Origin of the sequence: Oceanobacillus sp. FSL K6-2867 (assembly GCF_037963145.1) — a bacterium.
GTDB lineage: Bacteria > Bacillota > Bacilli > Bacillales > Amphibacillaceae > Oceanobacillus.
This window is the reverse complement of record NZ_CP150144.1, coordinates 461,372-519,042: the sequence shown is the minus strand read 5'-3', so window position 1 is coordinate 519,042 and position 57,671 is coordinate 461,372. Positions and strand designations below refer to the sequence as shown.

The 57,671-nt window shown below is 39.5% G+C and carries 49 protein-coding genes, 3 rRNA genes, 2 riboswitches and 1 other annotated feature (1 of these 55 cut by a window edge); of the genes, 29 read left to right on the top strand and 23 right to left on the bottom strand.

Features of this window, described 5'->3' with window-relative positions; all coding sequences use genetic code 11:
* Window positions 1-433: 433 nt before the first annotated feature.
* From NSQ77_RS02350 to NSQ77_RS02335, 4 genes are all read right to left on the bottom strand, one after another.
* The gene (locus tag NSQ77_RS02350; protein ID WP_339228624.1) at window positions 434-1,780 is read right to left on the bottom strand and encodes a glucose-6-phosphate isomerase; all 1,347 of its coding nucleotides are present in this window, start codon (window positions 1,778-1,780) and stop codon (window positions 434-436) included.
* Window positions 1,781-1,927: 147 nt separating this feature from the next.
* Window positions 1,928-2,299, bottom strand: a complete 372-nt coding sequence (yugI, locus tag NSQ77_RS02345) for a S1 domain-containing post-transcriptional regulator GSP13 (RefSeq protein WP_339228623.1) — start codon at window positions 2,297-2,299, stop codon at window positions 1,928-1,930.
* Between the two features lie 105 nt (window positions 2,300-2,404).
* Window positions 2,405-3,403, bottom strand: coding sequence for a potassium channel family protein (locus NSQ77_RS02340; RefSeq protein ID WP_339228622.1), 999 nt, complete (start codon window positions 3,401-3,403; stop codon window positions 2,405-2,407).
* Window positions 3,404-3,528: 125 nt separating this feature from the next.
* Entirely contained in the window at window positions 3,529-4,083 is a 555-nt protein-coding gene (locus NSQ77_RS02335; RefSeq protein ID WP_339228620.1) for a thioredoxin family protein, read from the bottom strand.
* 358 nt (window positions 4,084-4,441) lie between these two features.
* Between NSQ77_RS02335 and NSQ77_RS02330 the strand changes: the two genes are divergently transcribed.
* The 3 genes from NSQ77_RS02330 to NSQ77_RS02320 all read left to right on the top strand — a co-directional run bounded on the left by NSQ77_RS02330 (window position 4,442) and on the right by NSQ77_RS02320 (window position 11,432).
* The gene (locus tag NSQ77_RS02330) at window positions 4,442-5,500 is read left to right on the top strand and encodes a M20/M25/M40 family metallo-hydrolase (protein ID WP_339228619.1); all 1,059 of its coding nucleotides are present in this window, start codon (window positions 4,442-4,444) and stop codon (window positions 5,498-5,500) included.
* Window positions 5,501-6,063: 563 nt separating this feature from the next.
* On the top strand, window positions 6,064-10,353 hold the full coding sequence (locus NSQ77_RS02325; RefSeq protein WP_339228618.1) for a S8 family serine peptidase: 4,290 nt from the start codon (window positions 6,064-6,066) through the stop codon (window positions 10,351-10,353).
* Between the two features lie 197 nt (window positions 10,354-10,550).
* Window positions 10,551-10,697, top strand: a riboswitch (FMN riboswitch).
* Window positions 10,698-10,844: 147 nt separating this feature from the next.
* Complete coding sequence (locus NSQ77_RS02320; protein ID WP_339228617.1) at window positions 10,845-11,432, top strand: ECF transporter S component; 588 nt, start codon at window positions 10,845-10,847, stop codon at window positions 11,430-11,432.
* Window positions 11,433-11,490: 58 nt separating this feature from the next.
* On the opposite strand, the gene NSQ77_RS02315 is transcribed toward NSQ77_RS02320, so the two are convergent.
* A complete protein-coding gene (locus NSQ77_RS02315; protein ID WP_339228615.1) occupies window positions 11,491-11,649 on the bottom strand; it encodes a hypothetical protein in 159 nt (52 codons plus the stop codon).
* Window positions 11,650-11,842: 193 nt separating this feature from the next.
* Here NSQ77_RS02315 and NSQ77_RS02310 point away from each other — a divergent pair, with 193 nt between their 5' ends.
* Window positions 11,843-12,283 (top strand): cell wall hydrolase, encoded by a 441-nt coding sequence (locus NSQ77_RS02310; RefSeq protein ID WP_339228614.1) that lies wholly within the window; start codon window positions 11,843-11,845, stop codon window positions 12,281-12,283.
* 99 nt (window positions 12,284-12,382) lie between these two features.
* On the opposite strand, the gene NSQ77_RS02305 is transcribed toward NSQ77_RS02310, so the two are convergent.
* Both NSQ77_RS02305 and NSQ77_RS02300 read right to left on the bottom strand, forming a co-directional pair.
* A complete protein-coding gene (locus NSQ77_RS02305; RefSeq protein ID WP_339228613.1) occupies window positions 12,383-12,736 on the bottom strand; it encodes a hypothetical protein in 354 nt (117 codons plus the stop codon).
* Between the two features lie 42 nt (window positions 12,737-12,778).
* On the bottom strand, window positions 12,779-13,714 hold the full coding sequence (locus NSQ77_RS02300) for a 1,4-dihydroxy-2-naphthoate polyprenyltransferase (protein ID WP_339228612.1): 936 nt from the start codon (window positions 13,712-13,714) through the stop codon (window positions 12,779-12,781).
* A 263-nt stretch (window positions 13,715-13,977) separates the two neighbouring features.
* On the opposite strand from NSQ77_RS02300, the gene NSQ77_RS02295 reads away from it, so the two are divergent.
* The 9 genes from NSQ77_RS02295 to ytkD all read left to right on the top strand — a co-directional run bounded on the left by NSQ77_RS02295 (window position 13,978) and on the right by ytkD (window position 23,618).
* Window positions 13,978-15,363: an isochorismate synthase gene (locus NSQ77_RS02295; protein ID WP_339228611.1), complete on the top strand. Its 1,386-nt coding sequence runs from the start codon at window positions 13,978-13,980 to the stop codon at window positions 15,361-15,363.
* Window positions 15,364-15,369: 6 nt separating this feature from the next.
* Entirely contained in the window at window positions 15,370-17,124 is a 1,755-nt protein-coding gene (gene menD, locus NSQ77_RS02290) for a 2-succinyl-5-enolpyruvyl-6-hydroxy-3-cyclohexene-1-carboxylic-acid synthase (RefSeq protein ID WP_339228609.1), read from the top strand.
* Window positions 17,117-17,932 carry a 2-succinyl-6-hydroxy-2,4-cyclohexadiene-1-carboxylate synthase gene (menH, locus tag NSQ77_RS02285; RefSeq protein WP_339228607.1) on the top strand — a complete coding sequence of 272 codons (816 nt, stop codon included), beginning with the start codon at window positions 17,117-17,119 and terminating at the stop codon, window positions 17,930-17,932. The genes menD and menH overlap by 8 nt, the downstream gene beginning before the upstream one ends.
* A 44-nt stretch (window positions 17,933-17,976) precedes the next feature.
* Window positions 17,977-18,795, top strand: a complete 819-nt coding sequence (gene menB / locus NSQ77_RS02280; RefSeq protein WP_339228606.1) for a 1,4-dihydroxy-2-naphthoyl-CoA synthase — start codon at window positions 17,977-17,979, stop codon at window positions 18,793-18,795.
* A 108-nt stretch (window positions 18,796-18,903) separates the two neighbouring features.
* Complete coding sequence (locus tag NSQ77_RS02275; RefSeq protein ID WP_339228605.1) at window positions 18,904-20,343, top strand: o-succinylbenzoate--CoA ligase; 1,440 nt, start codon at window positions 18,904-18,906, stop codon at window positions 20,341-20,343.
* 75 nt (window positions 20,344-20,418) lie between these two features.
* Window positions 20,419-22,032 (top strand): mechanosensitive ion channel, encoded by a 1,614-nt coding sequence (locus NSQ77_RS02270; RefSeq protein WP_339228604.1) that lies wholly within the window; start codon window positions 20,419-20,421, stop codon window positions 22,030-22,032.
* Window positions 22,033-22,128: 96 nt separating this feature from the next.
* Entirely contained in the window at window positions 22,129-22,449 is a 321-nt protein-coding gene (locus tag NSQ77_RS02265) for a hydrolase (RefSeq protein WP_339228603.1), read from the top strand.
* A 116-nt stretch (window positions 22,450-22,565) separates the two neighbouring features.
* A complete protein-coding gene (locus tag NSQ77_RS02260) occupies window positions 22,566-23,126 on the top strand; it encodes a hypothetical protein (RefSeq protein ID WP_339228601.1) in 561 nt (186 codons plus the stop codon).
* An 18-nt stretch (window positions 23,127-23,144) separates the two neighbouring features.
* Window positions 23,145-23,618, top strand: coding sequence for an RNA deprotection pyrophosphohydrolase (ytkD, locus tag NSQ77_RS02255; RefSeq protein ID WP_339228600.1), 474 nt, complete (start codon window positions 23,145-23,147; stop codon window positions 23,616-23,618).
* 119 nt (window positions 23,619-23,737) lie between these two features.
* Here the strand turns inward: ytkD and NSQ77_RS02250 are convergent, their stop codons facing one another.
* The 4 genes from NSQ77_RS02250 to pckA form a co-directional block, all read right to left on the bottom strand.
* Window positions 23,738-24,538, bottom strand: coding sequence for an ABC transporter permease (locus NSQ77_RS02250; protein ID WP_339228599.1), 801 nt, complete (start codon window positions 24,536-24,538; stop codon window positions 23,738-23,740).
* Window positions 24,531-25,328, bottom strand: coding sequence for an ABC transporter ATP-binding protein (locus NSQ77_RS02245; protein WP_339228598.1), 798 nt, complete (start codon window positions 25,326-25,328; stop codon window positions 24,531-24,533). Before NSQ77_RS02245 ends, NSQ77_RS02250 begins: the two co-directional genes overlap by 8 nt.
* 13 nt (window positions 25,329-25,341) lie before the next feature.
* Entirely contained in the window at window positions 25,342-26,331 is a 990-nt protein-coding gene (locus NSQ77_RS02240; RefSeq protein ID WP_339228597.1) for an ABC transporter substrate-binding protein, read from the bottom strand.
* Window positions 26,332-26,577: 246 nt separating this feature from the next.
* Window positions 26,578-28,164: a phosphoenolpyruvate carboxykinase (ATP) gene (gene pckA / locus NSQ77_RS02235; protein WP_339228596.1), complete on the bottom strand. Its 1,587-nt coding sequence runs from the start codon at window positions 28,162-28,164 to the stop codon at window positions 26,578-26,580.
* Between the two features lie 199 nt (window positions 28,165-28,363).
* Window positions 28,364-28,472: riboswitch (SAM riboswitch) on the top strand.
* Window positions 28,473-28,824: 352 nt separating this feature from the next.
* Here pckA and metK point away from each other — a divergent pair.
* Together metK and NSQ77_RS02225 are read left to right on the top strand one after the other, a co-directional pair.
* Complete coding sequence (gene metK, locus NSQ77_RS02230; RefSeq protein WP_339228595.1) at window positions 28,825-30,021, top strand: methionine adenosyltransferase; 1,197 nt, start codon at window positions 28,825-28,827, stop codon at window positions 30,019-30,021.
* A 101-nt stretch (window positions 30,022-30,122) separates the two neighbouring features.
* On the top strand, window positions 30,123-30,572 hold the full coding sequence (locus NSQ77_RS02225; protein WP_339228594.1) for a DUF4181 domain-containing protein: 450 nt from the start codon (window positions 30,123-30,125) through the stop codon (window positions 30,570-30,572).
* 39 nt (window positions 30,573-30,611) lie between these two features.
* Here NSQ77_RS02225 and NSQ77_RS02220 read toward each other — a convergent pair whose 3' ends face one another.
* Window positions 30,612-31,136 carry a gamma carbonic anhydrase family protein gene (locus NSQ77_RS02220; RefSeq protein ID WP_339230920.1) on the bottom strand — a complete coding sequence of 175 codons (525 nt, stop codon included), beginning with the start codon at window positions 31,134-31,136 and terminating at the stop codon, window positions 30,612-30,614.
* Between the two features lie 85 nt (window positions 31,137-31,221).
* Here NSQ77_RS02220 and NSQ77_RS02215 point away from each other — a divergent pair, with 85 nt between their 5' ends.
* A complete protein-coding gene (locus tag NSQ77_RS02215; protein ID WP_339228593.1) occupies window positions 31,222-32,307 on the top strand; it encodes a tetraprenyl-beta-curcumene synthase family protein in 1,086 nt (361 codons plus the stop codon).
* Complete coding sequence (locus NSQ77_RS02210; RefSeq protein WP_339228592.1) at window positions 32,300-32,737, top strand: DUF1801 domain-containing protein; 438 nt, start codon at window positions 32,300-32,302, stop codon at window positions 32,735-32,737. The genes NSQ77_RS02215 and NSQ77_RS02210 overlap by 8 nt, the downstream gene beginning before the upstream one ends.
* A 46-nt stretch (window positions 32,738-32,783) precedes the next feature.
* On the opposite strand, the gene NSQ77_RS02205 is transcribed toward NSQ77_RS02210, so the two are convergent.
* The 3 genes from NSQ77_RS02205 to NSQ77_RS02195 all read right to left on the bottom strand — a co-directional run bounded on the left by NSQ77_RS02205 (window position 32,784) and on the right by NSQ77_RS02195 (window position 35,703).
* The gene (locus NSQ77_RS02205; protein WP_339228591.1) at window positions 32,784-33,539 is read right to left on the bottom strand and encodes a DUF1129 family protein; all 756 of its coding nucleotides are present in this window, start codon (window positions 33,537-33,539) and stop codon (window positions 32,784-32,786) included.
* Window positions 33,532-33,885 (bottom strand): PadR family transcriptional regulator, encoded by a 354-nt coding sequence (locus tag NSQ77_RS02200; protein ID WP_339228590.1) that lies wholly within the window; start codon window positions 33,883-33,885, stop codon window positions 33,532-33,534. The genes NSQ77_RS02205 and NSQ77_RS02200 overlap by 8 nt, the downstream gene beginning before the upstream one ends.
* Window positions 33,886-34,608: 723 nt before the next feature.
* Complete coding sequence (locus NSQ77_RS02195; RefSeq protein ID WP_339228589.1) at window positions 34,609-35,703, bottom strand: AI-2E family transporter; 1,095 nt, start codon at window positions 35,701-35,703, stop codon at window positions 34,609-34,611.
* 628 nt (window positions 35,704-36,331) lie between these two features.
* Between NSQ77_RS02195 and NSQ77_RS02190 the strand changes: the two genes are divergently transcribed.
* From NSQ77_RS02190 to NSQ77_RS02170, 5 genes are all read left to right on the top strand, one after another.
* The gene (locus NSQ77_RS02190) at window positions 36,332-36,670 is read left to right on the top strand and encodes a DnaJ family domain-containing protein (protein WP_339228587.1); all 339 of its coding nucleotides are present in this window, start codon (window positions 36,332-36,334) and stop codon (window positions 36,668-36,670) included.
* 39 nt (window positions 36,671-36,709) lie between these two features.
* Window positions 36,710-37,183, top strand: coding sequence for a hypothetical protein (locus NSQ77_RS02185; protein WP_339228585.1), 474 nt, complete (start codon window positions 36,710-36,712; stop codon window positions 37,181-37,183).
* Window positions 37,184-37,259: 76 nt separating this feature from the next.
* On the top strand, window positions 37,260-38,015 hold the full coding sequence (locus tag NSQ77_RS02180; RefSeq protein ID WP_339228584.1) for an AAA family ATPase: 756 nt from the start codon (window positions 37,260-37,262) through the stop codon (window positions 38,013-38,015).
* A gap of 21 nt (window positions 38,016-38,036) precedes the next feature.
* Window positions 38,037-38,597 (top strand): GNAT family protein, encoded by a 561-nt coding sequence (locus NSQ77_RS02175; protein ID WP_339228583.1) that lies wholly within the window; start codon window positions 38,037-38,039, stop codon window positions 38,595-38,597.
* Between the two features lie 34 nt (window positions 38,598-38,631).
* Entirely contained in the window at window positions 38,632-38,898 is a 267-nt protein-coding gene (locus NSQ77_RS02170; protein WP_339228582.1) for a hypothetical protein, read from the top strand.
* Between the two features lie 324 nt (window positions 38,899-39,222).
* Here NSQ77_RS02170 and NSQ77_RS02165 read toward each other — a convergent pair whose 3' ends face one another.
* The 4 genes from NSQ77_RS02165 to NSQ77_RS02150 all read right to left on the bottom strand — a co-directional run bounded on the left by NSQ77_RS02165 (window position 39,223) and on the right by NSQ77_RS02150 (window position 42,221).
* Window positions 39,223-39,945 (bottom strand): amino acid ABC transporter ATP-binding protein, encoded by a 723-nt coding sequence (locus NSQ77_RS02165; protein ID WP_339230919.1) that lies wholly within the window; start codon window positions 39,943-39,945, stop codon window positions 39,223-39,225.
* A gap of 5 nt (window positions 39,946-39,950) precedes the next feature.
* Window positions 39,951-40,595, bottom strand: a complete 645-nt coding sequence (locus NSQ77_RS02160; RefSeq protein WP_339228580.1) for an amino acid ABC transporter permease — start codon at window positions 40,593-40,595, stop codon at window positions 39,951-39,953.
* Between the two features lie 150 nt (window positions 40,596-40,745).
* Complete coding sequence (locus NSQ77_RS02155; RefSeq protein WP_339228579.1) at window positions 40,746-41,540, bottom strand: transporter substrate-binding domain-containing protein; 795 nt, start codon at window positions 41,538-41,540, stop codon at window positions 40,746-40,748.
* Window positions 41,541-41,642: 102 nt separating this feature from the next.
* A complete protein-coding gene (locus tag NSQ77_RS02150; protein ID WP_339228577.1) occupies window positions 41,643-42,221 on the bottom strand; it encodes a class I SAM-dependent methyltransferase in 579 nt (192 codons plus the stop codon).
* 157 nt (window positions 42,222-42,378) lie between these two features.
* Window positions 42,379-42,598, top strand: a binding site (T-box leader).
* Window positions 42,599-42,664: 66 nt separating this feature from the next.
* On the opposite strand from NSQ77_RS02150, the gene leuS reads away from it, so the two are divergent.
* Window positions 42,665-45,079: a leucine--tRNA ligase gene (gene leuS, locus NSQ77_RS02145; protein ID WP_339228576.1), complete on the top strand. Its 2,415-nt coding sequence runs from the start codon at window positions 42,665-42,667 to the stop codon at window positions 45,077-45,079.
* A 66-nt stretch (window positions 45,080-45,145) separates the two neighbouring features.
* Here leuS and NSQ77_RS02140 read toward each other — a convergent pair whose 3' ends face one another.
* Window positions 45,146-45,883, bottom strand: a complete 738-nt coding sequence (locus NSQ77_RS02140) for a hypothetical protein (RefSeq protein WP_339228575.1) — start codon at window positions 45,881-45,883, stop codon at window positions 45,146-45,148.
* A gap of 386 nt (window positions 45,884-46,269) precedes the next feature.
* Here NSQ77_RS02140 and NSQ77_RS02135 point away from each other — a divergent pair, with 386 nt between their 5' ends.
* The 4 genes from NSQ77_RS02135 (at window position 46,270) to rrf (ending at window position 51,934) form a co-directional block, all read left to right on the top strand.
* Window positions 46,270-46,578 (top strand): rhodanese-like domain-containing protein, encoded by a 309-nt coding sequence (locus NSQ77_RS02135; RefSeq protein ID WP_339228574.1) that lies wholly within the window; start codon window positions 46,270-46,272, stop codon window positions 46,576-46,578.
* Window positions 46,579-46,978: 400 nt separating this feature from the next.
* Window positions 46,979-48,542 (top strand): 16S ribosomal RNA (locus NSQ77_RS02130).
* A gap of 236 nt (window positions 48,543-48,778) precedes the next feature.
* A 23S ribosomal RNA gene (locus tag NSQ77_RS02125) occupies window positions 48,779-51,700 on the top strand.
* Between the two features lie 118 nt (window positions 51,701-51,818).
* Window positions 51,819-51,934, top strand: a 5S ribosomal RNA gene (gene rrf / locus NSQ77_RS02120).
* Together the 16S, 23S and 5S rRNA genes form the textbook arrangement of a ribosomal RNA operon.
* Window positions 51,935-52,179: 245 nt before the next feature.
* Here the strand turns inward: rrf and NSQ77_RS02115 are convergent.
* The 3 genes from NSQ77_RS02115 to NSQ77_RS02105 form a co-directional block, all read right to left on the bottom strand.
* The gene (locus NSQ77_RS02115; RefSeq protein ID WP_339228573.1) at window positions 52,180-53,367 is read right to left on the bottom strand and encodes a dicarboxylate/amino acid:cation symporter; all 1,188 of its coding nucleotides are present in this window, start codon (window positions 53,365-53,367) and stop codon (window positions 52,180-52,182) included.
* A gap of 303 nt (window positions 53,368-53,670) precedes the next feature.
* On the bottom strand, window positions 53,671-53,877 hold the full coding sequence (locus NSQ77_RS02110; protein WP_339228572.1) for a hypothetical protein: 207 nt from the start codon (window positions 53,875-53,877) through the stop codon (window positions 53,671-53,673).
* A gap of 66 nt (window positions 53,878-53,943) precedes the next feature.
* Entirely contained in the window at window positions 53,944-55,218 is a 1,275-nt protein-coding gene (locus tag NSQ77_RS02105; RefSeq protein WP_339228571.1) for an NAD(P)/FAD-dependent oxidoreductase, read from the bottom strand.
* Window positions 55,219-55,485: 267 nt separating this feature from the next.
* Between NSQ77_RS02105 and NSQ77_RS02100 the strand changes: the two genes are divergently transcribed.
* Window positions 55,486-57,102: a polysaccharide biosynthesis protein gene (locus tag NSQ77_RS02100; RefSeq protein WP_339228570.1), complete on the top strand. Its 1,617-nt coding sequence runs from the start codon at window positions 55,486-55,488 to the stop codon at window positions 57,100-57,102.
* Window positions 57,103-57,133: 31 nt separating this feature from the next.
* A protein-coding gene (locus NSQ77_RS02095) for a pseudouridine synthase (RefSeq protein ID WP_339228568.1) crosses the window boundary here: on the top strand, window positions 57,134-57,671 show its 5' portion. It continues 182 nt past the right edge of the window; only the first 538 of its 720 coding nucleotides appear in the window; the start codon lies at window positions 57,134-57,136; its stop codon lies beyond the right edge, outside the window.

Below are 57,671 nucleotides of genomic sequence, written 5' to 3'. Positions count from 1 at the left end.
TTAAATTATTTTGTAAGAAATAAATTAAGTGCAAACTATTGTGTAAGACTAGTTATTACTGTTCAGAATTGCTTTGGTTTCAGTACAAACTTTATCCGCGAGATGTAAGTACTGGTAGCTTATAAAAATGAAAGAATCTAAAATGAAGCACGTTAAATCATATAGTGATAGAGAAAGCCTGAGTGAATCAAAACTGTTCTCGTTCGGAAACTTATACCTAAACAGAACGAAAACAGGGCGAGAGAAAGACACTCACGGACGAACTGAATGTAAAAACAGAGGAAATCGGCATAGAGAAGCTATTACTGTAGTGCAGGAAAATCACAACACCCTAGCAGAAAAAGTACTAATCAACGAAACTATGCTTAGTGAAATCAAAATTAAAAAGCACCGTTAAACTCCACTGAAGGCAACGGTGCTTTTCAACTATTGATTATAAACGTTTTTCTAATGCTTCTTTTTCTTCTTCAAATCCAGGTTTGCCAAGCAGTGCAAACATATTTTTCTTATATGCTTCTACACCAGGCTGGTCAAATGGATTGACGCCAAGGAGATAGCCGCTTATAGCACATGCTTTTTCAAAGAAGTAAACCATGTAGCCGAATGTATAGGCATCAAGAGCAGGTAATTCCACGATGAGATTCGGAACATCCCCATCCGTGTGCGCAAGCATTGTGCCTTGGAATGCTTTATCATTGATTTCATGAATTGTTTTGCCAGCTAGGTAATTTAAGCCATCTGAATCATTTTCCTCAGCTTCCAATGTTAATTCCTTTTTCGAAGCGTTTACGTGAAGCACGGTTTCAAATATATTGCGACGGCCTTCTTGGATGTATTGTCCAAGTGAATGCAAGTCCGTTGTGAAGTTAGCAGATGAAGGGTAAATCCCTTTTTGATCTTTTCCTTCACTTTCACCAAATAGTTGCTTCCACCATTCGGAAAAGTATTGCAAGCTTGGCTCATAATTAATCAGAAGCTCAGTAACTTTGCCTTTGTTATATAAAACATTACGAACTGCTGCATATTGATAAGCAGGATTGTTAGCTAGTGTTGGCTCAGCTAAGTCGTGCATTGCATCTTTCGCGCCTTGCATCATGTCATCGATAGAAATGCCGCTTACCGCAATTGGCAGTAATCCTACAGCTGTAAGCACTGAATAACGGCCACCGACATCATCTGGAATTACAAATGTTTCATAACCAGCTTGATCTGCAGACGTTTTTAAAGCACCTTTTGCTCGATCTGTAGTAGCATAAATACGTGCTTTTGCTTCTTCAGCACCATATTTTTCTTCTAAGTATTTTTTGAAAATACGGAAGGCAACAGCTGGTTCTGTTGTTGTCCCACTTTTAGAAATAACGTTAATCGAAAAATCTTTATCTTTTAGCAGCTCTAATAGCTCACTCATATAAGTGGAGCTTAAATGATGGCCAACAAAGATAATTTGCGGTGCTTTACGATCCTCTTTTGTAAGCAGGTTTTGAAAGGAATGGTTGAGCATCTCTAATGCTGCGCGAGCACCAAGGTATGACCCGCCAATACCAATTACAAGTAATACGTCAGAATCATTTTTGATTTTTTCTGCGCTTTTCTTTATACGCGCATATTCTTCCTTATCATAGTTTTCCGGTAAATCAACCCAGCCAAGAAAATCGTTACCCGGGCCAGTTTTTTCGTGCAGCATATGATGTGCTGATTCTACAAATGGGCTTAAGTAATCAACTTCGTGTTGGTCGAAAAATTTAAGAGCTTTATCATAGGTAAATGAAACGTGTGACATCGTCATCCTCCTTTAATTGCAATCTTCTGCATATCTTAACTTTAATTGATTAGCATGGTGAAAGCAAGAATGATGCAACCTGAATATGACTATAAAAAAACATACACAACGAAAGTATAGGACTTTGCTGTGTATGCTAAAAGTTTTTTATTTCTTTGCTGATTGATCAATCCACTCTTGAAGCTTTTCTTTAAGTGTGTTGAATCCTGCTGAATCATTGTCTTGTTGGAAAGTAGGTTGTGCTTTTTTCTCTTTCGCAGGCTGCTTTTTAGGTGCTTCTTCTGTAGCACGGATAGAAAGGGATACTTTGTTATTCGCTTCGTCCACGTTCATTACTTTAACTTTTACATCATCACCAACAGTTAAATGCTCATTGATATCTTTTACATAACCATGTGTGATTTCTGAAATGTGGACTAACCCTTGATTCTCTTCATCTAAAGCAACAAATGCTCCATATGGCTGTATACCTGTAACTTTTCCGTCTATAATTTGACCAGCTTCAAATTTGCTTGTCATGCTGAACAACTCCTATATATAAATTCGTTTCTTTTTACACAATATACGATTATAGCACAAATTATTAATTCTAGCAAAAAAATACTTAAAAAATGATAGAAGCTGTTACCAGCATGTGATAGAGATTAATATGTCATTTCCCAGTAAAGTGTGGTTTGCGTTAGGATGTATATAATATTTTTCATCTCGAATATATCCAAGTGTCAAATAACCTTGCTGTAATAGCTGATTGGAAACATGCAAGAAAGATTTTCCATCCAATTCACTAGGCAGCTGTAAATGAGCAAATTGCTGTTGTGTCAACAGCTGTATGATATCCTCAAAAGGAGTAGCGGTTTTTGCATGGCTTAACTCATGAAAAAACAAACCACTCATAAACTCATTTGAGCGGATAATAGTTGTTGCACCAGCTCGTAAAGCATTTTCAATTTGTATCTTGGACAAAATTTCGGCAACGATTGGTATCTGATTATTATTGCCACGGATTGCAATTGTTGACAGGATCGTATAATTGTCTGCTTGTCGTTCGCTTTTATTTAATTCTGAAGTAATTAGAACGCAGGCAGCATATTTAATATTAGCCTTCTCTAATATTGCGTCTTCGCTTGCATCTCCATGAATAAAATGGACAGGATATTCCTGGAAGGTTAGCTGGCGCAGTGTTCGGTCAATGAGAACGATTCGTGTTGCTGGGTAGTTTTTAGAGGCGATATGAATTAATTGTTTGGTGCGCTCATTCCAACCGATAAAGATGAAGTGATTGCTCCCTTTGAATGGAAGTCTTCCACTTTCAAGATCCTGCTCATGTTTGACCGTTGCACTAGATAAAGAAGTAATATAAAAGGCGATCAAACCGCCACCAGTCAGAATCAATAGTATGGCAATGATTCTACCGGCTGGGGTTAGGGGGATATAATCACCGTAGCCGACTGTTGCGCCTGTAACAAAAGCCCACCAAATGCCATCAAATATTGTGGGGAATTGTGATGGTTCAAATAAATGAATCACAGTTCCGAAGAAAGTCATTAGTAAAAAAACAGTAATCAGCAGCTTAACAGCAGTCGGTAAACGAAAATATATATATTTAATAAAGCGAATACTCATAGCATCACCTAAAAGCGAAATGGATTTACAGTTTAGTATGAGCTAAGAGGGTAGTGTTATTCAACATAGGTAAAAAACAAGTACAGACGATATTTATACTTCGTCTGTACTCGCCCCATTAGAGTCTATGTGTTTTTTAAGGCTTTCTTTAAACTGTTATACACGGCAATCCAAAAGTCATGATTATCACGGTATGACTTTGATATAAACAGATACATTTCCTTAGCCTTTTCATCGTAATCTTCTGCATCCTGCGGTGGCAGAGAAGCTCGAGAATGGTCGACAAATTGTTGGAGCTCTTCGGCACGCGGGCCCCATTTTGCGATTTCTTCTCCATTTTCATTCATAAATATAAAAATAGGAATAGAGCGTGCTTTGCCGTTTGTTAAATATTGATCCATTAATTCTAAATTTTGATCACGCAAGAGCATCTGAACCTGCATGTTTGCAGCTTCGGATAGCTTTAATAAAATCGGGATATTCAGCATGGCGTCACCACACCAATCCTCTGTCAAAACAATGACGCGCAGGTTTTTTTCATGAATTTTATTAAAAAATGCGTCATCAGCAGGTAAGGAAAAATGGTCATAAATATGCAGCAAATCTTCTTTGTTTTTTTCCATTGATTCAATATAAGCGTCTGGATTCATACCTTTTTCAAACCATTGATTTAGATGCATTCGAAATCACTCCTTATAAATGTTGTTCAAAAAGTCAAATAAAAATGACGCATAAACTACAGAACCTCTGACTGACTACCTAAATGTCAAATGCTATTCTGATAAGGGTAGCAACACTACCTTCGACCCACAGGGCATGTTTGTGTCGGCTTTCAAATGGCGAGTTATTGCAATACTGGGATTCTGCACAATTAGCCGGCCTCAGTACTTTTTATCCACCGCTTGAAACTTTTTTAACGAATACGTATTGAGTTAAATTGTAAGGCTAAAATGGAGTTACGTAAACAAATGTGCTCTTTAGTTAAAATTTTGCTATCATGGAAATTAATTGGATGAATAGCCTGAGGAGGAAGTAAGGATGACACAAATAAATCAGCAATTTTTAATGGAATTATTAAACACACCATCTCCATCAAGTATGGAAATGGAGATTCAGAAGAAATGGATAAACTATGTGAAGGATTTTGCCGATGAAATACTTACTGATAACGCTGGAAATGCTATTGGTGTATTAAATCCAGATGCACCTTTTAAAATTTTGCTTGCAGGCCATTGTGATGAGATTGCGCTTGTTGTTAACCGGATTGACGAGAATGGTTATTTGCATTTTGATAAAATGGGCGGTATTAATCCAAAGGCAGCAGTCGGCATGCGTGTAACTGTACTTGGGTATAAAGGTAACGTTACAGGTGTTATCGGTGTGAATGCACAGCATCATGGCGGATTGAAAAATGACTTTGAACTATCGGATTTGTTTATTGATTGTGGCTATAAGTCTAAAGAAGAAGCCGCAAAGTCCGTACAAATCGGAGATCTCTGTGTATATAAAACAGAACCAGAGATTTTAATGGATCGCTATATTGCTGGACGCGGCTTGGATAATCGAACTGGTGCATTTATTGTTGCAGAAGTTATGAGACAGCTTTCCGAAAAAAACATTAACGTTGGCGTTTACGCGGCAAGCACGGTAAATGAAGAAACGAATATGGGTGGTGCATATTTTGCTGCTGCTGGCATTGAACCGACAATGGCAATTGCCTGTGATGTGACATTTGCAACAGATTATCCTGGTGTTAATAAAAATAAGCACGGAGATGTAACATTAGGGGGAGGACCTGTTTTTGCAAAAGGGGCACCAATTAACATTAAGATTAATCGGCTGCTGGAAAAAACAGCGAAGAAATTAAATATGGATGTGCAGTATGAGTTAACACCACGCATGACAGGAACAGATGCAGATAAAATGCGACTTACCGGTAAAGGTGTACCAATTTCCTTAGTGTCACTGCCATTGAGGTACATGCATTCCCCTGTTGAAACAGCGAGTATACAGGACATTGAACAGGAAATTGAATTAATTGTAACAATGATTGCTGATATGACGGGAGAAGAGAGTCTAAATCCATTAGAAGGTTGAATTTTAGCTGAAAGTAAAAAATACAGCTGTCTATAATAGGTCCGGCACCCTCAATATAAGGGGCTGCCGCCTTTTTTTTTGCTTGGGTTTAAAAAGTCCTACACATTATTAAATAGCTATTCCAATATACCCCTTATCACGTCTTTTTATCTAGCGTATGGTCCCTGTTTTCCGCTTTATCGAAAAAAATATTTTATTTTTCTCCTAATACATAGTAAATTAGATTTATTTTTCATATAAAAACGTGTCTAATAAGACAATCTTTTCTTTGAAAAACCTTTTATATTAAAGGCTTACTTAGCTAAGTGATAAAAATAGAGTGTATTGTAATTGACATGAATTAGGAAAAATTGGTACTAATTATTCAATTGTGAAAATTTGGATTAATATTGACAATAATCGACAAAAATCATTCTATCTATCTACTATACTGACATTAACAACGAGATTCTACAATCATCGGAAATTGAAGGGGATCGACAAGTTTTTTTGTAAAGGAGGGCAGATGATTTTTTGAAAGCTTATGCAAGTGGATTGTTCGAAAATGGAGAGGAGGAAAAGTTTTGAGAACAAAGAAAAAGCGGCAGATAAAGACTTTCAGTATTGCAGCAACTTTTTTAATGGCATTTTCTTTAATTGCACCTGGTGTGACTTTAGCTGAGTCACAAAGCAAACCGCATTATTCGCTAAATGATTCCAATAAGGTTGCAGAAGCAAAGGTAAGTGAACGGCTGTTAACAGGATTTAAAGATGATGAAAAACAGACGTTTCTTGTGAAATTCAATGAAACGGCAGAAGTAGAAAAAGCTGCTTCCGAAGCGAAATCTACTGCTGCGAAAGCAAATCTATCTGCACAGAAAGTAGAGCACATTAGCCGATCAGCAGTGATTTCTGAGTTGAAAGCAACTGCACTCAGTTCACAGCAAAATGTAAAAGCTTATCTAGAGCAGGAAATAGAGAATGGTAACGCAGAGAATATTAAGACGTATCATATTGTTAATGGAATAGCAGTTACAGCGACAAAGAAAGTTGCAGAGAAAATAGCAACATTTACAGAAGTAGAAAAAATCCTTCCAAATGAAACGCGAGAGCTGTATACGACCGTTACAAAGGATGCAGAGACACCTAAATCTGAAATTGCAAACGTGGAGTGGAATGTCGAGCGTGTTGGTGCTCCAGCAGTTTGGGATATGGGATTTGATGGAAGTGGTGTTGTTGTAGCTAGTATCGATACGGGCGTACAGTGGGATCACCCTGGGTTACAGAATAAGTATCGAGGTTATAATGCTGCAACGGGTGATGCAGACCATACGTACAGCTGGTACGATGCTACAGCAAATGAAGAAGTTCCCTATGATGATGAAGGGCATGGTACACATGTAACTGGAACAATGGTAGGCAGTGAGCCAGATGGATCCAATCAGGTAGGTGTTGCGCCAGGTGCACAGTGGATTGCTGTTAAAGCATTTACGGCAGCAGGCGGAACCGATGTCGATTTACTGGATGCAGCAGAATGGATTTTAGCTCCAAACGGAGATGCAAGTATGGCTCCTGATGTTGTCAATAACTCTTGGGGTGGTGGACCAGGTCTTGATGAATGGTATCGTGATGTGGTTGTTGCTTGGAGAGCTGCTGAAATTTTTCCAGAGTTTTCTGCAGGGAATACAACATTATTTAACCCTGGTGGTCCAGGATCAATTGCAACGCCAGCAAACTATCCTGAATCATTTGCAACAGGAGCGACAGACGTAAATGATGCTTTAGCAAACTTTTCATTACAAGGTCCTTCACCATATGAAGGTGATATAAAACCGGATATTTCTGCTCCTGGTGTTAATATACGTTCAACTGTTCCAGGCAGTGGATATGAAGGTGGCTGGAATGGAACCTCGATGGCAGGTCCGGCTGTATCTGCAGTCGCAGCTTTATTAATTCAGGCAGATACGAGCTTGTCAGTGGACGAGCTAGAAGAAATTCTAATGCAAACCACAACACCATTAACTGACGGCACATTTCAAGACTCACCAAATATGGGGTATGGCTATGGTTTAGTTAATGCGTATGATGCTGTGTCCTCAGTCGTAACTGGACTTGGATCGTTGGAAGGACAAGTTGCGAAAGAGGGTGAAGACACAGAAGCACCGACTTTTGAACACGAGGGACCAAGTGAAACATATGCAGGAATGAATTTAGATCTTGCAATTAATGTTTCCGATAATATTAGTGTTGCATCAGTTGAAGTGGTGTATGGTGATGGAGAATCTGTAGAAGCGAGTCGTGTCTCAGGTGACTATAAATCTGGAGAATATGCAGCGACTATTCCCGGAGAAGCAATTACTGGTGATTCGTTTACCTATCAGATAGTCATAAATGACTTCGGTAATAACGAAGTAACAAGTGATAACTATGAGGTAGCGGTTTTGCCAGGAATTACAGTAGGTTATGCTGCAGATTTTGAAACAGCTCCAGCAGGCTGGACGACTTTTGGAGACAATAGCAGCTGGGAAAGAGGTGTACCGTCTTCAGGACCCGAAGAAGCTGCTTCTGGAGAGTATGTATATGCAACGAACCCAGAAGGAACTTATAACAATAACGAAAATGGAACACTAATGATGCCGCCGATTGATTTGCCAGATGGAGATTCCTATCTTCAATTTAATCAATGGTATAATATTGAAAATAACTGGGATTTTGGACATGTATTTATTTCCACTGATCAGGAAGAATGGACACAATTAGCACGTATTACCAATACTTCTGATGGGTGGGAAGCTGCTGAAATTGATCTGTCCGAATATAGTGGCGATCGTGTCTATATTGCGTTTAATCTTACGACGGATGGCAGTGTGCAGCGAGACGGCTGGTATATTGATGATGTCACATTAGCTGATACATCAAACAGCAGCAGTGCATCACTCGAAGTTGTTCCCGCTAAAGGAAAAGCGGCAGGTAAGGCAAAAACAGATAAAGATTCATTGAAAAAAGAAAAGGTAAATCCGAATAAAATAAAACCAAAAAAATCAAAGAAAAAAAGTGCAGGGATTGAAGATGAATCGATTCATCCGACATTGCTTCCATTAGGAGCACAAGTAAGTGTGCTTGAGAGTGGGCGCACAGTCAACACCGATCCCGCAACTGGAAACTATTCACTGCTTCATGGAGCTGGTGATTTCACAGTGGTTGCCGAAGCATATGGTTTTCATTCGGAGGAACAATCCGTAACAATTGAGAATGACAATACAGCCACAGCAAACTTTACCTTGGAAGAAATTGATCAACACACGGTCAGCGGTACAATCACGGATGAAAACACTGGAGAAGCAGTGGAAGGGGCAACCGTTCTGATAGTTGAGGATGCAAATATTGCTCCGGTAGAAACAGACAGTTCAGGCAGCTATACACTTGCTGCGTATGAAGGCACCTATACGTTAAAAGTCTTAGCTGCTGGATATCACGGAAAAGAAGTTGAAGTTGACCTTAGTGAATCAGATGCAGAAATCAATGTAGAACTAGAGCCATTTTATACTGTTCCAGGTGGAGAAATTGGCTATGATGATGGAACTGCAGAGAATGCCCGTGCCTTTTATGATGCAGGAAATGGCTGGGGTGTGAAAATGTCATTGCCTGAAGGTCAAGAAACTGCACTTGTTACAGAAGGTGTATTCCAATTCCATGATACGGATTGGCCAAGCCCAGGTGGAACAGAATTTGCAGTTGAAGTATGGGATGCCAGCGGACCAGATGGAACACCAGGTGAAAGAATAGCCGGACCAGTAGATGCTGAAGCAATTAGAAGTCTGGATGAATGGACAGTAGTTGATTTATCTGAACATGCAATCCAGGTTGATGGCGATTTCTATATGGTTTATATTCAAACTGGAGCAAATCCAAATGTACCAGGGCTTGCTACCGATGAAAGTGGACCAAATGCAGAGCGCAGCTATCAATATGTTGGCGGAGCATGGTCACCATCTCCTGCTGCAGAAGGAAACTATATGATTCGTGCGCGTGTAGCATATGGTGTAGAAAACCCAGTTATTACCTCACCAGAGGAAGATTTCATTACAAATGAACCCGAATTAACAGTGGAAGGTACTGCTTCTGAAACAACCACCGTTCAATTGCTGAATAATGGGGAAGAAGCAGGCACTGCTGAAATTGGTGAAGACGGTACGTTCGCTTTGCCGATAGAATTAACGGAGGGTGAAAATGAATTCCAAGCAGTATCATTGCTTGATGATGTCCAAGTTGGAGAATCCGAAGCCATTACCGTAACTTTGGATACAGAAGCACCTGAATTAACAATTGATACGCCGGCTGATGGCGATAAGGTGAATCGTGAAAGTGTAACAGTAGAAGGAACGGTAGCTGATGAAAATCTTGAATTTGTTGAAGTGAATGGTCAGGAAGCGTCGGTTAAGGATGGAAGCTATTCGAAGCGAATTTTACTTGATGAAGGTGAAAACACAATCGAAGTTGCAGCAGGAGATTCAGCTGGAAATACAACAACTGAGTCCGTTCCAATTGCGGTTGACTTTACAGCTCCTGAACTTGAAAATCTAACGCCGACAGAAGATGTCCATGTCAAAGCTGGTGAGAGCGTGAAGTTTGAATTTGATAGTGAGCCAGGATTAAAAGCAACATATTTTATCCATATGCCACTAACAAATACAACGAAAAATGCAACAGAGCTTCCAATGATGGAAACTGCTGAAGGACATTATGAAGGCTACTGGACAGCAACAAGCAGTGTTGTTGCTGAAGGAGCAGTCATAGAAGTAAAAGTAGTAGACGCTTTTGGTAATGAAACACGCGAACAAGCAGAAGGAAAGTTATTTATTAATGCAGAATAAGTAAAATGCGGGGGCTTTGGTCCCTGCATTTTTCTATGGTTGCTTGTCCAAACGTCAAAGGTACCAACGCATTCAAATCATCAATAAAGTTTCACATAATAAAATATCTTATAATTTGACATTCATTTAATTACGAGTTTTTATCTTGCATTGAGAGAAAAATAGTGTATAATAAATTTAACAATTAAATAATCGATTCCAATCTTCGGGGCAGGGTGAAATTCCCGACCGGCGGTAATAAGCAGAGATGCTTTAAGTCCGCGAACTGCAAAGCTAATTGCTATGTGGTTGACCTGGTGCGAATCCAGGACCGACAGTTACAGTCTGGATGGGAGAAGATATCGAGCCGGATTTGGTGCATTTCGCGCCGTATTTGACTATCAATTAATTAACCCCTAAAGCCCCTTTATGCTTTAGGGTTTTTGTGTCAGTTAGGCTAGTATCCTTCATCACGAGAATGGAATCGATAAGAGATGAAGGGGGAATAGATGATGCGTAACAATAGCAAGCAATCATCAAATTTATTAAAACTTATTATTTTAGCTTTACTAGGGACAATTTCACTTTTGTTATTTTTCTTGAATTTCCCACTGCCATTTTTACCACCTTATTTAAAAATTGATTTTAGTGATGTGCCAGCATTAATGGCTTCACTTATTTTCTCACCACTTGCCGGTGTAGTTGTTGTAGCAGTGAAAAATTTACTTTATTTAGCGGTTTCAGGTGCAGGAGATCCAATTGGTGTTGCAGCGAACTTCCTTGCAGGAGTTATGTTTGTTGGACCGGTTTCCATTCTGTATCATAAATATAAAGGTGTTAAAAGTGTTGTTTCTGGATTAGTTACAGGGACATTAATTATGGCAGTCGGAATGAGTGTATTAAATTACTTTGTCATTCTTCCTGCATATGGTTGGTTTATGGGATGGGGCGAAATGACAATGCAAGTAAAGTGGACCGCCGTTCTAGCAGGTGTGCTGCCATTTAACATCATAAAAGGTATTATCGTCGCACTATTATTTGTACCATTATTTATAAAAATGCATAGCTGGATTAAACAGCAGCAAGCAAAATTTATATAAACAATAAAAGCTAATCTCTATCAAAGAGGTTAGCTTTTTTATTAGCTATGCTCGAGCCTTAATCTCTCATTGCTCCCGCCTGGCGGGCCGTCATTGCACCTTGTCCCTCGTTTAAATCCTTTTGAATTTCTTGTTTTACTTTTTCAGCATCGGTTCCGGCAAATCCTGGCTTTGTACTAGAACGCAATGTCTTATTAGCTTGTTGTTCCTGTGGCATATTAAACCTCCTAAATATAATGTGTAATATCTATATTATTCACTAAAAAGCAATCATTATGTTAACAGTATTGGATCACAAGCAATTGAAAGTATATTTTAATAAAATACGTTGGGATGGTTTGTTAAAAACATTTTCTAAACAATGACATTAATACAAGCATTCTTTCATACTGTATTCTAGAGGTGGTAAAATGGCAAGAATTGCTTACCGGGATGCAGACGTTGACTTAATGGCAAGGATGATGAGAGCAGAGGCTGAAGGTGAAGGAAAGCAAGGGATGCTCTATGTAGGTAATGTCATTGTTAACCGTGTTGTAGCAGATTGTACGGATTTTGCTGATTTGCGAAACGTTGAAGATGTTATTTTTCATGTGCAAGGCGGAAATTATTCATTTGAAGCTGTTCAAAAAGGGAATATGTTTTATCAGCGAGCAAGAGAATCAGAAAGGAGATTAGCCGAACAGAATTTAAGGTTTTGGAGAGACCATCCGGCAAAATTTGCACTTTGGTATTTCAATCCATATGCTCCATGTCCACCAACATGGTATGGCCAGCCTTTTTCTGGACAGTTTAAACTCCATTGTTTTTATGAGCCAGCAGCTGGTACATGTGAGAGTGTATACATCGGTTGACCTGTTTGTTAATTTGGGGAGAAATGAAAGCAGCAAACGGAAAAGGCTCAGAAATAAAATTTTCTGAGCTTTTTACTGTGTCTGCCTTTAAAGGGATAGTTATTCTTCCTCGACCAGATTCCGTGCAGTAGGCACAGCCTCTAATCGTTCAACGGGAATCGGTTTTCCTGACTTTTCACTAATTCCATATGTTCCATCTTCAATCCGATCCAGTGCATCATTTATTTCCTGAAGACGGTCTCTCCGCATTAAATCGAATCCGGCGTCGCGCTGCTGTTCGAACTGCTCTGTCCCCATGTCTGCTGGGTGATTATCATAACTTGCCAACTCTTGAACGGATTCATTTGGACCAGCATTATTTTCGGCTTGAATTTCTTCAATGGTTTCTTTTTTAAGCTGTAATAACATTTTTTTAAAATAGCTTAATTTCTCTTTGCTAAGTGGATTACTCATATACACCCTTCCTTTCTATGGATGTGATGATACCGGCATAAGCTAGATGAGTTCTGCAAGAAGCAGTGAAATTCCAAGTAAAAGTCCATAAATGGTGTTTGTTTTCGCAGTAGCTGCCATTGCAGGCATCATTTCAATTGCTGTCTGTTTTCCGCGGAAATTACGTATAGCTTCACGTGCCTTAAAGCCACTTAAAAATGTTAATAATGACCACAATGGTAAAATGTCAATAATAATGAGCAATGCTGTAATGCCATATGCCACAAGCATTAATACAGCAAGCAATGTAATAGACTTTTCTCTGCCGACCAGAACTGCAATGGTTTTTCTGCCACCAAGCTTATCGCCGTCTCGATCACGAATATTATTGGAAAAATTAATGCTTCCGATCAAAATCGTAATGGGAATTGAAATCCAAATCATAGAAGATGATACTGTGCCAGTTTGGATGAAATAGGTAATTCCGATAATTACCGTTCCCATAAGTACACCAGAAAATAATTCACCGAATGGTGTATAGGATATTGGGATAGGTCCTCCTGTATATAAATAACCGAAAGCCATACATATTAAACCAATAACTGCAATCCACCAGCTTGAGGCGAAGCAAATATAAATCCCGATTAGAATGGATATCGCATAAAAGGTAAAAGCTAAATTGCGTATTTTTTTCGGTGCAATTCCATCACGAACAATTGTACCGCCAATACCAACAGAATTGTCATTATCTAATCCGCGCACAAAATCGTAGTATTCATTAAACATATTTGTTGCGGCTTGTATGAGTAAGGACGCAATAAGCATTGCTAAAAATAAAAGCCAGTCGATCGCACCTTCATTAAAAGCGATCATCGTTCCGACAAAAACTGGGACAAAGGAGGCAGTTAGTGTATGTGGGCGCAAAAGTCTCCACCAGACGTGAAAACCTTCACGTTCATTTAAAGCTTGTTTAATTGTTGTTTTTTCTGTAGATTGCATTAAAATGTTCCCCCTGCAAATTATCAATAGACATCATTTTAATTCTAGGCAAATAAAGGGGTAGTGTCAATCTATTCTCGCTGTCTATCGTGTCACATTTTGGCAAAAAAGGATGGAGTTAAGCTTTACTACCCGCAGACCAAGGGCTTACTGGATGTCAACTTTTCGAACTAAATCTAGAGGCTTTCCTTGAGAAACTGCCAATCATAGCATAAAATAGATAGGATGACACCTTTAAAGCGTCACTGTGGAGGTTTATATAAATGATTGAAATAAAAGAAGATCAGCTTGCATCATTGCTAAAGGAAGCAATCGGGCAGCTTCAGACAGATAATGATCGTAAACTTGTTAGTTTTACAAAAAAAATAACGTCGGCAGATCCGCTGCAGTTTTTCGAAGCAGCGAAGCATATTCGTGAAAATCGTGTTTTTTGGACGAGCTCATCACAGATGCTTTGGCTTACCGGTGTGGGCAGTGCATTTGAAATGGGGGCTGATGAATCCCGCTTTGAAGTGATTGAAGCAGCGTGGAACAAAATGTTAAACGAAGCGTATATCCATAATCCGTATGAGGTGCCAGGAACTGGGATTGTATCCCTTGGTGGTTTGTCCTTTGATCCGATAAATACGCAAACTGAATTATGGAAAAAGTTTCGACCTGGTCAATTTAGGGTTCCTGAATTTTTACTTACCAAATATGATAGTTCTTACTATTTAACGATAAATATATGTGTTAGAAAGAACGATCATGCAAGACAGCTAACTGAAGAATTAAGTCAGATTGAACAAAAATTACTTGCAGAGCATGCAATTCCTAATAACGGTCTGCATATTCAAAATGAAAGCGAAATGGATCCTGAAAAATGGATGAGCATTGTTCGAAGGGCTACAGAGGAGATTCGCAAACAAAGCGTTGAAAAAATCGTACTTGCTCGTGAATTGCGACTAACATTCAATCGGCAAGCAGAAATTTCTTCCATTCTAAATAATTTATTAAAGACACAGCCAAATAGTTATATTTTTGCATATGAAATTGGTGAGGATTGCTTTGTTGGTGCAACCCCAGAAAGACTTGTTAAAGTGAAGAAAAACAAGCTATTATCGACTTGTCTGGCAGGTACTGCACCGCGTGGCAAAACCAAAGAAGAAGATATGAAAATTGGTGAAGCGCTGCTGAATGATGAAAAAAACCGTCAGGAGCATGATTTTGTTGTGCAGATGATTAAGCATGCGATAAAAGACTACTGTACAGAGGTAGCTATCCCAGATGTACCAGTTGTTCGTCCTTTTAAAAACTTACAGCATCTGTATACTCCGGTTACGGCTCAGCTAAAGGAGGGCTTTACGATTTTAGATATTGTTAAGCAGCTGCATCCAACTCCAGCGCTTGGCGGAAGTCCGAAAGCAGAATCACTTGCATTTATCAGGCAACATGAATTACTGGACCGTGGCTGGTATGGTGCACCAATTGGTTGGATGGACAGCTATAATAACGGAGAATTTGCAGTTGCAATTCGTTCTGCTCTGATCCAAAAGAATGAGGCATCGCTTTTTGCTGGCTGTGGAGTTGTAAAGGATTCAGATCCACAAAGTGAGTACGAAGAAACAAAAATTAAGCTTCTTCCTATGCTTACCGTTTTAGGAGGATAAAAGTAAATGGATCATATTGAAAAATTGACGCGTTATACCGCAAATATAGTTGATGAATTTGTAAAAAGTGGAGTAATCGATGTTGTAATCTCACCAGGGTCACGTTCTACTCCGCTTGCATTAACGTTTACAGAGCACCCTGAAATCAAAGAATGGGTCATTATTGATGAGCGGTCTGCTGCATTCTTTGCAATGGGGATTGCGAAACAGCTAGACCGGCCAGTTGCACTTGTTTGTACATCTGGGACGGCAGCAGCGAATTATTTTCCAGCAATTGTTGAGGCCTATTATAGCAGGGTTCCTTTAATTGTTTTAACAGCAGATCGCCCGCATGAATTACGCGATGTCGGAGCTCCGCAAGCAATTGAACAATTAAAGCTTTACGGGGATTACCCAAAATGGTTTCATGAGATGGCACTTCCTGAAGCTACGCCAGACATGCTCAGTTACGCACGTAATAAAGCGGCTCGTGCTGTGTATATGGCAAAAGAAGGAAACTCAGGTCCAGTTCATTTGAATTTCCCGTTTCGTGAACCACTCACACCTGACTTTTCGTTGGAAAACATATGGGAGAATCATGGTGCACCAAGTGAAATACAAACAGTGAGTTCATTTGTCGATGGAGAGAAATGTTTGACTGAGCAGCAAATAGAGCAGCTTATTCAAAAGCTGACAAATGGAAAAAAGGGACTTATTGTCTGTGGTCCTCAAACGGATAAGCGATTTGCTAAAGCTATTACGGAACTAGCATTAAAATGGAAGCTCCCGGTTTTAGCTGATCCGTTATCCCAAGTCCGCGCTGGCAGTCACGAGAAGGATCATGTAATCGAGGCGTATGATGCTTTTCTGCGAAACAAAACGATACGCAGCGAGCTGGAACCAGATTATATTATCCGATTTGGGGCAATGCCAGTTTCAAAGGCATATCTATTTTATGTAAAAGAACATGCGCATGTGAAACAATACATTGTTGAGGGAAGCAGTGGTTACCGGGAGCCAACCGGAAATAGAACGGAGTTTATCTTTGCTGATCCCGTAGCACTGTGCCGTGCAATCCAGTCTGCATCGTCTGCAAATGAGGTAGGGTTAAGCTGGTTAAGACGTTGGCAGGAAATGAATCAAATTTCAAAGAAGCACCTTTTAAGCGGCAAAGAACCTCAGGTAACAGAAGGAGAGGTGGTGCGTGGGCTCTGTGAAGTTATTCCGGATGAAAGCACGCTTTATGTCGGAAACAGCATGGCAATCCGTGATGTTGATACCTTTTTTATGACGACATCGAAGCAGGTACAGATACTTGCCAACCGAGGTGCAAATGGAATCGATGGTGTCGTATCAAGTGGCATTGGAGCGGCTGCTTCAGGAAAAACAGTAACACTCCTGATTGGCGATCTTTCTTTTTTCCATGACATGAATGGACTGCTTGCTGCGAAGCATTACAAGCTAAATATAACCATTTTACTTGTTAACAATAATGGTGGTGGTATCTTCTCATTTTTACCACAGTCAAATGATAAGCGACATTTTGAAGCGTTATTTGGAACTCCTGTTGATATTAAATTTGAAAAAGCGATTGAAATGTACGGTGGACAATATGCTGAAGCAATGACAGAGGATCACTTGAAGGAGCTGCTTGCTGCGAGTTACCTTCATAAAGGACTTTCTGTTATTGAAATCAAAACAGATCGTACAGAAAATGTAACATGGCACCAAGAAAAATGGAATGCAATTGAACAGGAAATCTTACAGGATTGGGATGGGTAAATTGTATTACACGGTTGGTCAAGCCAAGTATTGGTACGAAATAGATGGAGAAGGAGTGCCGATTGTCATGCTTCACGGTTTTACTGGGAGCTCTAAGACATGGCAGCATGTGAAAAGTTTGTTCGGGTCAGGCAATCAAATTATTGTCATTGATCTACCTGGGCATGGAAAGACAAAAGCTTCCCATGTAACAACCATGCAAAGGTGCTGTGCTGATCTACATATGTTATTTCAATTTCTTGGGTTAGGAAAAATCCATTTGGTTGGTTATTCGATGGGGGGGCGGACGGCATTATCCTTTGCATTACACTACCCTGCAATGATTCAATCGTTAATATTGGAGAGTTCCTCACCAGGCATAGCTAATGAAGCAGAGCGGCGGCTGCGAATTGAGGCCGATAAAAAGCTAGCGGAACGAATTGAAAGGGATGGCGTACAAGCATTTGTGGATTATTGGCAGGATATCCCATTATTTGCTTCTCAAAAGAGCCTTCCGTCCAAAGTGAAGGAAAGTATTCGACGCGAGCGTGTTTCACATACTGCTGAAGGCTTAGCGCAATCATTGCGTGCAATGGGCACAGGGACTCAAGAATCGTGGTGGAGTGAACTGGAAAGCTTTGAAAGACCGGTACAGCTGGTTGTTGGTGCACTTGATACGAAATTTATTGCAACGAACAAAAAGATGCACACGCTTTTAAAATCAAGTAAGATGATTGTATGTGAGCATGCAGGGCATGCAATTCACGTGGAAAAACCAGAAATCTTTGGTAAACTAGTAAGAGAGTTTATCGATTCGGTTACAGATTAAGATGAGATAACACTTATAGCAGTAATTTTCAAGGAGGATTTAAGATGACAGTGCAATGGGAAAAAGTAAGAGACTATGAAGAAATTATCTATGAAAAATATAATGGAGTTGCAAAGGTAACGATTAATCGTCCCCATAAGCGTAACGCATTTACACCACTAACCGTGCAGGAAATGATTCATGCATTTTCCGATGCTCGTGATGATTCTGATATTGGCGTTATCGTTTTAGCCGGTGAGGGAGATAAAGCATTTTGTTCTGGTGGAGACCAATCCGTTCGAGGACATGGTGGGTATGTTGGAACAGATACGATTCCACGCCTGAACGTGCTTGATTTACAACGTTTAATTCGTACGATACCAAAGCCAGTAATTGCTATGGTTTCAGGATATGCTATCGGTGGTGGACATGTATTGCACGTTGTATGTGATTTAACAATCGCAGCTGATAATGCAATCTTCGGTCAAACTGGACCGAAAGTAGGGAGCTTCGATGCTGGCTATGGAGCGGGCTATCTTGCGCGTATGGTTGGACATAAGCGTGCTCGTGAAATTTGGTACTTATGTCGTCAGTATAATGCAGAGGAAGCATATGAAATGGGCATGGTAAACACTGTCGTACCACTTGAAAAACTAGAAGAAGAAACATTGCAATGGTGTGAAGAAATTTTAGAAAAATCACCAACAGCATTGCGTTTCTTGAAAGCATCCTTTAATGCAGATACAGACGGACTTGCTGGTTTGCAACAGCTTGGTGGAGATGCGACATTACTTTATTACACAACAGATGAAGCAAAAGAAGGTCGCGATGCTTTCAAAGAAAAAAGAAAGCCGAACTTCAAGCAATTCCCACGTTTTCCTTGATCGGTGTTTATTTAACGGTAAAAAACCTTTGCTTCTTTATGGCAAAGGTTTTTCACTTTATCTGAAGATGGAAACATGCTGTAGAAATGTAGTTAGGAGAATGAAAAAATGTCAGAAACGATTCCTCATTGGTTAACAAAACAAGCAGATCTATCACCAAACCATCCTGCAATTGAAATGGACGACGGTACGATTATTACATTTAGGGATTTAAAAGAAAGCAGTCAGCGCTTTGCTCGGAAATTAAATCAGCTTGGCATTAGAAAAGGAAGCCATGTTGGAATGCTTTCTGTGAATCAGATTCCAATGCTGATCGCAATTCATGCCCTAAGCTATCTTGGGGCAGTAGGTGTTCTCCTCAATACAAGACTAACAAATGATGAATTAAATTATCAATTGGAAGATGCGAACGTCTCTTTTCTTTTAACTGCAGATTTGTTAAAAGAACAAGCTTCCATGCTTCATTCTGATGTAATCCGCTCCTTTACCGATATTGAAGTATTGCAAGAGAAGGATACGGTACTGGAGAGCGAACTTCATTTAGATGCTGTTTTTACGATTATTTATACTTCAGGAACTACCGGTTTTCCAAAGGGTGTTGTACATACTTATGGAAATCATTGGTGGAGTGCAATGGGTTCTGCTCTAAATCTTGGATTGAACAAACATGATAAATGGTTAATCCCACTGCCAATCTTTCATGTGAGTGGACTATCAACCTCAATAAAAAGTGTGATATACGGCATGCCGATTTATCTGCTAGAAAAATTTGATGTGAAGACTGTTCATCATGCATTAATGCAGAAACAAGTAACGATTGCTTCTGTCGTTACAATGATGGTTCAGCGGCTTCTTGATGAGCTCGGCGAAGCAAGCTATCCAAAGGAATTACGATGTATGCTGCTTGGTGGTGGTCCAGCGCCAAAAGCTTTATTAGAGCGAGCGAAAGAAAGGGATGTGCCTGTTTTCCAGTCCTATGGCATGACAGAAACTGCTTCCCAAATCGTTACCCTGAGTCCTAAGGATGCTTTGGAAAAGCTCGGTTCTGCAGGGAAGCCATTATTTCCTGCTCAGCTGAAAATTGAAAGACAAGCAGATGATTCAATTGGGGAGATTTTTGTAAAAGGTCCAATGGTAACAAAAGGATACTATAACAACAAAAATGCAAATGAAAAAACAATCCAGGAAGGCTGGCTTGCTACAGGCGATTTAGGCTATCTTGATGAGCAAGGCTATTTATATGTCGTCGACCGCAGAAAGGATCTAATTATTTCAGGTGGCGAAAATATTTACCCATCGGAAATTGAAGGTGTATTAAGCGGGATGAAACAAATTAAAGAAGCTGGGGTCGTTGGAAGAGAGGATGAAACGTGGGGGCAGGTTCCGATTGCTTTTATCGTAAAAGAGATGGAAGTAACTGTTGAAGAAATTAAAACATACCTTCTTACGCGTCTAGCCAAATATAAACAACCGAAAGATTTTTATTTTGTAGAAGAATTACCGAGAAATGCATCTAATAAATTGGTGCGTAACAAGCTAATACATTAAATTGCTAAAGATTAGGTTTAGTGTCAGCTCCCTTATGGTATATATTATTATAATCTTGAAGGGAGCATCTGTTTTATGGATAACTTTATGGATCAGTACTTTACATCAAGTTTTATGCAGGGGTTACAAAATTTTGTTGTAGCTCTTATTATATTGCTGATTGGCTGGCTTATTGCAAAAGCAATTGGAAATGCAGTAGAAAAAGCATTTGCTAAAACCGATTGGGGTAATAAATTAATTCAAAAATTTCACATGAGTGATAAAGAAATAAATACAGAGAAGGTTATTGGAAAAACCGTATATTACATAATTCTCTTAATCGTATTTATTTTGTTCTTTAATGTGCTTAATTTGAATATGATTGCTAATCCGTTATCTGATTTGGTCTCTACTTTCTTAAGCATAATTCCAGCAGTGTTAGCTGCAGCTTTAATACTTTTATTTGCGTGGATTATTGCAAGTATTGCGAGATGGCTAATTGCGGAAGGCAGTCAAAAGCTTAATTTGCAGCATTTATTTTTCAAGCTGAAAATTGCTAAAACAGAAACGGAAATTAAAAAATATACAGAAACGCTCGGAAAAATTGTCTTTTATTTAATTTTATTACTATTCATCCCAGGTGTGCTGGATGCGTTGAATATACCAGGGGTTGCAGAGCCATTTAGTGGGCTGCTGACATCTATTCTTGTATTTATTCCGAGATTAGTTGCTGCTGCTATTATTTTCGCAGTTGGCTGGTTTGTCGCGAAAATAGTAAAAAACATCGTAACAAATCTTTTGCAGGCAGTTGGTTCAGAGAAGCTGATGAGCCGCTTAAAGCTTTCCAAGCTTTTTGAAGGAACAAGCTTTGCCGCATTTGCTGGCCATGTTGTCTTTATTTTAATTATGATTCCAATTGCAATAGCTGCGTTGGAACAATTAGAGCTAAAAGGTATTACAGATCCAGCAATTGCAATGCTCCACACTGTAATGACGATGGTTCCAAGTATATTGATGGCAATCGTCCTGATTCTTGTAGGCATCTGGTTAGGAAAACTCATTGGCGGATTCGTGGAAGACTACTTACAGCGCCTAGGCTTTAATCGATTAGCTAACCAGCTGCATATCTGTGGAAAAAGCATTTCTGACAACAGAATGACACCCTCTGCTATCGCAGGGTATATTGTCCAAATTTTAATCGTCTTTTTCTTAACGGTTCAAGCATTGAATTTAATGGAGCTTCATTTCTTAGTAGGGATTGCAGCAGCAATTACAGCATACTTGCCAAATGTGCTTGCAGCAGTTCTTATATTAGGTGTTGCGATTATCTTAGCGAACATTGTTCAAAAAGTACTCGTTAATCTGCTTGATGGACCAGCTGCTAATTTGCTGGCCATGTTTGCGAAGTATTCCATTCTTGTACTCGCAGGATTTATGGCATTAACACAATTAGGAATTGCTTCTGCGATTGTAAATGCAGCCTTTATCCTTATTCTTGGTGGTCTCGCACTGGCATTCGGGCTTGCATTTGGGCTAGGTGGAAAAGAATTTGCTGCTAAACACTTGCGCAAATTTGATAAAACGATGGATGAAACGGTTATAAAACAACAAATTAAACGCAAAGCAGAGGATCATATTGAAGATACAGAAGTTAATCCAACAACATATACAGAAGGAACAATAGATGACGCTGATCCTGAACGTCCATAAACTGAATTCTGAAAAAAGCATCTGCAAAATTCGCAGATGCTTTTTTGGTTATTTTTCTTTAGATAAGCCAAATTAATAACAGGAGGTGTCTTGTAAATGAATAAAGAAAAATATTTTGTATGTATACCAGCAGGCGAAATTTCACAAGTGCGCTACGGAAATAATGATGACTATACAATTTATGCGACGACTGAGGAAGTAACAAAGCTTCGCGCAAAGCTGGATAATATGGATAAGGCTGGATTGGATACGTATGTACGTGCACATGTACCAATCATGCTTTATCATAATGATAAATCAAACGATGCTTATGATGATAGCATGACAGAGGTTTTTGAAATGATTTATAAGCTTGGAGATGAGCAAAGTCGCTCCCATATTGAAGAAATGGGAATTTTAGGGGATAATCATATGTAGACAAGCATTTGCATATAATCCAGTAAATGTGTGTTTAGGCTCCTTGAAAAAGAGGAATAGATTACCACGGAACACTTTTTAATAATTATTTATTCATAACCAGGGGGGCTTTTTATATGGGAAAAAAGCAGCATGGCACATTAAAGTGGATCGTAGCTTTTGCAGTTCTTATATGTATGATGATGTTCAGTAATGCAATCGAGGTAGAACATGTAAATGCTGAAAATCAGCAGAAAATGTTATCCTATCAAATGAAGGAAAAACCAGCTTCACAACAGGAATCAAGCTTAACTCACGAAGAAATCGTTAAACTTACAAATAAATTTATGGACACTCTTGTTCAAGATGTGGATAACGATTACAGAGTAACCAAGTTTCAGACAAAAGCTGAATTACTAGAGGCATTTGAACAGATTGCAGCAAAAGAAGTTGCACAGGATTATATTGATTTTTATTACATGGAAGAGTCAGATGGGATGTATATTTTACCGACTGAAACACCGCCATGGTTTATAGAAGAAAATGATTATGATATGATAACAGTAGACGCTTCAACCGTAAAGGTTATCCAGAAGAACACAACAGATCTATATGGAGATTACAAGGTGGAATTTGAATTTACCTATGATAAAGGTTGGAGAATAACAGATGTTAACTATCATCAGTTTTTCGTATAATGAAGGCAGTTGAATGACTTGATAACGTTTAAAGACTATTACAACAACGAAGTAAAACTTTCCTTTGATGATCACCCTTTTTCTAAGGAACCAAAACATGTGTGGGTAATATGCAAATACAAGGGAAAGTGGCTACTGACCAAGCATCGGGAACGCGGATTGGAATTCCCGGGGGGGAAAGTAGAAGAAGGTGAAACGGCCAGAGATGCTGCTGTTCGAGAGGTAATGGAGGAAACTGGTGGTAATGTGCAGGAAATAAGCTATATTGGACAGTATAGAGTAGATGGCCGGAAAGATATTGTCGTTAAAAATGTGTACTTTGCAGTGGTGGACCAGCTTATAGAACAAGAAACCTATTATGAAACAGAAGGACCGGTTTTATTGAATTTTATCCCAAATCGAGTAAAGCAAATGAAGAAATACAGCTTTATTATGAAAGATGGTGTACTTGAAAACTGTATGGACTATTTGAGACATTATCAGGTGAGATAAGGAAGATCAAATCTAATGGTTTGGTCTTTTCTTTTGCAGTTAAGGAAGCTAAATTTTTTCTTATATAAAATATAAATAAGTGCAGCAAAAGAAATCAGAAAACACATAGCATATTACGGCTATGTGTTTCGATTTCGGATTAACCAACGTTCTAATTTTTCCACTAGCTTATACATAATTGCTGCCAAAATTGCAATAATTACAAGGCTTGACATTACCAGCGTGAAATCAAATACTTGGAATCCGTAGATTATTAAATAACCTAAACCTTGCTTGGAAACAAGATATTCTCCTACAATAACCCCGACCCAAGAAAGCCCAACATTTACCTTAAGCGTCGAAATCATTGCTGGCATTGCTGCTGGAAAAATTGCCTCCTTAAAGCATTGCCATCTTGTTGCTCCGAAACTGCGAAGCACTTTTTCATAATTTGGATCCACTTCGTTAAAAGCAGAGTAAACGACGAGAGTAGTGACAATAACTGAAATAATAAATCCCATCGCAATTATGGATAAGTAACCAGGACCAAGTGCTACGATTAAGATAGGCCCGAGTGCTACTTTTGGCATTGCGTTTAATACAACAAGATAAGGACCCATAATATTGGCAAATCGTGCTGATGACCATAGTGAGATTGCAATCAGGATTCCCCCAATTGTTCCAATAATGAAACCGAGAATGGTTTCAAACAAAGTAACCTGTAAGTGACCAAAAAGTGATCCGTTGGCAAAGCGGGCTGCAAGTAATTCAAACACGCTGGTTGGTGAACTGAATAGAAGCGGATCAATCAAGTAGAGACGACTAGCTATTTCCCAAACCGCAAAAAATGTAATGAGAATTGTCAGTTGCCAGAAGAGCACGACCTTTTTCTCCCGCTTTAATCCGCGCTTGTAGTTTTCAAATAAGTGGTGGTCATTCATCTGGTATCTCCACCGCCTTTTGCTCTGACTCGTTTGTTTCTAGTGCATCCCATATTTTATCAAAGATAATTTGATATTTCGGATGTCTTCTAACTAAAAAAGGTACTTCATTACGAAGCTCGATTGGTATTTCATAAATCTTGGCGATGGAACCGGGATTGGCATTCATCATAAAAATCCGATCACTCATCGCAATTGCTTCACCAATATCATGTGTTACAAGTATCGCTGTTTTGTGATAGCTTTTTAGCAAATCTGCTACCAAATCCTCCAAGTTTAATTTTGTTTGGTAATCCAGTGCTGAAAATGGTTCATCAAGCAATAGTATCTTAGGGTTATTAATCAGTGTACGGACCAATGCTACACGTTGACGCATTCCACCCGAAAGCTCACTTGGATATTTCATCTGGACATCCTTGAGTCCCACTTCATTTAATAGTTGAACTGCTTTTTTTTGCAGTTCATCTGACAGTTTATGATTGATTTTCGGTCCGAGTAAAACATTATCCAGGATTGTTTTCCATGGAAATAAATAATCCTGCTGAAGCATGTAGCCAATTTCCATCTCAGATTCAGTGGTAGGCTTCCCTTGCAGTGAAACCAATCCTTCTGTTTGCTGGATAATTCCTGCGATAATGGAGAGCAGTGTTGATTTACCACAACCGCTCGGACCAAGCAGGGAAATAAACTCACCTTCTTTAACCGAAATGGAGATGTTGTCGAGTGCCTTCGTATAGCTTACTTTGGAAAAATAATGATGGGAGACATGGTCCAACGTCAGAAATGACACAAAATCCCCTCCTTTAATCAGACATAACTCTTTCAGCGTAATCCGTGTTTACTAAATCTTTGTGCGGAACATCTGCTGGAAGTTCGCCAGCTTCATCCATAATTGCTTTTAAATTTTCCCATTCCTCTTCATCTAAAATTGGATCAGTAGCGAAGGAACCTTGACTTTTGTAACGATCAATCGATGCCGCAAGCATATCTAAATCGGTGTCTTCAAAATAAGGTTCAATGACTTTAGCAATTTCTTCTGCACTATTTTCCTCCACCCATGTTTGCGCTTTATAAATCGCACGAGTGAATTTCTCAACAGCCTCGTCATTTTCTTCCATGAAGCTCTGTTTCGTCATGAAGACTGTATATGGAACTTTTCCAGATTCCTCACCAAAAGATGCGACAATATGTCCTTGGCCTTCTTTTTCAAAAATACTCGCCGTTGGCTCGAATAGTTGAACATACTCATAATCACCTGAAGCAAATGCGCCAGGGATATTGGCAAAATCAATATTTTGTACGAGATGCAAATCTTCGTGTGGATTGATTCCATGATCTTTTAGAACGTATTCACCAACCATCTGTGGCATTCCACCAACACGCTGACCTAAAAAATTACTGCCTTCTAAATCCTCCCACTTGAAATCAGGCTGTGGTTCTTTTGCCACTAGAAATGTCCCGTCTGTCTGAGTTAACTGCGCAAAGTTAATTGCATAATCTTTAGAGTTTTGCGCATAAACATAGATGGAAGTTTCCGATCCGACCAGCGCAATATCTGCTCCACCGGAAAGCAATGACGTCATTGTCGTATCTCCACCCCATGTCGTCTGCAGCTCTACCTCCAGTCCTTCCTCCTCAAAAAAACCTTTTTCAAGTGCTACGTATTGTGGTGCATAAAAGAGAGATCGGGTGACCTCTGCTAAGCTGATTTTTGTTGTTTGCCCTGAATTACATGCAGAAAGGAAAATGAGTAAAACAACTGCGACAACAGCACCAAATTGAATTTTTCTCATACATTTCGTTCCTTTCAAAATATGTGATTATTTATCAACACAGTTTATGCGGAAATTGAAAAATGTGTGAATGCCCAGTTGGAGAGGAATGAGGTAGTCTTTTTAAGACTGTTTTAGGAGAAAATGCTATTGAGAGAAAACCTAAATAATGATGCAGCAACATAAAAATGCCAGCCTGACAAAGTAGGCTGGCTAATACTATTCATATTAGTGAATCCTTTTGGGATGAGTAAACAAATTAATTATTTATTCTTTGTAAATCGGACCTGCTTTTTTTATTGCTTCACTAGCATTTTCAAATTTCTGGAAATTATCATGGAATTTTATTGCTAGTGATTTTGCTGCTTCTTCATATGCGGTTCGGTCTTTCCACGTTTTTTTCGGAATTAGCACTTCATCTGGAACTCCCGGAACGTGCATCGGAATTTCTAATCCAAAAATCTCATCTTTTACGGTTTCCATTGAATTCAGCTCGCCTTCTAAAGCAGAGTGAATCATTGCCCGTGTATAAGAGAGTTTCATCCGGTTGCCAATGCCGTAAGATCCGCCAGTCCATCCCGTGTTAACCAAGAATACATTTGAATTGTACATATCAATTTTATCGCCTAGCATTTCAGCATATTTTGCTGGAGCCAGAGGTAAGAAAGGTGAACCAAAGCAGGCTGAAAAAGTTGCTTGTGGTTCGGTTACACCGCGCTCCGTACCAGCAAGTTTACTCGTATAGCCGCTTAGAAAATGATACATTGCCTGCTCTTTTGTTAATTTACTGATGGGCGGGAGTGTCCCAGAAGCATCTGCTGTTAAAAAGATGATTGTGTTTGGATGACCAGCAACACTTGGTGAAACAATATTATCAATATTTTCCAGTGGATATGCAGCACGCGTATTCTCCGTTAATGTTGTATCATCGTAGTCGGGAATTCTTGAATTTTCGTCTAAGACAACATTCTCAAGTACTGATCCATAACGTATAGCGTTAAAGATTTGCGGCTCTTTTTCCTCTGAAAGGTTAATACATTTTGCGTAGCAGCCACCTTCAATATTGAACACGCCATTTGGACTCCAGCCATGCTCATCATCTCCAATTAGACGGCGGTATGGGTCAGCAGATAATGTTGTTTTTCCTGTGCCGGAAAGACCAAAGAAAAGTGCTACATCTCCTTCAGGACCAACGTTTGCCGAGCAATGCATGGATAAGATATCCTGCTTTGGCAGCAAGTAATTCATTACAGAGAAAATAGATTTTTTTATTTCACCAGCATATTCTGTACCTCCAATTAAAACGACACGCTTTTTAAAGGAAATTAAGATAAACGTTTCCGAATTGGTTCCATCTACAGCTGGGTCTGCTTTAAAATTTGGAGCAGAAATAACTGTAAACTCTGCTTGGTGATTGTTTAACTCTTCATCTGAAGGGGTGATAAATAGCTGACGTGAAAAAAGGTTATGCCATGCGTATTCATTAATGACTTGAATTGGCAAACGGTAATTTTTATCCGCCCCAGCAAACCCTTTAAACTGATAAAGCTCATCTTTTTCTTTTAAATAATCAATTACTTTTCTGTAGAGATTATCAAATGCTTTTTCTTCAATTGGGCGGTTTACCTTTCCCCAGTCAACAAAATCTGCACAAATTTCATCTTTTACAATAAATTTATCTTCCGGTGAACGACCAGTATATTTACCGGTAGTCGCTCGAATTGCCCCAGTTGAGGTAAGGCTTCCTTCTTCGTGACTTAAAATCTTTTCAACTAATTGTGCTACCGACAAATTAATATGCATATTATTGTGCTCGTTTAACTCTTTAATTAGTGATCTTTCCACTGTTTTCATATCATTATCTCCTGCCTTTTTAAGAATATCATCTGTTTATGACAACATTTATTTTCTTAAGTTGTTTATTAGTATAACACATTTAAATTATTAGTCCATACTATTTAAAGATAATTTATAAAAATATATGTTGACCCATCATTCCAAAATAGTTGACACCACCAGCTACTTTCGTTAGTCTTAAGATTGAACGGATACTCTCTTATTCAGAGTTGGTGGAGGGACAGACCCGATGAAGCCCAGCAACCATCACGTGATGTGAAATGGTGCTAACCTGATGCAAGGAACAATTCCTTGAACAATAAGAGCGAAAGGCCAGTATACCCTTTCCTCATGTCTTTGAAGGAAAGGCTTTTTTGTTTTTCGCAAATAGGAAAAGTATAAGACTCATAATTTGCATTAGTGCAACTTAGGCATTTGCCTAAAGACTTGGACTCCAAAGTATAAGGTTTTCTAAGATAGCAAAATACGTTTTCGTAAGAATTCCTTTTACGAATACCAAGTTTTCTAATAGAGAAGTTTTATATAAAATAATATTCATTGAAATTCGATTCACCTGGTCAGCGGGAAAAGTTTTACCTTTTGAAGGTACTTTGAATAATATATGTAGAACATTTAAATTAGAGTTCCGTAACATACAATAAAGGAGAGTTTAGCCTAATGGCTGTAAATCGACGTTTATTTACTTCAGAATCAGTAACAGAAGGTCATCCAGACAAAATGTCAGACCAAATATCAGATGCAATCCTTGATGAAATATTAAAAAAGGATCCGAATGCACGCGTTGCGTGTGAAACAACAGTTACAACTGGGTTAGTGTTAGTGGCAGGTGAAATTTCCACAAGCACATATGTAGATATTCCTGCAATTGTGAGAGAAACGATTAAAGGAATTGGCTATACTCGAGCCAAATATGGTTTTGACTCGGAAACATGCGCAGTTATGACGGCGATTGATGAACAATCCGCAGATATTGCTGGTGGAGTTGACACTGCACTAGAAGCCCGCGAAGGGAAAATGAGCGAGGATGAAATTGATGCAATTGGCGCGGGAGATCAAGGTTTAATGTTTGGTTTTGCTTGTGATGAAACCAAAGAGCTTATGCCATTGCCAATTTCACTAGCCCACAAGTTATCGAAACGCCTTGCTGATGTAAGAAAAGAAAACATTGTAGACTACCTGCGACCGGATGGTAAAACACAGGTTACCGTAGAATACGATGAAAATGATCAGCCTGTTCGAATCGATACGATTGTTATTTCAACGCAGCATCACCAAGATATTACAAGGGATCAAATTGAAAAGGATATGATCGAGCATGTTGTTCGTGCCGTAGTTCCTGCTGATCTCTTGGATGAAAAAACAAAGTATTTCATTAATCCAACTGGTCGCTTTGTTATTGGTGGGCCACAAGGGGATGTGGGACTTACTGGACGCAAGATTATTGTTGACACTTATGGTGGATATGCACGTCATGGCGGTGGAGCATTTAGTGGGAAGGATGCTACAAAAGTAGACCGTTCTGCTGCATATGCCGCACGCTATGTTGCAAAAAACATCGTTGCTGCAGGACTTGCCAAGTCATGTGAAGTTCAATTGGCATACGCGATTGGTGTGGCGGAGCCTGTATCCATTGCAATAAATACATTTGGTACAGGGAAAGTGAGCGAAGAAACACTTGTAGCTGCGATTCGTAAATTATTCGATCTTCGCCCAGCTGGAATTATTCGGATGCTTGACCTCCGTCAACCGGTATTTAAAGATACTGCTGCATATGGCCATTTTGGCAGAACGGATGTTGCATTTTCATGGGAAAAAACGGATAAAGTTGATGAGTTGCTTGCATTGACGAAATAATATATATTGCTGTACAGCTCTATTTGAGTCGTACAGCTTTTTTTAGCTGATGGAATCTTGGCGGGTGTACGATTTATAGTATGGAAAGAGGAGAATGTTTAATGTACTACTATGAAGATAACAGTGGGCTGCTGCTGGATATAGTCATACTAATCGGTGTATTTTCACTAATTATTTTTATATTTAATTCAATCATGAGAAAGCTATTGAACGTAAAGCGTCCGAAATGGTTTTCTAATAATTATGTGAACAAAGTACATGAAAAGTATGATAAAAGGCTACGATTAACATCTGTTATCGTATACATGGTGGCTGGACTTTACTTCATTTTTACAACTAATAATATATCCTCGGATACTGATTTTGCATTGTATTTATTTGTACTTGGTATGGCCTTTACTGGTATACAGGAATTGTTCCGTGCATTTATGGAGTGGAAGTACTTAGAAGGAAAGAATGATTATCTGTTTACCCTCAGTCAGGTTATATTTATTATCACGCTTGTCATTGTCACCTTCAGGTCTGATTTCTTTGGTCTGTTAGCGCTGTAAATGAAGGAGCTTGAACTCTAATGACAAGCTCCTTTATGGTTAACGCCCCATATTTGTTTGTTCCTTATAATATTTTCCTTTTTCTACATAAGATTTACGAACCCGTTGCATTTCGGCATAGTCTGTTTCTGTCAGTTCACGTACAACTTTTGCAGGTCTTCCCATTACCAATGTATTAGGGGGGATTTTTTTTCCTGGGGGAACGAGACTTCCAGCAGCAACAAATGCATTTTCCCCGATTTCCGCACCATCCAAAATAATCGACCCCATCCCAATTAAAGCGTTTTTCCGAACGACAGCAGAATGCAAAGTAACTTGGTGACCGACTGTCACATCATCCTCAATCAAAAGTGTCTTGTCAGGACTTTGATGCAGCATGCAGAAATCCTGTATATTGACACGTTTCCCAATCCGGGTTGGGGCAACGTCACCGCGAATGACTGCCTTAAACCATACACTGGAATCTCCGTCAATCGTAACATCGCCAATGATAACAGCATCCTTTGCAATAAAAACTGTCTCGTGAATAGTTGGATAAATACTTTTATATGGTTCAATCATGATTACATCCCCTTGTTTTTGTTTTCCTAATGTATATGATGCTATAATTAGTATAGCAAATTTCACCGATTGGAACGGAGGAAAAGGATTGACAAAAGTACCAAGAAATGCGATTTCATTATTACGAATCGTGTTTAAACGAATCTTTCCAATGGTAGATGAAGAAATGGATTACTGGAAGCGCAGAGCAGAGCAGATACCGAATGATGAGTTGCGCACACAAGCACTTGCCAGCATGCAAGATAAACGATTTCACTGTCAAGGCGGGAGTGTCTATGCACTGCTTGCCGGGGAAAAAGGGAAAGAAGCAGTTCGCTTTATTGTGGCTTATCAAACGATCAGTGATTATTTGGATAATCTGTGTGACCGAAGCACTTCACTCGATCCAAAGGATTTCCGTATGCTGCATGAAGCAATGAAGGATGCTTTAACACCTGTGAATCCGATGAAAAATTATTATGAGCTGCGTGATGATCAAGCAGATGGGGGCTATCTAAGAGAATTAGTTCAAACATGTCAAGAAACTTTAAAGAGTGTTGAAGCGTTAGAACTAATTCACGGTCAGCTTCTAAGGCTGCAAGGATTATACGCAGATTTACAAGTTCATAAGCATGTGCAGGTAAAGGAAAGAATTCCACGATTAACGACATGGTTTGAAAAAAATAAAGATACGTATGAAAATCTCACATGGTATGAATTTTCCGCGGCAAGCGGCTCAACCTTAGGAATTTTTTGCCTTGTATCTTACGGACTTGGCGGAAAAGTGAATCCGACTGCAGCACAAACTGTTTATGATGGTTATTTTCCTTACATGCAGGGGTTACATATATTGCTTGATTATTATATCGACCAACTAGAGGATGATAACGAAGGAGATCTTAACTTTTGCAGTTATTATGAGAACTGGAATAAAATGAAAGAACGATTCCTTTATTTTATTGAAAAGACAAAAACAGATGTAAGCGGCTTGCCAGACCGAAAGTTTCATGAAATGATCCATCAAGGTTTACTTGGCTTATATTTAGGTGATAAAAAAATTAAATCAATTCCATATGGCGAAGAAATGAGAAAGTCATTGCTGCATGCTGGTGGAATTACTGCCAAAATGTTTAATTGGAATATAAGAGTGTATTATAAAACCGAGGGAAAGAGAGGGAAAATGGAAGATGTATGAGCAAAAAATGAAAGAAAATGATCGTGATGTTATTGCATTTATCGAGGATATTGACAATACAAAAAAGCGGGAAGATGCTTATAAACTGCTTGAAATCTTTACAGAAACAACTGGATATCCAGCTAAAATGTGGGGTACAACGATAATTGGATTTGGTTCTTATCATTATAAGTATGCATCAGGGCATGAAGGGGATGCGCCATTGGTGGGCTTCTCGCCACGAAGAGCAAAGCATAGCTTATATTTTGCAACCGGCGATGAGCGGAGGGAAGAATTGCTTTCAGATTTCGGTAAGCATACGACAGGGAAAGCGTGTGTCTATATCAATAAACTTGCTGATATTAATGAGGACGTTTTGAAAGCATTGATCCGTCAGTCTGTAGATTTTTTACAGGAAAAATATCCTAGTGAAACAGAGGAAGATGCCTAACAGAGAGAAGGGGGATTACCAATTGGTGTTCCCCCATTTCTTTATGCTAGTCTTTTGCTACTTTACTTGAGACCCAGAAGTAAATCATAATACCACCAAATGTAAAACATGTACCTGTAATTAATCGAGTGGATTCTGTCAGCGATGTAAAACCGAGCAGGTAATCTGGTAACGTTACAAATGCTAATACAATCGGAAGAACCCATGTTTTGGACCAAATGGAAATACCGATGATGAAAATCACTGTGACGATACCAATGATAATCGTTCCGATAAGGCCAAAGTTAATTAATGGCGTCGTGACTTGTTTATTAAGAAAGATTAGACCGAAAAAGAGAGCAAGCGGCAGCAGTGCAACCGGATAAAGAATCACAAATTGCTTTCTGGAAGATAGGTTTTTTCCGGCGATATATCGAAATGCAAGGGATATGCTTGCTAAAAATAATACGGAGATGATAAGGAAGCCGAAAATTTCTAGTAATGAATAAGCAAGCGTTCCTTCAAATAAATCTTGAACAATGGTGAAAGAAAAAGCACCAAATAAAATCATTGGAATATATTTCATCCAGGCTTTAACATCGATTGGCATTTCACTGGCAAGTAGCTCCATGTAATATTTTGGCGACTGGCCAATTATATGTTCAATTGATTTCCCGTTTTGCTCTGCTTGCATTAAATGATCCTCTAATTCTTCGACGATTTCATCAATTTCTTTTTCCTTTTTCCCGGTTGAAAATAGATAGACTCGAAGATTCTCTAGAAATTGCTTGCTTTTTTTCGATAGTGTTATGTTTTCATACATCGTTTTTAATCTTCCTTTCATTTTTTGTTTCTTGTGCCAAAACATGGTTAACGTTTGTCTGTAAGCTCTCCCATCTTCTTATAAAATCTTTTAACGCTTGATCACCATTTTCTGTGAGTCGATAATATTTTCGTTTTGGTCCTGCTGTGGATTTCTTTAATATCGAGGTTACTAATTTTTCTTTTTGCATTCGCAATAATAAGGGATAGATAGTACCTTCACTAAAGTTGGAGAACCCATATTCTCCCAATTTTTCAGCTAGCTCATAGCCATAGACTTCCTTATTCTTAATAATGGCAAGTATACAACCATCTAAAATCCCCTTCATCATCTGGGTTGTTGACACGTTTTTATCCCCTCCTTTAACTTGTATAGCAAGGTATTTAGTTTATGGAATATAAGTCTTGTATTACAAGGTATGTTTTTAGTATATGTTGTATTACCTTGTAATGCAAGAGTTATTAAGAAATTACTAAAAAAGAAGTACTTGATTATTTGTAATATAAAACAGTAATAGTGATGGGTCCTGGAACAGAGAGAAGATAAGTTCATTCGGTAATTCATGACAGTGATGAGCCACTAGCCGAGGAAAAGCTCAATTTATTCGGTAACTCAAAGGGATAATGAGTGTCCAAAAAAAGAGGATCAACTAATACGGTAACACATAGAAATGATGAGCTCCCAAACTAATAGGAATTTAACTTATTCAGTAATTCAAAGCAAGTATGGAGAACCGACGAACAAATCTAATACTCATTTGGAACCTTATAGAGGATATAAGCGGAAAAAATAGAGAGGGCATTTCTATCGATCGCTGAAGCCCGTCAAAAATGTCCCAAGCTAGCGGAGTGCATCATTAAGTACTGACAATTTCATTCCAGTAAACTCAACCTAGAGCATAGTAGTACAAATTATATTATTTAATCTGCAATCGATAAACAAGCTTGGTAACAGAAAAAAAGCATACCTATACAATCAACGAACCGTTGACTTTCCATTGGACTGAGCTGCAACCATAAAAAAACCGCCGAGAAAACTCAATTTCTCCGCGGTTTTATAAAATGAAACGTTATATCAATGCATCTTCCTTATGTTTCTTAGAATCCCGATACGTATTATAAAAATGCATAATGATTGTTCGAAGCAATGCATAGAAAGGTACGGCGAATAAAATACCGAGGAATCCGGCAATGCTTCCGGCAGCAAGAATAACTGTTATCACCGTTAACGGGTGCAGTTGCAATACTTGACCCATAACATTCGGCGAAATAACTGAACTTTCAATTTGCTGGGCGATGAACATAATTAAGGAAATCCAAATAAGATTCATTGGATCCTGAAACCCCCCGACAATTAATGCAGGGATTACAGCTAAATACGGACCGAGAAAAGGTATGACATTGGTAAGCATTCCGAAAAGGGCGAACGCTAGAGCATACTCCAATCCGATAATGAGATAGCCAATTAACAGCAAGACTCCAACAAAGAAACTAACAAGCAGCTGCCCTTGGATGAAAGAAGATAGAACATTGTCCATCTTAATTAGCAGGCTGCGAATGTTGTCTGCTTTTTTTTTGCTGAATACTTGCGTGATAAATGGAATTAATTTATCCCCATCCTTCAGCATAAAGAACAGGAAGAACGGAATAAGTACAATTCCCATTGCAATCGAAACAACTTGCCCTAAGATGCCACCAATAAAGCTTGGAATATTATTCGCAATCCCTTCCAGATGTGTTGGGAGGTCAGCGACGAAGTCATTGATCATCGAAACAGCCTGCTCTGGAATAGCTTCGTAGTTTTTCTGTACCCACTGAATTGTTTCTTCAGCAAGTTTTACCATTTGTGGTATGCTGTCAATCATTGTAGCGAACTGATTCTGCGCAATCGGCCAAATGAAAATAATGAATAACGTTGCAATTAAGATAAGTGTTAAGTACACAAATATAATCGAGAATATTTTATTTATTTTTAGACGCATGAACAAATGCATTAATGGCTTCGTTAAGTAGAACAAAATTCCAGCACCAATGATTGGCAGTGCAACAGCACCAATTAATCTAATAACTGGAAAAAAGATGAAATGTGTAATTGAAACAAGCCAGATTAAGAGAAAAAGCATAATTAAAAAAAGCATTACTTGAAACCATCGTTTATGAACCAATCAAAATCACTACTTTCGACCATTTTTATTTCTATTTTACATGGAGGGGACGATAATAGAAAGTATTTTGTTAGAATTATGCCAATAAAACAGCGTGTTTATACCTGTGAGTTTAAAAGAGTTTCATAGTATGATGTGGATTAAATGAAAACTTTTTAGGAAAGTACTTCGTCTAATTTAACAGGAGGGGAAAAAACAGAGCAAAGCCCTGGGTAAATAAAGGAATTTATGAAAGAAATAGCGAAATATAATATGGTAGATTGAAAAACTAAAATAAAGAGAAATAAATGATGACAAAGGGTCTATGTGGAAATAAATGTTTCCAATTGGAAAACTCGGTTGCATTTTGGGGCTGGTTCTTGGAAAAGTTGAGATATGAGCTTTACCAAACTTGAAGTAAAGGGGGAAAGCAATTCGAGCAAATGGGAATTCCTATTTTATACAAGGAGCATCATTATGCTGTTTTTCTCGAGTATCCAGATACAATAAAGGTAGAGCTTGTTGCACCCAATTAAGCTGGTTCAATTTCAGATTAGATTTGCATATTATTTACTATAAAAGCTATGTCAGATTTAATTGTCAAAACGAAGCAATTCGCAGTCCATATGATCGAAAAGGAGAACTGACATTGGATAAAAAGTATAATGATTTAATTGGTGATATACTCGAAGCAGCTGGTGAGAAAGATAATTATGACTTAAAGGGTGCGGGGAAGCCGTTGCCGAAGGGCTATGTGGAAAGAGATGTTTTTCAAAACTTCCAGCAAATTGCCAAAGATGCAGGATATTTGCCGTATTGGCTGAAGTTGCAAAAGGAAATTGCTAGCATGGTGCATACTGCTAAAACGGAAAAAGACATTAAGAAAATTAATAATAAAATCAAGGAATATAATACTGTTTGTCCAACAACAATGCAGAAGCTAAGGGTTGAGCTGGAAAAGCTTGAAGATGCAAAAGCAATTTGGTAATCAGTTGGTTTCTGTCAAACAAATAACGGAGGGAATTTTATGATTCTCCAAAGAGGTATCACAGGACAAATTCATCGCACAGATGATCGTTTCCGAAAACCAAATGGTAAGGAATTTAAGCAATTATGCTATGCACTGATTGCACAGCTAGATGGGATGATAATAGCATTTACAGAACCGCAAATTGATACGAATTTTTTCCATGTAGAGCTTGAAGTTATAAAAAAACGATTGCACCTGCTCTTAAATGAGAACTATCCTTACCTGGCTGTTGCAAGTGAGGCTGATTATTTTAAACTAACATTTATTGATGAGCCAACATTAACCAAACAATTCGCAGCCTGCTATACGATTTTGCAGCCGGAGGAATTAGATGAACGAATTCAGCTGAGACCAGGGCGTAAAAAGGGAATCTTACTTAACGAAAATGATTTAAGTAAAGGAGAATTAGCTGATTTGCTGTATTGGCAGCCTGAAACAGTTGGTCATGTAGTATTCAATCATTGGGATTAGACATAACCAGGAGTTTTAACTTTTGCTCATATGCATAAGACATGACTCCATTACATATTTGTAGAGGGAGTAAAAAATGAGATTAAATCAAGATAATCAGTATATTAAAGAGCTTCAATTATATAAGAATCGCATTCATTCATATGATACATTCCCCTTTGATCTTCCCGTTATAAAAAATTTAAAAAAGTTGTCATTTCATCCGAATGTAACTTATATTGTGGGAGAAAATGGGATGGGAAAATCTACTTTGCTAGAAGGGATTGCAATTGCACTTGGCTTTAATCCAGAGGGAGGCACGAAGAATTTTAATTTTTCAAGCTTTGACTCACATTCGAATTTAGATCAGTTTTTAAGGATTGCTAAGGGACCCTATCTTCCCAATGACAACTTCTTTTTCAGGGCTGAATCGTTTTATAATGTTGCGAGCAATATTGAAGAAATGGACGCATCTTCTATTGGAGGTTCACGAATTATCGATTCATTTGGTGGAAAGTCGCTGCATGAACAATCACATGGTGAATCTTTCTTTGCTGCTTTTACCAACCGATTCCGTGGCAGGGGTTTATATATATTAGATGAACCAGAAGCAGCATTATCCCCATTAAGACAATTATCCATGCTGGCAAGAATCCATGAACTCGTAAATCAAGGATCACAATTTATCATATCTACACATTCTCCGATACTGATGGCTTATCCAGATGCAGTTATTATTCAGCTTACAGAGAAAGGCTTGGAAAAACAAAGTTTAGAAGATACAGAGCATTATAAAGTGATGAAGCAATTTTTTGATGATAAAGATAGACTGCTTCATCATTTGTTTCAATGATATTGGAAAGGGGATGAAGCTGTGAAAGTGTCAGATTTAACATATGAAACAAAACGATTAATTATCCGACCGTACCAGAAGCAGGATTATTTAAATTGGTATACACAATTTAGTCGACGATTGCCATCTCAATCCAAATACGATGAAGGTTATATCGCCATGTCCCGTTTTACAAAGGATTGGTTTATTAAATGGATTCAAAAGTTTCATGAAGGGGCCAAAAAGGATGAAATGTATATTCTAGGCGTATTCCGAAAAGAAGATAACGCAAACGTTGGTACTGTCGAGTTATCGACAATATTGCGGACGAAATACCAATGGGGGATGATGGGATATTTTATACATAATCAGTTTTGGAAAAAAGGCTATGGTAAAGAAAGTGTTATCGCTGCCACGCAGTTATTTTTCAAGCAATTAAATTATCACCGTATCGAGCTGCATATCAATATAGATAATGAACCGTCAATTCGACTAGCTGAAAGTGCTGGGTTTATGTATGAATGTACGAGAAATGAATTCACCTATGAACGTGGCCGTTGGACAGATTTATTAATCTATTATCGGAATAACGACACAGAATAAATTTGCATGCAATTTTGAGAAAAGGAGAGGGAAGATGGGTACTATCATTCGCTGGATGCTGGCGATATTTTTGACTTGCCTTGCAATTGCTGCATTACAAACAGGACTGAAATTGATTGACGTCGCAAAGGAGGAGGGTGCAATCGAGGTTCATTTCCTGTCTTTTGATATACATAATCAAGTTAATCCTGAAAACATAACATCCTACACGATTGCTTTCTTTGCTGGTGCACTAGTAGCTGCAATGCTGGCAATTAGCTTTATAAGAGAAGCCTTATCTAGATTAAGAGGGAACAATTAATTCGTTTATACTTGAAATGAAACCAATTATAAATTAAGTCGTATAAATAGATAGCATACCTAAAAGGAAGGAAGTGTAATTCTAGCATGAATGCAATAAGGAGAAGGGAAGAGCGAAAGAAAACAAGCTGGGATATGATTGTTGATATACTTTTATTTATACCGGAGCTTATTATATTTCTGGTACGAATTGTTTTTCAAGGAATTTCTGCGTTGTTTAGAATATGGAATTAGCGGCAAAAAATAATTGTGTTAATTACTGTTCCTTGCTGCTAACTAAAATAAGAGCCATCATCTCAATTGAGAATCCAGCTCCTTCTTATCATTACAGCACTTTACTTAAAAAGGATTGAGTTCGTTCGTGCTGAGGATTTCCAAAGAGCTCAGCAGGTGCGTTTTCTTCAACGATAATTCCTTTATCGATAAAAAGAACACGATCAGCAACTTCTCGGGCAAAGCCCATTTCATGCGTGACGACTACCATTGTCATCCCTTCATGGGCAAGCTCTTTCATTACTTCAAGAACATCACCGACCATTTCAGGATCAAGGGCAGAGGTCGGTTCATCGAATAACATGACTTTGGGATTCATCGCAAGTGCACGGGCGATTGCTGCACGCTGCTTCTGCCCCCCGGACAATGAGCCTGGGTAGCTGTCCGCCTTATCACTTAGTCCTACTTTAGCAAGAAGCTCTTCTCCTTTTTTAACGGCCTCCTCTTTAGAAACCCCTTTGGTTTTCATTGGTGCGAGGATGATATTTTGCATAACAGTTTTATGTGGGAAAAGGTTAAAATGCTGAAACACCATACCGACTTCTTGCCTAATCTTATTAATGTTGGTAGTTTTATCTGTGATATTTTTTCCATCAATGATAACTTGACCAGAAGTGATATCCTCCAGACGATTCATACAGCGTAAAAATGTACTTTTACCTGAACCAGATGCGCCAATAATACACACAACTTGTTTTTCTTTAATATTTACAGAAATATCCTGTAAAACTTCTAACCTGTCGTAATTCTTTTTTAAATTTTTCACTTCAATCATCGTAGTCATCGTAATTCAAATCTCCTTTCCAGGTAACTGGATAGTAAGGATAATAGATAAATCATGATAAAATACATGACACCAACTGCTAGCCATATTTCAAATGCTTTAAAGGTTGAGGCAATAACAACATTCCCTTGCTGGGTTAAGTCAGCAATACCAATGATAGAAAGCAGGGAGGTATCCTTTAAACTGATAATTGCCTGGTTCGTAAATGTTGGAAGCATTCTTCTAAATGCTTGTGGCAGAATAATATGCCTCATGTTTTGTGTTGCGGTAAGACCAAGTGATCTCGCTGCCTCTGTTTGTCCTTTATCCATTGATTGAATCCCAGCACGAATATTCTCTGCAAAATATGCTCCAGCGTTAATTGCTACGGTAATAATACCGGCAGTAGTACGATCTAAAGATATGAACTCTAGTGAATTTAATCCATAATAGAAGAAAAATAATTGCACAAGTATCGGTGTTCCGCGAATAGCATCGATAAAAATTTTTGCCATCCAATTCAGTAGTTTGATTGGAGCCAGGCGAAATAATGCTAAAATTAATCCTAAGAGAAAACCAAAAATAATAGCAACAATAAATATAAATAGTGTTATTTTTAACCCTTCGAACAGATAGGGAAGCGAATCATAAATGACTTGCATCCTGTTATCACTCCTTTTTTTGGCAGCAAAAGAAGGTATAAGTTTTCTTTTGCTGCATAAGTGCAACTAAAGCATTCACCTAAAGGCTTGGCGAATAAAAAAATTCTAAAAATAAATCAGCGCGCTACTAAGAGCGCGCCAAGTATTCTATTATTCTTCAATGTACGTGTTGATAATTTCGTCGTATTTGCCGCTCTCTCTCAAATTAGCTAAACCATCATTGATTTTTTGAAGCAGCTCGTCATTTTCACCTTTTAATACAGCGATGCCATAGTTATCACCGTTTAACCTATCTCCAACGATTTTCAACTGAAGGTCATCTGTAGCAATTGCGTATGCAATAACTGGATAATCCTCAATTAGAGCATCAGCAGTTCCATTTGTTACTTCCTGGAACATGGACGTACTGTCTGAAACTTGGATTGTATCAAATCCATATTCTTTTTTATTATCCTCAGCCCATTTTGCACCAGATGTTCCATTTTTAACAGCTACGGTATGTCCTTTGAGGTCATCAACATTTGAAATCGCATCATTTTTCTCGCCTACGACCAATGTTATTCCAGCTTCGAAATATGGTTCGGAGAAATCAACAATCTCTTTTCTTTCTTCCGTGATACTCATACCAGCGATTGCGATATCCAGCTGCCCTGCTTGCATAGCAGGTATGATTCCGCCGAAGTCCATTGCCTCCAGCTCGATTTCAAACCCTTGATCTTCAGCAATTGCATGAATTAAATCAATATCAATTCCTTTGTATTCTCCACCTTCCTGGTATTCAAATGGTGGATATGTAACATCAATACCAACAGAATAAACCTCGCTATCTCCAGTTGAATTAGGATTTGAAGCGTTTTCATTTTCTTGTGAGTCATCACTTGAACCACAAGCCGATAGGAACAATATAAATCCAATTATTAAACTGATAAATCTGATTCTTTTCATGCTAAAAGCCCCCTTTTTAGTATTTTGAGCATTTTGTTAATTGTATATAAATTAAAAATATACGTCAAGAATTTAAAAGGGGTATAATTTAAAATGCTTGTTCTATTGGATTCCCACTTTTTTATGAATTGCAAGTATAAAAGGAGGGTCATTTTTCTGGTTAATAAATCCGTAGCGCAAGACATTAAACTGCTTTTGATCCAGATGAAGCAGGTATTTTAATAGACCATCTTTTTCTTCCTTTCCACCTTCATGACCGTGGTATACAACAAGTACGACTAGCCCATCTTTTTTTAGACGATTTAAAATAGCATCAACAGCGGTCACCGTTGAATCCGGAGTTGTAATGACCGTTTTATCACTTCTAGGCAAATATCCAAGGTTAAAAATAGCACCGGCGATTTCTTTCTTGTTATCCCGTGGAAAATAATCGAGAATTTTTTCATGGCTATCGTGAATTAATGATACATTGGAGCAATTATGGTTAATCAATACTTTTCTCGTGTTTGCAATTGCTTGATCTTGTATATCAAAAGCATACACATGACCATTTTCTCCGACGAGCCTGCTCAAGAATAAGGTGTCATTTCCATTACCGCATGTAGCGTCAATTACATTTTCACCTGATTGAATCGCTTCTTCTAATAAATAATGAGCATAATTAAGAATTCCTTTTAACATAAGTACAGTCCATTCCTTTACTAAAATAGATTTATCCTTTTCTTTATGTTATCACGAAAATAACAATCAAGGAATGCAGGTTAAAAATTGATTGAAAGCTTAAAACAAGGTTATCTTGACAATAGTTACTGGATTCATTATAATTCGGTTAAATAATCTAACGACTTTGATAAGGATTAGTAGTAATTTTTTTCAGGCATAGAGAGGCAGTGCTCGGTGGAAACTGCTGTTGAAAGAATTTATGAACTCACCTTTAATGTTGCAGGGGTGAAATGGAGTAATTCCTGCCGACCTATCCACGTTAAGGATAACAAGTGAACGCGATTGATGCGTTAATTTGGGTGGTACCGCGGGAGATATAGCTTCTCGTCCCTTTTGCAGGGATGAGTGGCTTTTTTTATGGCAAAATACAAGAGTTTTACTGTGAAAGGAAGGAATATTAGATGAGCTTTAACCATCAGCAAATTGAGAAAAAATGGCAAAAGTACTGGCTTGAAAATAAAACGTTTAAAACTGAGACCTTTTCTAATAAAGAGAAGTTCTATGCATTGGATATGTTTCCATATCCTTCAGGTGCTGGACTGCATGTAGGGCATCCAGAGGGTTACACGGCGACGGATATTTTGTCCAGAATGAAACGAATGCAAGGTTATGAAGTAATGCACCCGATGGGATGGGACGCATTTGGGCTGCCAGCAGAACAATATGCAATTGATACAGGGAACAGCCCAGCTGAATTTACAGCACAAAATATTGCGACATTCAAACGTCAAATTCAAGAACTTGGTTTTTCCTATGATTGGGATCGCGAAATCGATACAACTGATCCGAATTATTATAAATGGACGCAATGGATTTTCACGAAGCTTTATGATAAAGGGCTTGCCTATATTGATGAAGTTGCAGTGAACTGGTGCCCGGCATTAGGTACAGTTTTGGCAAACGAAGAAGTAATCGATGGAAAGAGTGAACGTGGGGGGCATCCGGTTATTCGCAAACCTATGAAGCAGTGGATGCTTAAAATTACTGCATATGCCGACCGCCTGCTGGAAGATCTAGACGATTTAGATTGGCCTGATAGCTTAAAGGAAATGCAACGTAACTGGATTGGTCGTTCGGAAGGTGCGGAAGTAACCTTTGCAATTGACGGTTATAGTGAAAAATTTACTGTGTTTACGACACGTCCAGATACATTATTTGGTGCAACTTATGCAGTACTTGCTCCAGAACATCCATTTATTGAAAAAATTACAACTGCAGAACAAAAAGCTGCTGTAGATGCTTATTTAAACGAAGTCCAAATGAAATCAGATTTGGAGCGTACCGATTTAGCAAAAGATAAAACTGGTGTGTTTACTGGTGCATATGCGATTAATCCAGTGAATAATGAAAAAATGCCAATCTGGATTGCGGATTATGTATTGATGTCTTATGGAACAGGTGCAATCATGGCTGTTCCAGCACATGATGAGCGCGACTATGAATTCGCAACAAAATTTGATTTGCCAATTGTGGAAGTTGTTTCAGGCGGAGATATTTCAAAAGAGGCATTTACTGGTGACGGGGAGCATATCAATTCAGGCCTCTTAGATGGTCTTGGAAAAGACGAAGCAATTTCAAAAATGATTGAATGGCTTGTTGCTAATGGACATGGTGAGAAAAAAGTAACATACCGTCTGCGTGATTGGTTATTTGCAAGACAACGCTATTGGGGGGAACCGATTCCGATTATCCATTGGGAAAATGGAAAGATGACAACTGTTCCAGAAGAGGAGCTTCCATTGGAATTACCGGTAATGTCAGAAATAAAGCCATCAGGTACGGGAGAGTCTCCGCTTGCTAATAACAGTGACTGGGTAAATATTGTTGACCCGAAAACTGGGATGAAAGGGCGTCGAGAAACTAATACAATGCCACAATGGGCAGGCAGCTGCTGGTATTTCCTGCGTTACATTGATCCAAACAACACAGAACAGTTAGCAGATCCAGCTGCATTAGAAGAATGGCTGCCAATTGATATTTATATCGGTGGAGCAGAGCATGCCGTATTACATTTACTGTATGCACGCTTCTGGCATAAATTCTTATTTGATATCGGAGTTGTTTCAACAAAAGAGCCATTCCAAAAGCTATTTAATCAGGGAATGATTCTTGGTGAGGGCAACGAGAAAATGAGTAAATCCAAAGGAAATGTTGTAAATCCGGACGATATTGTTGTATCTCATGGTGCGGACACATTGCGTCTTTATGAAATGTTCATGGGACCATTGGATGCATCTGTCGCATGGTCAACAAATGGATTAGATGGTTCAAGAAGATTCCTTGATCGTACATGGAGATTATTCATGAACGAGGATAATACATTGTCTGAAAAAATTGTTGACGCAGACAATAAGGATTTAGATAAGGTGTACCATGAAACGGTGAAAAAGGTAACGGAGGACTTTGAAAATCTTCATTTCAATACAGGAATATCACAAATGATGGTATTTATTAATGAAGGCTATAAAGCAGATCTAATTCCAAAAGCGTATGTGGAAGGATTTGTGAAGATGCTTTCTCCAGTTGCACCGCATATTGCTGAAGAACTTTGGGAAAAACTTGGCCACACAGAGACTATTACTTACGAAGAATGGCCGTCCTTTGATGCATCAAAATTGGTGGAAGATGAAGTAGAAGTTGTTCTTCAAGTGATGGGGAAAGTTCGTTCGAAACTTAGTGTGCCGAAAGACATTTCGAAAGAAGACCTGGAAAAAGCGGCGTTAGCAGATGAAGCATTGCAAAAATGGATTGAAGGAAAAACAATCCGGAAAGTAATTGTCGTTCCAGGGAAATTAGTAAACGTTGTAGCGAATTAATAGAATTTAAAAAAGGGTCTCCATCGATTAGAAGGAGATCCTTTTAATTTGATAATTGAATCGTGTTTAACTCGATTCAACCCAATTCGTTTGTAAAATAATCCACTCGCCATTTTCGTAATACCACAGTGTTTCAATTGTACCAAGCCGATCTGCATGGTACGCACCACTGATTTGCTGATAGCTCTTCAAACCATACCCCTTGCTTTCGCTAATTGATATTGGTTCATAAAAAGCAATTGGATCAATCATTAATGAAGTCGGCTTTAAAAGATTGCCTTCTTCATCATAAATTCCAAGACGTATATAATCTTTAGCACGGTCTTTAACATCCATCACAATTGGCTTGCCATTTGGGACGATTTCAATAATTACTTGAAAGTTCTCTTCAAATTTCCCGCTGACATAGCGTTGTTCAGGTAATGGAATTTCTGTTAACTTCTGATTTGCTAATGTGTGCCAGATAGAAGTATATAAGCCCCCACTACCACCAGTCGGACTTTGATAAAAAATATCCTTTATCCCGTCATGATTTAGGTCAATGAATTGAAGCTTCGGCTCATATCCACCGCCGTAACTGATTTTCCACTCTTTTCCATCAGAAGCACGAACCTCTGCCCAGATATCCTGATAATATTGTGCATCAGGAGCAAAAAGCTTTCCCTTTAATTCGATTGTATCATTCTCTCCATCCCCCGTTACATCAACCTGATAGGTTTCAATTAATATGCCTTCTTCTGGAGCTGTTTCTGCAGCAAATGCATTTATCGGAAAAGCAAATAATAACAGTAAAAAATATTTCATCTTTCATCACTTCCTTTGTTTTATATAGCAAAGTGCGTACAATTATGTAAGTGAGTTGAATGTAAACCAAGTTTTACGAATAAAATGAGTTATTTCTTATTTGCAGTAAGCTGAGAAAAACAAATTAAAATTACATACTTCGATTTTTAAGTTCATCTTGTTTCTTTTATAAACGTGTTTGTAATGAACTGCGATGAAATGCGCAATTAGGGAAACACGCTATGTTTTTCGCAGATGACCAATCCGTATTTGATAGGACAGATTCGGTTTGTTGCTGTTCTATAGAGGTCTCATAATAGCTATTGTTTGTAGGTTGCACATCCTGTTTGCATCCTATGCGTGAAATACGTAAAATTGGTATTGAATACAATGAAGGGGATGACCATATGTCAGAAATAAATGAAGTAACACCTCAAGAAGTTGAAAAAATGATAGATGATGAAAATATTATAATCATTGACGTAAGAGAAGATGAAGAAGTTGCTCAAGGTATCATCGAAAAAGCAAAGCATATTCCTTTAGGTGAGATACCCGAAGCAGTGGCGGAATTAGATAAAGACAAATCGTATATTCTTGTATGCAGATCAGGAGCAAGAAGTATGAATGCATCAAAGTATATGGATGAACAAGGTTTTAAAGTCTCCAATATGAAAGGCGGCATGTTGGATTGGGATGGTGAAGTAATCGTCGGTTGATAGAGAAGAAGTTATTTTCAGATTTACTGAAAATAACTTCTTTTTATTTAGGTATTGCATTTTAAGCTATTGAGGTGTAATATAAATTTTGCTGTCCGAGAGGAAAACAGAATAAGTAAGTTTTGCGGCTTACAAGTTATTTCGGCAGACTAAAATAAATGTTGACAAGCATTTGTGAATGATGATATAATGTATTTCCACTAGTAAAAGATGTCGAAATTGATTTGTTTTTCGGAATTATTGTTAATTACTAGTATGAAAAGTTGGTTGTAATTTAAGCCGACAGTATTTGCTCTTTGAAAACTGAACAAAACAACCAGTATGTCAAGAAAAAGGAAACTCGTTTTTCTTTTTAAAACAAGTAGAAGTCAGCTTCTGCAACAGCTAAGTATTACAAACTTTTTTGGAGAGTTTGATCTTGGCTCAGGACGAACGCTGGCGGCGTGCCTAATACATGCAAGTCGAGCGCAGGAAGCAAACTGACCCTCATCTGAGGTGATGTTTGTGGAATGAGCGGCGGACGGGTGAGTAACACGTGGGCAACCTGCCTGTAAGATCGGGATAACTCGCGGAAACGTGAGCTAATACCGGATAATACTTTTCATCTCATGGTGAGAAGATAAAAGACGGTTTCGGCTGTCACTTACAGATGGGCCCGCGGCGCATTAGCTAGTTGGTGGGGTAACGGCTCACCAAGGCGACGATGCGTAGCCGACCTGAGAGGGTGATCGGCCACACTGGGACTGAGACACGGCCCAGACTCCTACGGGAGGCAGCAGTAGGGAATCTTCCGCAATGGACGAAAGTCTGACGGAGCAACGCCGCGTGAGTGATGAAGGTTTTCGGATCGTAAAACTCTGTTGTTAGGGAAGAACAAGTTGGGTAGTAACTGACCCAGCCTTGACGGTACCTAACCAGAAAGCCACGGCTAACTACGTGCCAGCAGCCGCGGTAATACGTAGGTGGCAAGCGTTGTCCGGAATTATTGGGCGTAAAGCGCTCGCAGGCGGTCTTTTAAGTCTGATGTGAAAGCCCACGGCTTAACCGTGGAGGGTCATTGGAAACTGGAGGACTTGAGTACAGAAGAGGAGAGTGGAATTCCACGTGTAGCGGTGAAATGCGTAGAGATGTGGAGGAACACCAGTGGCGAAGGCGACTCTCTGGTCTGTAACTGACGCTGAGGAGCGAAAGCGTGGGTAGCGAACAGGATTAGATACCCTGGTAGTCCACGCCGTAAACGATGAGTGCTAGGTGTTAGGGGGTTTCCGCCCCTTAGTGCTGAAGTTAACGCATTAAGCACTCCGCCTGGGGAGTACGGCCGCAAGGCTGAAACTCAAAAGAATTGACGGGGGCCCGCACAAGCGGTGGAGCATGTGGTTTAATTCGAAGCAACGCGAAGAACCTTACCAGGTCTTGACATCCTCTGACAACTCTAGAGATAGAGCTTTCCCTTCGGGGACAGAGTGACAGGTGGTGCATGGTTGTCGTCAGCTCGTGTCGTGAGATGTTGGGTTAAGTCCCGCAACGAGCGCAACCCTTGATCTTAGTTGCCAGCATTTAGTTGGGCACTCTAAGGTGACTGCCGGTGACAAACCGGAGGAAGGTGGGGATGACGTCAAATCATCATGCCCCTTATGACCTGGGCTACACACGTGCTACAATGGATGGAACAAAGGGAAGCGAACCCGCGAGGTCAAGCCAATCCCATAAAACCATTCTCAGTTCGGATTGTAGGCTGCAACTCGCCTACATGAAGCCGGAATCGCTAGTAATCGCGGATCAGCATGCCGCGGTGAATACGTTCCCGGGCCTTGTACACACCGCCCGTCACACCACGAGAGTTGGTAACACCCGAAGTCGGTGAGGTAACCTTTTGGAGCCAGCCGCCGAAGGTGGGACTAATGATTGGGGTGAAGTCGTAACAAGGTAGCCGTATCGGAAGGTGCGGCTGGATCACCTCCTTTCTAAGGATTATTACGGAACCCTACGGGTTAAGGAAGGCCGATTAAGATCGCCACGTCCTGTGGCAACATCGGCATGACCTACATCCTGTAGGCCCGACATACTGTGTTGTTTGGTTCAGTTTTGAGAGAGCAAATCTCTCTATTTGTACCTTGAAAACTAAATAAGAGTAACAACGACATCAATATTTTTAATATAAAGCAAGGCTAATAATTAGTACGCTTATTTACTGTAACTTAGTTAAGTGAATAAGGGCGCACGGTGGATGCCTTGGCACTAGGAGCCGATGAAGGACGGGACTAACACCGATATGCCTCGGGGAGTTGTAAGTAAACTTTGATCCGGGGATTTCCGAATGGGGGAACCCACTGTTCGTAATGGAACAGTACATGCATCTGAATACATAGGGTGCATGAGGTAGACCCGGGGAACTGAAACATCTCAGTACCCGGAGGAAGAGAAAGAAAAATCGATTTCCTGAGTAGCGGCGAGCGAAACGGAAAGAGCCCAAACCAGAAAGCTTGCTTTCTGGGGTTGTAGGACATTCCATTGGAGTTACCAAGGAATTCTTTAAACGAATCGACCTGGAACGGTCAGCCAAAGAAGGTAAGAGCCCTGTAATTGAAAAAGAATTCTCTCCGGAGTGTATCCTGAGTACGGCGGAACACGTGAAATTCCGTCGGAATCCGGGAGGACCATCTCCCAAGGCTAAATACTCCCTAGTGACCGATAGTGAACCAGTACCGTGAGGGAAAGGTGAAAAGCACCCCGGGAGGGGAGTGAAATAGAACCTGAAACCGTGTGCCTACAAGTAGTCGAAGCCCGTTAATGGGTAACGGCGTACCTTTTGTAGAATGGACCGGCGAGTTACGATCGTATGCAAGGTTAAGTGGAAGACACGGAGCCGCAGCGAAAGCGAGTCTGAATAGGGCGAATGAGTATGCGGTCGTAGACCCGAAACCGTGTGATCTACCCATGTCCAGGGTGAAGGTCAGGTAACACTGACTGGAGGCCCGAACCCACGTATGTTGAAAAATGCGGGGATGAGGTGTGGGTAGGGGTGAAATGCCAATCGAACACGGAGATAGCTGGTTCTCTCCGAAATAGCTTTAGGGCTAGCCTCAAGAAATAGAGTACTGGAGGTAGAGCACTGATTGGACTAGGGGCCCTCACCGGGTTACCGAATTCAGTCAAACTCCGAATGCCAGTTACTTTTACTTGGGAGTCAGACTATGGGTGATAAGGTTCATAGTCGAAAGGGAAACAGCCCAGACCGCCAGCTAAGGTCCCAAAGTATACGTTAAGTGGAAAAGGATGTGGAGTTGCCCAGACAACCAGGATGTTGGCTTAGAAGCAGCCATCATTTAAAGAGTGCGTAATAGCTCACTGGTCGAGTGACTCTGCGCCGAAAATGTACCGGGGCTAAACGTATCACCGAAGCTGCGGATTGTTCTTACGAACAATGGTAGGAGAGCGTTCTAAGTGCTGTGAAGTCAGACCGTGAGGACTGGTGGAGCGCTTAGAAGTGAGAATGCCGGTATGAGTAGCGAAAAAAGAGTGAGAATCTCTTTCACCGAATGCCTAAGGTTTCCTGAGGAAGGCTCGTCCTCTCAGGGTTAGTCGGGACCTAAGCCGAGGCCGAAAGGCGTAGGCGATGGACAACAGGTAGATATTCCTGTACCACCTCATGATTGTTTGAGCGATGGGGGGACGCAGAAGGATAAGGAATGCGCACTGATGGATAGGTGCGCCCAAGCAGTGAGAAAGTCAGATAGGCAAATCCGTCTGGCAATTTCAAGCTGTGATGGGGAGGGAAACTCTAGTACCGAAGTTCCTGATTTCACACTGCCAAGAAAAGCCTCTAGTTAGATCATAGGTGCCCGTACCGCAAACCGACACAGGTAGGCGAGGAGAGAATCCTAAGGTGAGCGGGAGAACTCTCGTTAAGGAACTCGGCAAAATGACCCCGTAACTTCGGGAGAAGGGGTGCTCCTTTATGGAGGAGCCGCAGTGAATAGGCCCAAGCGACTGTTTAGCAAAAACACAGGTCTCTGCGAAGCCGAAAGGCGAAGTATAGGGGCTGACACCTGCCCGGTGCTGGAAGGTTAAGGGGAAGGGTTAGGGCTTTTAGCCCGAAGCTTTGAACCGAAGCCCCAGTAAACGGCGGCCGTAACTATAACGGTCCTAAGGTAGCGAAATTCCTTGTCGGGTAAGTTCCGACCCGCACGAAAGGTGCAACGACTTGGGCACTGTCTCAACGAGAGACCCGGTGAAATTATACTATGCGTGAAGATGCGCATTACCCGCGACAGGACGGAAAGACCCCGTGGAGCTTTACTGTAGCCTGATATTGAATGTCTGTGCAGCTTGTACAGGATAGGTGGGAGCCTTGGACTCGTGAGCGCTAGCTTACGGTGAGGCATCCGTGGGATACCACCCTGGCTGTATGGACATTCTAACCCAGGACCGTGATCCGGTTCGGAGACAGTGTCAGGCGGGCAGTTTGACTGGGGCGGTCGCCTCCCAAAAGGTAACGGAGGCGCCCAAAGGTTCCCTCAGAATGGTTGGAAATCATTCGAAGAGTGTAAAGGCAGAAGGGAGCTTGACTGCGAGACCTACAAGTCGAGCAGGGACGAAAGTCGGGCTTAGTGATCCGGTGGTTCCGCATGGAAGGGCCATCGCTCAACGGATAAAAGCTACCCCGGGGATAACAGGCTTATCTCCCCCAAGAGTTCACATCGACGGGGAGGTTTGGCACCTCGATGTCGGCTCATCGCATCCTGGGGCTGTAGTCGGTCCCAAGGGTTGGGCTGTTCGCCCATTAAAGCGGTACGCGAGCTGGGTTCAGAACGTCGTGAGACAGTTCGGTCCCTATCCGTCGTGGGCGTTGGAAGTTTGAGAGGAGCTGTCCTTAGTACGAGAGGACCGGGATGGACACACCGCTGGTGTACCAGTTGTTCCGCCAGGAGCATTGCTGGGTAGCTACGTGTGGAAAGGATAAGTGCTGAAAGCATCTAAGCATGAAGCCCCCCTCAAGATGAGACTTCCCATCACTTCGAGTGAGTAAGATCCCTCAGAGACGATGAGGTTGATAGGTTCGGTGTGGAAGCGTGGTGACACGTGGAGCTTACGGATACTAATCGATCGAGGACTTAACTAACTTCTTTATTTGATGTCTGGTTTACTCTTATTTAGTTTTTAAGGTATAAATTAAAAAAGACCTTGCATTTCTATTTCGAAATGCATATAATAAAACTTGTCCTTATTTTTTAGGATTGTCTGGTAGCAATAGCGAGGAGGCCACACCTGTTCCCATACCGAACACAGAAGTTAAGCTCTTCAGCGCCGATGGTAGTTGGGGCTTTGCCCCTGCAAGAGTAGGACGCCGCCAGGCAGATGAAAAAGAAGTTATGAAATCTTTCATAACTTCTTTTTTTTGCTCTGAGTAAGATTTGAATGACGTGGATAAATTAGAATCACAACCATGAATACCGTGACAGTGGCGAGAATTAATTTCCTTGTCGAAAGGGAATTAATTCACATGTCACTAGCCGAGCACGTATGTTTTTGTTATGCATTGAGTATGATTAGTAGAAAAGGGATGCAGCTCATATTTAATGGGCTGCATCCCTTTTGGGCTTAAGCTTTTGTTTTATCCGTATCCGTAATATTGAATTTATCGCTTATTGAATCCGTGATGACAGTTATTGCTCCGTCCCCTGTTACATTACATGCAGTTCCAAAGCTATCTTGTGCTAAGTATAGTGCAATCATTAAAGATAACATTGTAGGGTCAAAATGCAGCATTTCTTTTAATAACCCAATTGCTGCCATAACAGCCCCTCCGGGAACTCCTGGTGCGGCTACCATTGTAACACCTAGCATTAGCAGGAATGGTAAAATTGAGCCGAATGTGATAGTTTCACCTTGTAAAAATAAAACAGCAAGTGAACAGCTTAACAGTGTAATTGTACTACCAGATAGATGAATATTTGCTAATAAAGGTACAGTAAAATCTGCAGTGTTTTCACGCGCTTTTATATTTTTTGTGTGTTTTAATGTTATTGGAATTGTTGCTGCTGATGATTGTGTTCCTAATGCAGTGAAATAGGCAGGAGCCATTTTTCTTAGCATCATGAATGGATTTTGTTTGCTAACTGATCCAGCAACAGCATATTGAACAACTAAGTACAGAATATGAAGTACGATAATCATAATAAATACTTTGGCAAAAACGCTTAAAATGGTTGCAACTTGACCTGCATGGGTCATATTGGCAAAAATACCAAAGATATGGAAAGGAAGTAATGGAATAATTACCTTTTCGATTACGAGCTCAACAATTTGGCGAAAATCTATTGCGATATTTAATAATGTATTACTCCTAATGGCGGCTATCCCAATACCAATAACAAATGAAAGCAATAATGCTGTTATTACCTCCATGGGCGGAGTCATGTCAATGGAGAAAAATGCTTCACTTAATCCAGCAGTAGGATCTGTAAATGCCTGAAGAGACTGACCATTTAACAGAGTAGGGTAAAGACTCTTAGCGGTAAAGAAAGCAATGATTCCGGCAATAATTGTTGAGGTATATGCAAGTGCGGCAGTAACACTTAATAGTTTACCTGCTCCGCGACCCATTTCACCAATTCCTGGGGTGATAAACCCGAGAATAATAAGTGGGATAATGAAGGTTAGAAAGTTACCAAATATTCCATTAAACGTTGCGAAAAATCTTATAAACCAATCATTACTGAAGGAACCTATGGCAACACCTAAAATGATGGCAGTAATAATTCGTGCGAGTAAACCAAATCGTTTCATATTTTTGTTCCCCCTATAGATATATATTTTTTAAGTATACACTAACTGATGCAGTGTAGACCACAATATATATAAAGAGGGATAATTCATAATTTAATATTTATTGTAACAAAAGCGTGCTATATAGCACGCTTTTGTTCGCAGTTAAGTAAGTATAATACTTTCTTACTGCTTTGTGAAGTGTAATGATTATACACCAAAAGGATAGGGTATGCGAAATTTTAATTAAGCGAAACATAAGATACTTCCTAACGCCATGACAATCAGAGCTAGTAACTTATGGTCATGCAAAGCATTATCTGATTAGCTCATTCCAAAGGGACCCATGCTTCCATTTCCGCTGTTATTATTCCCATTATTACTGTTGCCACCCATTCCGCCAGACATAAATGGTAAGAACTTTTGAGCAACTTGACCAAGATTTTGATTATTTCTGGTCATGGTATAGTAGGTAGCTGCTCCAACGCCGACGGAAGCAAGAAGTGGTAACCAAGCACCGTTCTTTTGCATGTATCATCAACCCTTTCTGTTAAAGTATCAGACAATCTTAGGTTGACCGAAATGAGCGAAAAAATGTTAGGAATCATATACCATATAAGATGCTTCAGTGGCTGCATTCATTCCAGCAAGCCTGCCTGTGACAAGTGCTGATGTGATATTGTAACCACCAGTATAGCCGTGTATATCCAAAATTTCCCCACAAAAATAAAGACCGTGCATTAATTTCGATTGCATCATATTAGGTACAATTTCTTTAATGGAAACACCGCCACCTGTTACAAATGCTTTCTCAAGCGGTAAAGATCCGTGCACATGGAAGTGGAAGTTTTTAATTGTGTGTACAATGGAGCGAACTGTTTCTTTGGATACATTCGCACATTTTTGCTCGTCTGTTACATTGTTTTGAGCAAGGATGTAGTTTAGTAAACGCTCTGGCACAATTCCTTTGACCACATTTTTAAATGACTTTTTCGGATTCTCTTCCATTGTTACCAAGAGATTTTGCACCAACTTTTCCTCGTTTTTATCAGGCAAGGCATCCAAAAGGATAGGAACTTGTTTATTTCCCTTCATTAATTCCTTAACGACAAATTGGGTGCACCTTAATACCGCTGGCCCAGATATACCGAAATGTGTAAACAGCATGTCCATCTGATGCGTAATAATAGGCTTTCCTTTTTTGTCTAATACAGACAAAGCTACATCACGTAAGGAAAGTCCTTGCAGGCTTTTATTTTGAATAAAAGCCTCTTTTGATGTCAGTGCAACTTCCGTGGGATAGAGCTCTGTAATCGTATGTCCTGCCTTCTTCGCCCAAGCGTATCCATCACCAGTAGAACCAGTATGGGGGACGGCTTTTCCACCTGCTGCAATAACGATTGTTTTCGAAATTATTTTTTCACCGTTTTCTAAAATAACCGTATGATTCGTGCTGTCATAATGAACAGCTTCAACTTTTGTATGCATCTTTATAGTTACATGTAATTCATTTAATTTATCAATCAGTGCATTGACAACACTTTGAGCAGAATTAGAAACAGGGAACATTCTGCCATGATCTTCTTCTTTCAATGCTACACCCAGGTTTTCAAAAAAGTCGATAATATCATAGTTATTAAAAACTGAAAAAGCACTATATAAAAATTTTCCATTTCCAGGAATATGTTTAATCACTTCATCTTGCGGCAATCTGTTTGTGACATTACATCTGCCGCCACCAGAGATGGCAAGCTTTTTTCCGAGCTTTTTTCCTTTCTCGAGAAGCATTGTTTTTCCTCCGTGCTCGGCTGCTGAAATGGCTGCCATAAGTCCAGATGGACCTCCACCAATTACAATTACATCATAAGTCAATTCGATTCATTCCTTTCGTAAGTATATTACCATTTATTCACCGCCTTTCGCTACAGTAGATCAAATAAAATTGAAAAGCTCGTGGCGAATGGATTTGCCGCATGTATTATACATAGGAAAGTTTTTTAATTTCATATTTGACAAAAAATGATGATGTCAGACGAATAATATTGGAAGAATCTATTTCTTAAGTATGGTAAAATGAAGTTTGGTATTTTTAAAAAGAAGTTCCAAAATTGGAATGTTAATAAAGATGCGGGTGAAATAATGTCGAAAGTTGTCAGAGGTACGATGCTTTTAACGGGAGCATCGTTTTTATCAAAATTTCTTGGAATGCTTTATGTCATTCCTTTTTATGCACTTGTTGGAGCAACCGGGACTGCGCTTTACGCCTATGCGTATGTACCGTACAGTATTTTCCTTAGTATTTCAACAGTCGGTATACCGGTAGCTGTTTCAAAGTTTGTTTCCAAGTATAATTCACATGGAGATTATGAGACAGGAATGCGAATGTTTAAAGCAGGAAGCTTACTTATGCTGGGAACAGGATTGCTTGCTTTTCTAATTCTGTTTTTTAGTGCAGATTGGATAGCTGGATTTCAAATAAAAGGTGAGGATACAGCTATTACTGCTGATGACGTTGCGTTTGTAACACGTATGGTAAGTATCGCTTTAGTTATTATTCCTTCGATGAGTATTATACGAGGTTTCTTTCAGGGACATCAATCAATGGGACCAACAGCTGTGTCGCAGATTGTCGAACAAATTGTTCGAATCGGTTTTATCCTAATCGGTGCTTATATTATTATTAATCTTTTAGGTGGAACAATTGTAACAGCTGTAGGCTTTGCAACATTTGCAGCATTTATTGGTGCGGTTGGGTCTTGTCTAGTATTGGCGGTTTATTGGAAAAAAAGAAAGCCTTTCATCAAGAAGCAAATTGCACAGCAAAAGTATACGTATGCAATTCCAACAAGCGAATTATTTAAAGAGCTGTTTCGTTATGCTGGTCCATTCGTTTTGGTTGGACTTGCGATTCCGTTGTATCAGCTCGTTGACCAGTTTACATTTGAACCAGCACTGCTAGCGAGTGGAAGAGAAAATATATTTATTCCAGCTGCAGCAGCCATCATGAATGCTGGACATAAGATTGTCATTATTCCAATGACAATAGCTACTGGGCTTTCGTTAGCTATGTTGCCAAGTTTAACGGAATCCTATACGCAGAAAAATGAGGTCATGTATACAAAGCAAATTAACCAAGCACTGCAGATTATTTTAGTAGTCGTTATACCTGCCTCTGTCGGGATTGCAATTCTTTCTAATGAAGCTTACGGTGGATTATATGGCTTAAAGGATATTGGAGTAACAGGTCCATTGCTTGCATGGTATGCTCCAGTTGCATTATTATTTGCCCTATTTACGGTGACAGCTGGAATTTTGCAAGGTATCGATCAGCAAAATTATGCAGTGTTAAGCTTAATGGCTGGTTTATTAGTGAAGGTGCTTCTCAACAGTCAGCTGATTCATATGTTTGGAGCTAAAGGGGCAATTTTTGGGACTGCGCTGGCAGCGGGAATTGCAGTTACGTTAAATCTATGGCGTATAAAGACTGCACTTAACTTTAAATTTAAACAAACTTTAAAGCGAACAATATTGATTGGGATTTTTACATTTATTATGTGTATCGTTGTTTGGGCTTTAAAAGCTGTTATGGGGCTTTTTCTTCCTTATGAGACATCCCGCCCAGCTACGATTGTAATGCTTGCTGTTGGGGCTGGCAGTGGGGCATTTGTTTATTTTGTACTGGCCTATAAATCAACATTGCTTGAACATATATTTGGAGGAAGAATCCCGTTGGTGGGAAGATTTTTACGGAAATAAACTGATATCTGTAAAAGGAGAATAAGGATAGATGCGACTCGATAAATTGTTATCCAACATGGGTATTGGGAGCAGAAAAGAAGTTAAAGCGTTATTAAAAAAGAAACAAGTTACGATTAATGGTGTCATTTCAAAAGATGGTGCAGAAAAAGTAGACCCGAATAAAGATGAAGTTGCTGTAAATGGAGAATTCATTCGTTACGAGCAGTTTATTTATTTGATGATGAACAAAGCACCTGGATATATTTCGGCAACGACAGACAAGCGAGAGAAGACAGTAATTGATCTGTTAGGAGACGATGTGCAACATTTCAAGCCGTTTCCTGTCGGGAGGCTCGATAAGGATACGGAGGGCCTCCTTTTACTTACAAATGATGGTGAACTCGCCCATGAACTCGTTTCACCAAAGAAAAACATTGGAAAAACTTACTTTGCCCGAATTAATGGGAAGGTAACAGTAGATGATATAACTGCATTTCGTACAGGGGTTGTGCTTGATGATGGTTATCAAGCAAAGCCCGGTGAGCTCGTTATTTTACAGTGTGATACGATATCTGAAATCGAACTAA

Excerpts from the sequence above, each read along its gene's own strand:
- leuS (WP_339228576.1), top strand. The coding sequence starts at position 42,665 with ATGAGCTTTAACCATCAGCAAATTGAGAAAAAATGGCAAAAGTACTGG.
- NSQ77_RS02310 (WP_339228614.1), top strand. The coding sequence starts at position 11,843 with ATGGCAAGAATTGCTTACCGGGATGCAGACGTTGACTTAATGGCAAGG.
- NSQ77_RS02100 (WP_339228570.1), top strand. The coding sequence starts at position 55,486 with ATGTCGAAAGTTGTCAGAGGTACGATGCTTTTAACGGGAGCATCGTTT.
- NSQ77_RS02135 (WP_339228574.1), top strand. The coding sequence starts at position 46,270 with ATGTCAGAAATAAATGAAGTAACACCTCAAGAAGTTGAAAAAATGATA.
- NSQ77_RS02300 (WP_339228612.1), bottom strand. The coding sequence starts at position 13,714 with ATGCAATCTACAGAAAAAACAACAATTAAACAAGCTTTAAATGAACGT.
- NSQ77_RS02180 (WP_339228584.1), top strand. The coding sequence starts at position 37,260 with ATGAGATTAAATCAAGATAATCAGTATATTAAAGAGCTTCAATTATAT.
- NSQ77_RS02115 (WP_339228573.1), bottom strand. The coding sequence starts at position 53,367 with ATGAAACGATTTGGTTTACTCGCACGAATTATTACTGCCATCATTTTA.
- NSQ77_RS02335 (WP_339228620.1), bottom strand. The coding sequence starts at position 4,083 with ATGCATCTAAATCAATGGTTTGAAAAAGGTATGAATCCAGACGCTTAT.
- NSQ77_RS02165 (WP_339230919.1), bottom strand. The coding sequence starts at position 39,945 with ATGATTGAAGTGAAAAATTTAAAAAAGAATTACGACAGGTTAGAAGTT.
- NSQ77_RS02110 (WP_339228572.1), bottom strand. The coding sequence starts at position 53,877 with ATGCAAAAGAACGGTGCTTGGTTACCACTTCTTGCTTCCGTCGGCGTT.
- NSQ77_RS02155 (WP_339228579.1), bottom strand. The coding sequence starts at position 41,540 with ATGAAAAGAATCAGATTTATCAGTTTAATAATTGGATTTATATTGTTC.
- NSQ77_RS02150 (WP_339228577.1), bottom strand. The coding sequence starts at position 42,221 with ATGTTAAAAGGAATTCTTAATTATGCTCATTATTTATTAGAAGAAGCG.
- NSQ77_RS02315 (WP_339228615.1), bottom strand. The coding sequence starts at position 11,649 with ATGCCACAGGAACAACAAGCTAATAAGACATTGCGTTCTAGTACAAAG.
- NSQ77_RS02275 (WP_339228605.1), top strand. The coding sequence starts at position 18,904 with ATGTCAGAAACGATTCCTCATTGGTTAACAAAACAAGCAGATCTATCA.
- NSQ77_RS02330 (WP_339228619.1), top strand. The coding sequence starts at position 4,442 with ATGACACAAATAAATCAGCAATTTTTAATGGAATTATTAAACACACCA.
- NSQ77_RS02320 (WP_339228617.1), top strand. The coding sequence starts at position 10,845 with ATGCGTAACAATAGCAAGCAATCATCAAATTTATTAAAACTTATTATT.
- NSQ77_RS02305 (WP_339228613.1), bottom strand. The coding sequence starts at position 12,736 with ATGAGTAATCCACTTAGCAAAGAGAAATTAAGCTATTTTAAAAAAATG.
- NSQ77_RS02265 (WP_339228603.1), top strand. The coding sequence starts at position 22,129 with ATGAATAAAGAAAAATATTTTGTATGTATACCAGCAGGCGAAATTTCA.
- NSQ77_RS02270 (WP_339228604.1), top strand. The coding sequence starts at position 20,419 with ATGGATAACTTTATGGATCAGTACTTTACATCAAGTTTTATGCAGGGG.
- NSQ77_RS02185 (WP_339228585.1), top strand. The coding sequence starts at position 36,710 with ATGATTCTCCAAAGAGGTATCACAGGACAAATTCATCGCACAGATGAT.
- NSQ77_RS02340 (WP_339228622.1), bottom strand. The coding sequence starts at position 3,403 with ATGAGTATTCGCTTTATTAAATATATATATTTTCGTTTACCGACTGCT.
- metK (WP_339228595.1), top strand. The coding sequence starts at position 28,825 with ATGGCTGTAAATCGACGTTTATTTACTTCAGAATCAGTAACAGAAGGT.
- NSQ77_RS02250 (WP_339228599.1), bottom strand. The coding sequence starts at position 24,538 with ATGAATGACCACCACTTATTTGAAAACTACAAGCGCGGATTAAAGCGG.
- menB (WP_339228606.1), top strand. The coding sequence starts at position 17,977 with ATGACAGTGCAATGGGAAAAAGTAAGAGACTATGAAGAAATTATCTAT.
- pckA (WP_339228596.1), bottom strand. The coding sequence starts at position 28,164 with ATGAAAACAGTGGAAAGATCACTAATTAAAGAGTTAAACGAGCACAAT.
- NSQ77_RS02240 (WP_339228597.1), bottom strand. The coding sequence starts at position 26,331 with ATGAGAAAAATTCAATTTGGTGCTGTTGTCGCAGTTGTTTTACTCATT.
- NSQ77_RS02350 (WP_339228624.1), bottom strand. The coding sequence starts at position 1,780 with ATGTCACACGTTTCATTTACCTATGATAAAGCTCTTAAATTTTTCGAC.
- NSQ77_RS02205 (WP_339228591.1), bottom strand. The coding sequence starts at position 33,539 with ATGTATGAAAACATAACACTATCGAAAAAAAGCAAGCAATTTCTAGAG.
- menH (WP_339228607.1), top strand. The coding sequence starts at position 17,117 with ATGGGTAAATTGTATTACACGGTTGGTCAAGCCAAGTATTGGTACGAA.
- NSQ77_RS02210 (WP_339228592.1), top strand. The coding sequence starts at position 32,300 with ATGTATGAGCAAAAAATGAAAGAAAATGATCGTGATGTTATTGCATTT.
- NSQ77_RS02140 (WP_339228575.1), bottom strand. The coding sequence starts at position 45,883 with ATGAAATATTTTTTACTGTTATTATTTGCTTTTCCGATAAATGCATTT.
- NSQ77_RS02260 (WP_339228601.1), top strand. The coding sequence starts at position 22,566 with ATGGGAAAAAAGCAGCATGGCACATTAAAGTGGATCGTAGCTTTTGCA.
- NSQ77_RS02160 (WP_339228580.1), bottom strand. The coding sequence starts at position 40,595 with ATGCAAGTCATTTATGATTCGCTTCCCTATCTGTTCGAAGGGTTAAAA.
- menD (WP_339228609.1), top strand. The coding sequence starts at position 15,370 with ATGGATCATATTGAAAAATTGACGCGTTATACCGCAAATATAGTTGAT.
- yugI (WP_339228623.1), bottom strand. The coding sequence starts at position 2,299 with ATGACAAGCAAATTTGAAGCTGGTCAAATTATAGACGGAAAAGTTACA.
- NSQ77_RS02170 (WP_339228582.1), top strand. The coding sequence starts at position 38,632 with ATGGGTACTATCATTCGCTGGATGCTGGCGATATTTTTGACTTGCCTT.
- NSQ77_RS02295 (WP_339228611.1), top strand. The coding sequence starts at position 13,978 with ATGATTGAAATAAAAGAAGATCAGCTTGCATCATTGCTAAAGGAAGCA.
- NSQ77_RS02225 (WP_339228594.1), top strand. The coding sequence starts at position 30,123 with ATGTACTACTATGAAGATAACAGTGGGCTGCTGCTGGATATAGTCATA.